General features: G+C 75.0%; 44 protein-coding genes and 2 tRNA genes (1 of these 46 running past the window's edge). 35 read left to right on the top strand and 11 right to left on the bottom strand.

The annotated features are described in order from the left end of the window. Positions 1-1491: the 5' portion of an aldehyde dehydrogenase family protein gene (locus DQ238_RS18585; RefSeq protein ID WP_113782749.1), read on the bottom strand. It extends 9 nt beyond the left edge of the window; only the first 1491 of its 1500 coding nucleotides appear in the window; it begins with the start codon at positions 1489-1491; its stop codon lies off the left edge, out of view. A gap of 493 nt (positions 1492-1984) precedes the next feature. Here DQ238_RS18585 and DQ238_RS18580 point away from each other — a divergent pair, with 493 nt between their 5' ends. From DQ238_RS18580 to DQ238_RS18540, 9 genes are all read left to right on the top strand, one after another. Next, entirely contained in the window at positions 1985-2860 is an 876-nt protein-coding gene (locus DQ238_RS18580) for a transketolase (RefSeq protein ID WP_199506442.1), read from the top strand. Then, positions 2860-3840, top strand: a complete 981-nt coding sequence (locus tag DQ238_RS18575) for a transketolase family protein (RefSeq protein WP_113782736.1) — start codon at positions 2860-2862, stop codon at positions 3838-3840. Before DQ238_RS18580 ends, DQ238_RS18575 begins: the two co-directional genes overlap by 1 nt. Positions 3841-3862: 22 nt before the next feature. Next, positions 3863-4924, top strand: coding sequence for a zinc-binding dehydrogenase (locus DQ238_RS18570; protein ID WP_113782735.1), 1062 nt, complete (start codon positions 3863-3865; stop codon positions 4922-4924). Further along, positions 4921-6444 (top strand): sugar ABC transporter ATP-binding protein, encoded by a 1524-nt coding sequence (locus DQ238_RS18565; protein ID WP_113782734.1) that lies wholly within the window; start codon positions 4921-4923, stop codon positions 6442-6444. Before DQ238_RS18570 ends, DQ238_RS18565 begins: the two co-directional genes overlap by 4 nt. Before the next feature lies 1 nt (position 6445). Then, on the top strand, positions 6446-7435 hold the full coding sequence (locus tag DQ238_RS18560; RefSeq protein WP_113782733.1) for an ABC transporter permease: 990 nt from the start codon (positions 6446-6448) through the stop codon (positions 7433-7435). Between the two features lie 122 nt (positions 7436-7557). Then, positions 7558-8538: a sugar ABC transporter substrate-binding protein gene (locus tag DQ238_RS18555; protein ID WP_113782732.1), complete on the top strand. Its 981-nt coding sequence runs from the start codon at positions 7558-7560 to the stop codon at positions 8536-8538. 77 nt (positions 8539-8615) lie between these two features. Then, positions 8616-9398, top strand: coding sequence for an SDR family NAD(P)-dependent oxidoreductase (locus tag DQ238_RS18550; protein WP_113782731.1), 783 nt, complete (start codon positions 8616-8618; stop codon positions 9396-9398). 8 nt (positions 9399-9406) lie between these two features. Continuing rightward, positions 9407-10306 (top strand): sugar phosphate isomerase/epimerase, encoded by a 900-nt coding sequence (locus DQ238_RS18545; protein ID WP_158550837.1) that lies wholly within the window; start codon positions 9407-9409, stop codon positions 10304-10306. 15 nt (positions 10307-10321) lie between these two features. Next, a tRNA-Ala gene (locus DQ238_RS18540) sits at positions 10322-10395 on the top strand. A 66-nt stretch (positions 10396-10461) separates the two neighbouring features. Here DQ238_RS18540 and DQ238_RS18535 read toward each other — a convergent pair. The 5 genes from DQ238_RS18535 to DQ238_RS18515 all read right to left on the bottom strand — a co-directional run bounded on the left by DQ238_RS18535 (position 10462) and on the right by DQ238_RS18515 (position 14931). Next, positions 10462-10839 carry a type II toxin-antitoxin system death-on-curing family toxin gene (locus DQ238_RS18535; protein ID WP_113782729.1) on the bottom strand — a complete coding sequence of 126 codons (378 nt, stop codon included), beginning with the start codon at positions 10837-10839 and terminating at the stop codon, positions 10462-10464. Continuing rightward, positions 10836-11042 carry a hypothetical protein gene (locus DQ238_RS18530; protein ID WP_113782728.1) on the bottom strand — a complete coding sequence of 69 codons (207 nt, stop codon included), beginning with the start codon at positions 11040-11042 and terminating at the stop codon, positions 10836-10838. The genes DQ238_RS18535 and DQ238_RS18530 overlap by 4 nt, the downstream gene beginning before the upstream one ends. Before the next feature lie 149 nt (positions 11043-11191). Continuing rightward, positions 11192-12016 carry an enoyl-CoA hydratase/isomerase family protein gene (locus tag DQ238_RS18525; protein ID WP_113782727.1) on the bottom strand — a complete coding sequence of 275 codons (825 nt, stop codon included), beginning with the start codon at positions 12014-12016 and terminating at the stop codon, positions 11192-11194. 56 nt (positions 12017-12072) lie between these two features. Further along, complete coding sequence (locus DQ238_RS18520) at positions 12073-13365, bottom strand: MFS transporter (RefSeq protein ID WP_233496093.1); 1293 nt, start codon at positions 13363-13365, stop codon at positions 12073-12075. Between the two features lie 42 nt (positions 13366-13407). Then, the gene (locus tag DQ238_RS18515) at positions 13408-14931 is read right to left on the bottom strand and encodes a dolichyl-phosphate-mannose--protein mannosyltransferase (protein WP_113782725.1); all 1524 of its coding nucleotides are present in this window, start codon (positions 14929-14931) and stop codon (positions 13408-13410) included. Positions 14932-15085: 154 nt separating this feature from the next. Between DQ238_RS18515 and rsmI the strand changes: the two genes are divergently transcribed. Beyond that, positions 15086-15925: a 16S rRNA (cytidine(1402)-2'-O)-methyltransferase gene (rsmI, locus tag DQ238_RS18510; protein WP_113782724.1), complete on the top strand. Its 840-nt coding sequence runs from the start codon at positions 15086-15088 to the stop codon at positions 15923-15925. A 95-nt stretch (positions 15926-16020) separates the two neighbouring features. On the opposite strand, the gene DQ238_RS18505 is transcribed toward rsmI, so the two are convergent. Beyond that, on the bottom strand, positions 16021-16944 hold the full coding sequence (locus tag DQ238_RS18505) for a DUF559 domain-containing protein (RefSeq protein WP_113782723.1): 924 nt from the start codon (positions 16942-16944) through the stop codon (positions 16021-16023). 158 nt (positions 16945-17102) lie between these two features. Beyond that, positions 17103-18209 (bottom strand): magnesium/cobalt transporter CorA, encoded by a 1107-nt coding sequence (corA, locus tag DQ238_RS18500; RefSeq protein ID WP_113782722.1) that lies wholly within the window; start codon positions 18207-18209, stop codon positions 17103-17105. A 106-nt stretch (positions 18210-18315) separates the two neighbouring features. On the opposite strand from corA, the gene DQ238_RS18495 reads away from it, so the two are divergent. From DQ238_RS18495 to DQ238_RS18400, 20 genes are all read left to right on the top strand, one after another. Beyond that, positions 18316-19818 carry an amino acid permease gene (locus tag DQ238_RS18495; protein ID WP_113782721.1) on the top strand — a complete coding sequence of 501 codons (1503 nt, stop codon included), beginning with the start codon at positions 18316-18318 and terminating at the stop codon, positions 19816-19818. Between the two features lie 101 nt (positions 19819-19919). Continuing rightward, positions 19920-20555, top strand: coding sequence for a hypothetical protein (locus tag DQ238_RS18490; protein ID WP_113782720.1), 636 nt, complete (start codon positions 19920-19922; stop codon positions 20553-20555). A gap of 32 nt (positions 20556-20587) precedes the next feature. Continuing rightward, positions 20588-22381 (top strand): methionine--tRNA ligase, encoded by a 1794-nt coding sequence (gene metG / locus DQ238_RS18485; RefSeq protein ID WP_113782719.1) that lies wholly within the window; start codon positions 20588-20590, stop codon positions 22379-22381. A gap of 37 nt (positions 22382-22418) precedes the next feature. Further along, entirely contained in the window at positions 22419-23285 is an 867-nt protein-coding gene (locus tag DQ238_RS18480; RefSeq protein ID WP_113782718.1) for a TatD family hydrolase, read from the top strand. A gap of 376 nt (positions 23286-23661) precedes the next feature. After that, the gene (locus DQ238_RS18475; RefSeq protein WP_113782717.1) at positions 23662-24501 is read left to right on the top strand and encodes a hypothetical protein; all 840 of its coding nucleotides are present in this window, start codon (positions 23662-23664) and stop codon (positions 24499-24501) included. Positions 24502-24843: 342 nt separating this feature from the next. Then, complete coding sequence (locus tag DQ238_RS18470) at positions 24844-25944, top strand: resuscitation-promoting factor (RefSeq protein WP_113782716.1); 1101 nt, start codon at positions 24844-24846, stop codon at positions 25942-25944. Between the two features lie 15 nt (positions 25945-25959). Continuing rightward, positions 25960-26823, top strand: coding sequence for a 16S rRNA (adenine(1518)-N(6)/adenine(1519)-N(6))-dimethyltransferase RsmA (gene rsmA, locus DQ238_RS18465; protein ID WP_113782715.1), 864 nt, complete (start codon positions 25960-25962; stop codon positions 26821-26823). Next, on the top strand, positions 26820-27785 hold the full coding sequence (locus DQ238_RS18460; protein ID WP_113782714.1) for a 4-(cytidine 5'-diphospho)-2-C-methyl-D-erythritol kinase: 966 nt from the start codon (positions 26820-26822) through the stop codon (positions 27783-27785). Before rsmA ends, DQ238_RS18460 begins: the two co-directional genes overlap by 4 nt. 242 nt (positions 27786-28027) lie before the next feature. Continuing rightward, positions 28028-28100 (top strand) — tRNA-Gln (locus DQ238_RS18455). Between the two features lie 31 nt (positions 28101-28131). Then, entirely contained in the window at positions 28132-29634 is a 1503-nt protein-coding gene (gene glmU, locus DQ238_RS18450; RefSeq protein WP_113782713.1) for a bifunctional UDP-N-acetylglucosamine diphosphorylase/glucosamine-1-phosphate N-acetyltransferase GlmU, read from the top strand. A gap of 33 nt (positions 29635-29667) precedes the next feature. Beyond that, entirely contained in the window at positions 29668-30648 is a 981-nt protein-coding gene (locus tag DQ238_RS18445; protein ID WP_113782712.1) for a ribose-phosphate diphosphokinase, read from the top strand. 292 nt (positions 30649-30940) lie between these two features. Beyond that, complete coding sequence (locus tag DQ238_RS18440; protein WP_113782711.1) at positions 30941-31639, top strand: 50S ribosomal protein L25/general stress protein Ctc; 699 nt, start codon at positions 30941-30943, stop codon at positions 31637-31639. Positions 31640-31645: 6 nt separating this feature from the next. Continuing rightward, entirely contained in the window at positions 31646-32287 is a 642-nt protein-coding gene (gene pth / locus DQ238_RS18435; protein WP_113782710.1) for an aminoacyl-tRNA hydrolase, read from the top strand. A 261-nt stretch (positions 32288-32548) separates the two neighbouring features. Continuing rightward, positions 32549-34045 carry a sugar transferase gene (locus tag DQ238_RS18430; protein ID WP_233496091.1) on the top strand — a complete coding sequence of 499 codons (1497 nt, stop codon included), beginning with the start codon at positions 32549-32551 and terminating at the stop codon, positions 34043-34045. Between the two features lie 189 nt (positions 34046-34234). Next, positions 34235-35557 (top strand): DUF1972 domain-containing protein, encoded by a 1323-nt coding sequence (locus tag DQ238_RS18425; protein ID WP_233496090.1) that lies wholly within the window; start codon positions 34235-34237, stop codon positions 35555-35557. Continuing rightward, positions 35554-36306: a CDP-alcohol phosphatidyltransferase family protein gene (locus DQ238_RS18420; RefSeq protein WP_199506441.1), complete on the top strand. Its 753-nt coding sequence runs from the start codon at positions 35554-35556 to the stop codon at positions 36304-36306. The genes DQ238_RS18425 and DQ238_RS18420 overlap by 4 nt, the downstream gene beginning before the upstream one ends. After that, a complete protein-coding gene (locus DQ238_RS18415; protein ID WP_113782709.1) occupies positions 36303-36983 on the top strand; it encodes a hypothetical protein in 681 nt (226 codons plus the stop codon). The genes DQ238_RS18420 and DQ238_RS18415 overlap by 4 nt, the downstream gene beginning before the upstream one ends. 309 nt (positions 36984-37292) lie before the next feature. Continuing rightward, complete coding sequence (locus DQ238_RS18410) at positions 37293-40835, top strand: PKD domain-containing protein (protein ID WP_233496089.1); 3543 nt, start codon at positions 37293-37295, stop codon at positions 40833-40835. A 275-nt stretch (positions 40836-41110) separates the two neighbouring features. Beyond that, entirely contained in the window at positions 41111-44620 is a 3510-nt protein-coding gene (locus DQ238_RS18405; RefSeq protein WP_233496088.1) for a PKD domain-containing protein, read from the top strand. 10 nt (positions 44621-44630) lie between these two features. Continuing rightward, entirely contained in the window at positions 44631-45884 is a 1254-nt protein-coding gene (locus tag DQ238_RS18400) for a hypothetical protein (protein WP_113782706.1), read from the top strand. 30 nt (positions 45885-45914) lie between these two features. Here the strand turns inward: DQ238_RS18400 and DQ238_RS18395 are convergent, their stop codons facing one another. From DQ238_RS18395 to DQ238_RS18385, 3 genes are read right to left on the bottom strand one after another with little or no spacing between them, the layout of a single operon-like run. Continuing rightward, positions 45915-46967: a glycosyltransferase family 1 protein gene (locus DQ238_RS18395; RefSeq protein WP_147263119.1), complete on the bottom strand. Its 1053-nt coding sequence runs from the start codon at positions 46965-46967 to the stop codon at positions 45915-45917. Next, the gene (locus tag DQ238_RS18390) at positions 46964-48199 is read right to left on the bottom strand and encodes a hypothetical protein (protein ID WP_113782704.1); all 1236 of its coding nucleotides are present in this window, start codon (positions 48197-48199) and stop codon (positions 46964-46966) included. The genes DQ238_RS18395 and DQ238_RS18390 overlap by 4 nt, the downstream gene beginning before the upstream one ends. After that, entirely contained in the window at positions 48196-49401 is a 1206-nt protein-coding gene (locus DQ238_RS18385; protein WP_113782703.1) for a YveK family protein, read from the bottom strand. The genes DQ238_RS18390 and DQ238_RS18385 overlap by 4 nt, the downstream gene beginning before the upstream one ends. 351 nt (positions 49402-49752) lie before the next feature. On the opposite strand from DQ238_RS18385, the gene DQ238_RS18380 reads away from it, so the two are divergent. From DQ238_RS18380 to DQ238_RS18360, 5 genes are all read left to right on the top strand, one after another. Then, entirely contained in the window at positions 49753-50196 is a 444-nt protein-coding gene (locus DQ238_RS18380; RefSeq protein WP_113782702.1) for an adenylyltransferase/cytidyltransferase family protein, read from the top strand. A gap of 154 nt (positions 50197-50350) precedes the next feature. Continuing rightward, positions 50351-54010, top strand: coding sequence for a transcription-repair coupling factor (mfd, locus tag DQ238_RS18375; RefSeq protein ID WP_233496087.1), 3660 nt, complete (start codon positions 50351-50353; stop codon positions 54008-54010). A gap of 48 nt (positions 54011-54058) precedes the next feature. Further along, positions 54059-55027, top strand: coding sequence for a peptidyl-prolyl cis-trans isomerase (locus tag DQ238_RS18370; protein ID WP_147263117.1), 969 nt, complete (start codon positions 54059-54061; stop codon positions 55025-55027). Positions 55028-55052: 25 nt separating this feature from the next. After that, the gene (locus DQ238_RS18365; RefSeq protein WP_113782700.1) at positions 55053-55982 is read left to right on the top strand and encodes a MazG family protein; all 930 of its coding nucleotides are present in this window, start codon (positions 55053-55055) and stop codon (positions 55980-55982) included. A 150-nt stretch (positions 55983-56132) separates the two neighbouring features. Beyond that, a partial coding sequence (locus tag DQ238_RS18360) for a DUF222 domain-containing protein (protein WP_113782699.1) occupies positions 56133-57671 on the top strand: 1539 nt, incomplete at its 3' end.

Raw genomic sequence — 57671 nt, 5'->3', positions numbered from 1 at the left:
GGCCCCGGCCTGCTCGGTCTCGTCCGCGGCGTGCGCGATCGACCGGGTGTCCTGGAAGGCGCGGACGCCCTCGATGCCCTGCTCGCGGCCCATGCCCGACTGCTTCATGCCGCCGAAGGGGGCGCGCAGGTCCAGCCGCGCGGCGCCGTGGTCGTTGACCCACACGTAGCCGCACTCCAGCTGGCTCCCCAGCCGGTTGGCGCTGTCGTCGTCCGCGGTCCAGACGGAGGCGCACAGCCCGCCCCAGCTGTCGTTGGCCAGCCGCACCGCCTCGGCGTCGTCGTCGAACGGGATCACCGGGACCACCGGCCCGAACTGCTCCTGGGTGACCACGCGCAGCGACGGGTCGGGGTCGACGACGATGGCCGGGCGCAGGAAGTTCCCGCCGGCGAGCTCGCCGTCCGGCAGCTCGCCGAACTCCAGCACCGTCGCCCCGGCGGCCTTCGCCTCCTCGATGATCTCCGCGACGAACGCCTTCTGCGCGGCCTGGTGGAGGGGGCCCATCGTGGTGCCCTCGGCCAGACCGTGACCGAGGACGACCTGCTCGAGTCGCCGGGCCAGCCCGTCGACGAGCTCGTCCTTGCGCGAGCGGTGGACGTAGAGCCGCTTGGCGTTCATGCAGATCTGGCCGGTGCTGTCGTAGATGGCACCGAACAGGCGGTCGAGGTGGTCGTCGTCGAGGACGGCGTCCTCGCGGATGATCGCGGGGTCGTTGCCGCCCAGCTCCAGGGTGACCCGGGTGAGGCTGCGGGCGGCCATCTCCATGATCCGCTTGCCGCCGTTCACGCTGCCGGTGAAACAGACCTTCGCCACGTCGGGGTCGTCGATCAGACCGGCCATCTCGCTGTCCCGGCCGGTCACCACGTTGAGCACGCCCGGGGGCAGCTTCTCCGCCACGCGCTGCACCAGCCGCGTCGTCGCCAGCGGCGCCGAGGGCGGCGGCTTGACGATCGCCGTGTTGCCGGCGAGCAGCGCGTGGGGGAGCGACGCGGCGAGGATGGCGATCGGCCAGTTGAACGGCACGATGACGGTCACCACGCCGAGCGGCTGGTGGGCGACGGTGGTCTGGACGGGGATCCCCGGGGCGGGCGGCAGCACCTTGGTCTGCTCCACCTCGTCCGCGAGGGACAGGGCGAGCTGCCACCGGATCTCGAAGACCAGCGCGTCGACCCACGCCTCCGTGCGGATCTTGCCGTTCTCCAGCGAGAGCACCCGCGCGTCCTCGTCGCGGTCGTCGGCGATGCCCTCGATGGCGGCGGCCATGCGGGCCGCCCGCTCCTGGGCGGACAGCGCCGACCACGCCGGGTAGGCCCCCTTGGCCGCCGCTACGGCGTCGGCGACGTCCTCCGTGGTCGCCGCGGCCGCGGAGCCGACGACGACGCCCGGCCGGGCCGGGTCGACGACCTCGAGCGTGTCCGCCGTCGACCGCACCTGCCCGCCGATGTAGAGCCCCGTCGTCACCGGAGCCGTCGTGCTCACCGTGTCCGTCATGCCGATCGCCACCTCTCGTGTCTTCGGTCTCTCGTGTCGTCCCTCGTCGTCCGGGGTGCCGGGCGGCATCCGGTCCTGCGCCGGCGGCGCCGGGGTCGCAGGTCCCGGTCCGGCCGTGGATCGCTCGCGGTCTCGGTGGCGACGAGTGCCGTCCGTCGGTCAGCCGGCCCCGGCCTCGCCGCGCCTCGGCGAGGTGCTCGGCGAGACCCCGGCAACCCCGACACGCACCGTGAGTGGTCGCCGGTGAGCCCGCGTCGACTCGGCTGACGGCGCCCCCGTGCCTCGACGCCCGCCGTGCCTCGATGTCCAGGGAGTATGAGCCGGGCCGATTTACCTGTAAAGCGTTCCGCCGAGGGTGTTTACATGTAAAGGGTCCGCTGCTACTGTGGCGCACGTCACCGGCTCCCCGAGCGGCCGCCAGGGCGGACCAACGAGTCGACGCGACACGACCGGCTGCAGCCGGATTCCACTGTCATCAACGAGGAGGCCTCTGGTGCGAGACGACGCCGCCTGGCTGACGGGTGACCGCCCCTCCGTGACGGAGCTGGAGGACAGGGCTTTCGAGCTGCGGTCCAAGCTGCTGCACCTGTGCGGCACCTACGAGGGGGCCGTGCACATCGGCGGGGACCTGTCGGCGGCGGACATCTTCACCGCGCTGTTCCACTACGGGCTGCGCGTGGATCCGCACGACATCAGCAACCCGCGCCGCGACCGGTTCCTGCTCAGCAAGGGGCATGCGGCCGTGTGCATGTACATCGCCATGTCGATGCGCGGCTTCTTCTCCTACGAGGGGATCGTCGAGACCTACGGCAAGCTCGACAGCGCGTACGGCATGCACCCGTGCAAGGTCCAGCTGCCCGGCGTGGAGGCGTCCACCGGGTCGCTGGGGCACGGCCTCCCCCTCGCCGTCGGCATGGCGCTCTCCGCCCGGGGTCGTGGCGAGAGCCACCGCGTGGTCTGCCTGCTCGGCGACGGCGAGACCGGCGAGGGCTCGGTCTGGGAGGCCGCGATGGCCGCCCGCAGCAACGAGCTCGGCAACCTGGTGGCCTTCATCGACCGCAACCGCCAGCTCATGACCAGCTTCACGGAGGAGCGGGTCGTCTTCGAGCCGTACCCGGACAAGTGGCGCGCCTTCGGCTGGAACGTCGTCGAGATCGACGGACACGACATGGCCGCTCTGGTGAAGGCCATCGACGAGCTGCCGCCGGCCGACAGCGACCGCCCGACCGTGGTCGTCTGCGAGACGGTCAAGGGCAAGGGCGTGGACTTCATGGAGCACAACCTCGCCTGGCACGCCGGCTCGCTCGGCGCGGCGGACCTGGAACGGGCGATGGCGGCCCTCGAGGCCTCCCGGGAGGAGACGGTCTGATGCCGGTCACGTTCACCTTCGGCGAGATGCTGTCGGCCCGGTCGGTGATCGGGTCGACCCTGGCCGAGCTCGGCGAGACCCACGACAACCTCTGGGTCCTCACCCCCGACATCGGCGCCACGCTCGTGGAGTTCCGGGAGAAGTACCCCGAGCGCTTCCTCGACGTCGGCCTCGCCGAGCAGGCCTGCGTCGGCATCGCCGCCGGCCTCGCCTACGACGGCAACATCCCGGTCGTGTCCGGCATGCTGCCCTTCCTCAGCATGCGGGCGCTCGAGCAGGTGCGTTCGGACGTCTGCTACCCGAACCTGCCGGTGAAGATCATCGGCACGCACGGCGGTCTGGTCGGCAACGGCGGGTCGACGCACTACGCGGTCGAGGACCTCGCGCTCATGTGCGCCCTCACCAACATGACCGTCACGTCGATCGGCGACCCGCTCATGGTCGGCGAGGTCCTGCGCCAGTCGATGACCATGCGCGGACCGATCTACATCCGGCTCGCCGTCGGCAAGCAGGACGTGGTGCTCTACGAGCCCGGCGAGCACGACGTGCGGATCGGCAAGGGCATCGTCGCCCGGGACGGCACGGACGCGACGATCTTCACGCACGGGACCGTGGTGGCCCAGGCGCTGCAGGCGGCCGAGGAGCTCGCCGCGGACGGCCGCTCGGTGCGGGTGGTGGACGTGTTCACCCTCAAGCCGATCGACGAGGACCTCATCGCCCAGTGCGCCGACGAGACCCACGGCCGGTTCGTGGTGCTCGAGGACCACCTCGCCTACGGCGGGCTGGCGACCCGGATCGCCGACGTCGTCGCCGACCGCGGCATCCACCTCACCGCCTTCGAGCGGCTCGGCATCCCGCAGGTGTACGCCGGGTTCGGCGACGACGAGGAGCTGCGCGACAAGCACGGCTACGGGCTCGGGGCGACGATCGCCGCCACCCGCCGGGTGATCGCGCAGCCGTCGTGGCCCTCCTCGCACTGACCAGCGCCCGACGGAGGTCCAGATGAGAACAGTCGCGGTCACCAAGATCGGCAGCCTGCGCGACCCGGACGACTCCGCCCGCGGCCGGATCGGCATCGTCGACCTGCCCGACCAGCCGCTCGGGCCCGAGGACGTCCGGATCCGGGTCGCCTACGCGGCGATCTGCGGGTCGGACCCGCACCTGGCGGAGGGGTTCTTCGGCACCGACGTGCCGATCGGCCTCGGCCACGAGCTCTCCGGCGTCGTGGAGGCGGTGGGCGACGGCGTCCGCACCGGGATCCGGGTGGGCGACCGCATCGCCGGCAACTTCCTGCGGTTCTGCGGCAGCTGCGGGCCGTGCCGGGACGGGCGCCAGCAGTTCTGCGAGAACATCGCGGACTACAACCGCCCCGGGATGGCCGAGACGGTGACCTGGCACGAGTCGCAGGTCTACCGGTTGCCGGACTCGGTGAGCCTGCGGCACGGGTGCCTGCTCGAGCCCACCTCGGTCGCCGTCCGCATCGCCGACAAGAGCACCCTCCGGGTCGGCGACCGGGTGGCGATCTGCGGCGGCGGTCCGATCGGGCAGCTCGCGCTGCAGGTCATGCGGCTGCACGGCGCCACCTCGCTCACCCTCATCGAGCCGATCGCCGACCGCCGCGAGATGGCGCTGGCCACCGGGGCCGAGCACGTGATCGACCCGATCGGCGAGGACCAGGCGGCGCGGGCGGCCGAGATCACCGGGGGACGCGGCTACGACGTGGTCGTCGACGCGTCGGGTTCGCCCCGGGCGGTGCGCGGGCTGCTCGACCTCGCGGCGAAGGGCGGCACCGTCGTCTACGGCGCGATGTACCCGCACGACTTCGAGATGCCGCTGAACCTCTCGGAGTACCTCTACCTGCGCGAGCTCACCCTCACCGGCGTGTTCGTGTCGCCCTACGCCTTCCCCCGCGCCGTGCAGCTCCTGCCGTCGCTGGACCTCGAGGCCCTGACCGGCACCGTCTTCCCGTTCGACCAGGCGGTCGAGGCTTTCGCCGCGCACGTCAGCGGGGCGCACCCGAAGGTGCTCATCCGGTGCAACGACGTCGATGGGGCGCAGCGGTGACCACCGCGCTCCAGCCCGGCGTCGTCGGGGCGCCCCCGGCGCTGGAGGCCGCCGGCATCGTCAAGCACTTCGACGGCGTGCTGGCCCTGGGCGGCGCCGGCCTGTCGGTGCGGCGGGGGGAGATCCACGCCCTGCTCGGGGAGAACGGTGCGGGCAAGTCGACGCTCATCAAGGTGGTCACCGGCCTCGTCGCCCCGGACTCGGGCGAGATCCGGCGCGACGGCGAGGAGGTCCGCTTCTCCACCGTCCGGGCGGCGCACGGCGCGGGTGTCGTCGCGCTCTACCAGGAGCTGTCGATCGTGCCGACGGTCAGCGTCGCCGAGAACGTCCTGCTGGGGGAGGAGACCCCGAGCCGCGGCGGTGTCGTCAGCTGGCGGGCGCTCAACCAGCGCGCGGGTGAGCAGCTCGCCCGGCTCAACCAGCGGATCCCGCTGCGCAAGCTCGCCGGAGAGCTCTCCCCGGTCCAGCAGACGATGGTCGCCGTCGCCCGGGCGCTGGCGACCGACGCCCGGGTGCTCATCCTCGACGAGCCGACCGCCTCGCTGACCGACACCGAGATCACCGACCTGTTCGCCGTGCTGCGCCGGTTGCGGGACGAGGGCGTCGCCATCGTCTACGTCTCCCACCGCCTCGAGGAGGTCTTCGAGCTCTGCGACCGGCTGACCATCATGCGCAACGGCGAGACCATCGTGACCAAGCCGATCGCGGAGACGACCATCGACGAGGTCATCTCCACGATGGTGGGCCGCCCGCACGGCCTGCTGTACCCGGCGCGGGACACCGCGACGAGCGAGGTCGTGCTCGAGGTCAGCGGGCTCACCGGCTCTCGGGTGGCCGACGTGTCCTTCCGCGCGCACGCGGGCGAGGTGCTCGGCATCGGCGGGCTCGCCGGCTCCGGCCGCAGCGAGCTGCTGCGACTGCTGGCGGGGGCGCAGAAGCGCGTGTCGGGGGCGATCACCGTCGCCGGCCACGAGCTCCCGCACTCGCTCGGGGTCGGCCGCGCCCTCGACGCGGGGATCGCGCTGGTGCCCGAGGAGCGGCGCAGCCAGGGCGTCATCCTGGGCGACTCCATCCAGGACAACATCGCGGTCGCCAACCTGCCCGCCGTCAGCAGGGCGGGGTGGGTGTCCAACCGGGCCATCGCGAAGATCGCCCGCTCGGCGCTCGCCGACCTGCAGATCAAGGCGCGGGGGCCGCGCCAGGCGGTCGGCCACCTCTCGGGCGGCAACCAGCAGAAGGTCGTCCTCGCCAAGATGCTCAGCCGCCGGCCCAGGGTCCTGCTCATGGACGAACCGACCCGCGGGATCGACGTCGGCACCAAGGCGGAGATCTACCGCCTCATCCGCCGGCTCGCCGCGAACGGGACGACGGTCATCGCCGTGAGCTCCGAGCTGCCGGAGCTCATCGGGCTGTCCGACCGCATCGTGGTCGTGCACGAGGGCCGGGTCTCCGGCGAGGTCCCGGCCGCGGACGCCGACGAAGAGACCCTCCTCTCCTACTGCTACGGAAGGACCGCCTGACATGGCGAGCACCGAAGCGCCCGCGGCGGTGGCGCCCGCGGCGGCGACCGAGCGCACTCCCTTCTCCCAGCACCTGTGGCAGGCCGGGACGGTCCTCGCCCTCATCGCGCTGATCATCCTGTTCGGCGCGCTGCGGCCCGAGGCCTTCCTGAGCTTCGGCAACGTGCGCAACATCCTGGCGCAGATCGCCATCCTCGCGATCATCGCGGCGGCGCAGACGGTGGTCATGGTCGTGGGCGACTTCGACCTGTCGGTGGGCGTGACCGCGACCCTCGCCGGCGCGACCGCCGCCGCGCTGATGGGCGACGGCACCTCGATCCCGCTGGCGATCCTGGCCGGGCTGGTCGTCGGCACGCTCGTCGGCGTCGTCAACGGGGTCCTCGTGGCCTACATGAACCTGTCCGCCTTCGTCGCCACCCTGGCGACCCTCACCTCCGTCGGCGGTCTGGCGTTCATCGTCACGGGCGGCACCACGCTCTACGGCATGCCCGAGAGCTTCTTCTCGATCGGGCAGAGCCGGCCCTTCGGCATCCCGCTGCCCATCTTCTTCGCGGTGATCGTCGCCGTGGCCGTCTGGGTCGTGCTGCGCTTCACGACGCTCGGCCGGCGGTGGTACGCCGTGGGCGGCAGCGCGGAGGTGGCGCGCCTGTCCGGCGTGAACGTGCGGCTGGCACGGTTCCTCGCGTTCACCGTCGCGGGGTTCCTCTCCGCGATCGGCGGCATCATCCTCGTCAGCCGCCTCGGCAGCGCGAGCGCGACGAGCGCCAACAACTACATGCTGCTCGCCGTCGCCGCGGTCTTCCTCGGCATGACGATCCTGCGGTCCGGCGCGGCGAACGTGGGCGGCACGCTCGTCGGCGTCGGCATCATCGGCGTGATGAGCAACGGGCTCAACATCGTGGGTGTGAGCACGTACTTCCAGCAGGTGCTCACCGGGATCATCATCATCGCCGCCGTCACGCTGTCGGCCCTCAAGTCCCGGGATCGGTAGCCCCGACCCGGTCGCAAGCGCAGAGGCGCACCCCCTCGTCAGGTCATGCCTCGTCAGGTCGTGCCTCGGTCAGGTCGTGCCCCGTCAGGTCACGGAGTGTCATCACGAACAGGAGTAGGTGCATGCGCGGACGGTTCGCGAAGGTCGTCGGTCTGGGCCTCGCCTCGGCCCTCGCCCTCGCCGGGTGCTCGGACTCGGGTGGCGGCGACGGCGGCGGCGGCGACACCTTCAAGGTGGCGGCGTTCACCGCCGGGTACGGGACCCCGGTCGGCAAGTCGACGCTCGACGCCTTCGTCGATCGGGGCGAGCAACTCGGCTGGGACGTCACGCTCTACACGAGCGACTTCGACTACGACAAGATCAACAACGACGTGCAGTCCGCGGTGACGCAGGGCGTGGACGCCATCCTGGCCGGGTTCCCCGACCCCCGCCAGATCCAGCCCATCGTCACCGCCGCGAAGGACGCCGACATCCCGATCTTCGCGATCGACGGCGGTGTCGAGCCGAACGACGACTTCGTCGTCGACATCACGACCAACCAGCAGCAGATCGCCGACCTCACCGTCGGGGCGCTCTCGGAGGCGATGGGCGGCCTGCAGGGCAAGAACGTGATGGTCATCGGCCACGACCCGCACGTGGGCATCGCCACCCGCAGCCGCATGGCGGAGAAGCTGCTGACCGACGGCGGCGCCACCATCGCCGGCGGCGAGATCAAGCAGGTCCTGAGCCCCGGCACCTCGCAGGAGGAGGCGCTGAAGTTCGTCACCGACTACCTGCAGGCCAACCCCGAGGGCCTCGACGGGGTCTGGGTCGGCTGGGACCACGCCGCCGTGGGCGCCACGCAGGCGATCAACGAGGCGGGGCGCAACGACATCTTCGTGACCGGCGTCGACGCGGTCGGCATCGCCCTCGCGGAGATCAAGAAGAACGGTCCCTTCTACGCGACGGTCGTGCAGGACTGGCCGGGCGTGCTCGACGAGACGATGCAGGACATGCAGACCTACGCCGACACCGGCGACCTGCCGGAGCAGAACTTCGTCGAGACCGACGTCACCCTCGTCACCCGCGCCAACGTCAACGAGATCAAGCCGACCGACAGCTGAGCGGGCAGCGGGGGCGGGTGCCGTCCCGCCCCCGCTGCCACCCCGGCCCCACCCCACGACAGAGCGAGGAGAGACCCATGCGCTTGGAAGGCAAGGTCGCGATCATCACCGGTGGCGCGAGCGGCATCGGCCACGCGACGGTCGGCACGTTCATCCGCGAGGGCGCCAAGGTGCTCGTGGCCGACATCGACCTCGAGCGGGCCGAGAAGGTCGTCGCCGAGATCGAGGGCGGGGGAGACGCCGGCCGCGCCGCGGCGGCCCAGGTCGACGTCTCGGTGTTCGGCCAGGTCGAGGCCGCCGTGCAGCGCGCGGTCGACGTCTTCGGCAAGCTCGACGTCATCTTCAACAACGCGGGCATCGCCGGTGGCAAGCCCCTGCTCGAGCACGACCCGGCCGTCGACTACGCGCCCATGATCCGCGTCGACCAGGACGGCGTGTACCACGGGATCCTCGCCGCCGGCCGCCAGTTCAGGAAGCAGGGCACCCCCGGGGTCATCATCAACACCTCCTCGATCTACGGGGAGCAGGCGGCCGAGCTGGCGTTCACCTACAGCGCGGCGAAGGCCGCCGTCATCTCCTTCACCCGGTCGGCGGCCTACGAGCTGGCGCAGTACGGCATCCGGGTCGTCGCGATCACACCCGGCCGGGTGGGCACCCCGATCATCAACCAGTTCAGCCCCGAGCTCCGGGCGACCTTCGCCTCCGAGCAGTTGCGCAACAAGCTCACCGAGCCGAGCGAGATCGCCGACGTCGTGGCGTTCCTGGCCTCCGACGAGGCCAACGTCATCAACGGCACCGTCGTCCACGTCGATGACGGCTACTCGGTGTTCAAGCAGCGCCTCGACCTGCCGGTCTTCTGAGGGTCGACGTGCCCGTCGACGTCGCATGCCACGTCAACGTCCTGGTCCCGGACCTCGCCGAGCCGGGACTGACCCGGGCGCTCGGCGCGCTGGCCGACCTCGGCTACTCGCACGTCGTCCTGCCCCCGATCGACCCGGAGGCCGATCCGCTCGCGCGGTGGGCCGCCCGGTTCCGCGACTCCGGCCTCTCGCCGATCACGATCGCGGGACAGGCGCCGGGCGCCGACGTCTCCTCGGCCGATCCGCACGAGCAGGAGCGGGGGGCGGCGGCGCTGCGCCGGGTGGTCGACGCCACCGTCGCCCTCGGGGGCGACCAGATGAACGGCGTCTCGTACGGGCTGTTCGGGCGGGCGGCGACGACGTCGACCCGGGAGGCCTTCGAGCGGTCGGCGGCCCATCTGGGCGCGGTCGCCGACCACGCCCACGACCGGGGCGTCACGATGACCTTCGAGGTGCTCAACCGGTACGAGACCGCGCTGGTCAACACCGCCCAGCAGGCCCTCGACTTCGTCGCCGCCAGCGGATCGGACCACCTGCGGGTGCACCTGGACACCTTCCACATGGCGGTGGAGGAGGCCGACATGCTGGGGGCGATCCGGTCCGCCGTGCCCGTCCTGGGCTATCTCGAGCTCGGCCAGTCCGGCCGCGGCCCCCTCGCCTCGGGGTCGGTCGACGCGGAGGCGGTCGTGCGGGAGGCGATCAGGGCGGGGTACCGGGGGCGGATCGGCGTGGAGGCCTTCTCCCGTTCGGTGCTGTCGGAGGTCGCGAGCGACCTGCTCGCGATCTGGCGGGAGCCCTACACGGACGGACGGGCCCTCGCCGCGGAGGCGATCGACGTCGTCCGCAGGGGTGAGGCGGCCGCGGGGGAGCCCGACGGTGGCGTCACCGGCTCGGGGGCCGGACGGTAGGCTTGCCCTCGGTCAGGGGCTGTGGCGCAGACCGGTAGCGCACCTCGTTCGCATCGAGGGGGTCAGGGGTTCAAATCCCCTCAGCTCCACCGTCGGCGGTTCCTCGCCCTCGGGCGGTGAGGATCCCGGCCCGGCGGAGGACCTCCATCCGGGGCTCAGCCCGCGGGGTCCGACCCCCGCAACCGCTCCGCGATGACGCCCACCTCGTCGATCGTGCCGTCGGCGACCGCGACCACCAGGTCGACGGCGTCGCGCTGGGTGAGCCCGGGCGGTGCCCCGTTCGCGTCGAGGAAGACGGCGGTCGCCGCCCAGGCGAGCTGCCCGTTCCCGGCGCCCAGCGGGCGGTTGCGCAGCAGCGTGTGCATCAGCGCGGCCGCCTTGTCGTGGAGAGTGGGGTAGGCGTCCCTCCCGGACTCCGATCGCTGCGGTCGGGAAGTGCTCGACACCATCAGGCCGGCATTGCGCACGGCCGGCGCGGAGCCGGTGGCCGCTTCGGCGATGCGGAACAGGTCGCCCGGGTCGAGGTAGATCACCGGTCGGCCAGTTCGCGCAGGGCCTCGGCGTACCGGTCGACCACCCGCGCGGTCGCGGCGTGGATCCGGGCGCGGTGCGCATTGCGGGCCACGTACTGGCGCACGGCGTCGGCGGCCACGTCCTCCGGCGGACGGCGTTCTGCTTCGGCTTGGGCGTCCAGGGCCGTCATCTCGTCGTCGGTGAGCTGGAGGATCATGGACATGCGGCGAGGATAGGTCATGGATCACGTTCCTGCGCTGGGCGAATGCGCTGTCGATCTTGCCCGGGGCGGCGCTGCCGTCCTCGTCGGCGCAGGTGGTCGGTGCCCGTCACGGCTCCCCCCGCCGGCCGGTGGGAGTGGGGCGACCGCCGTCAGCGGGCGCCGCGGAAGTCCGGCTGCCGCCGCTCCACGAACGCCCGGACGCCCTCGCGGCCCTCCGGGTCGGCGGCGGACTCGGCGATCAGCCGCGCCTCGTCGTCCAGCTGCTCGTCGAGGGTGCGGACGGCGGCCCGGCGGACCAACGCCCGGGTGCGCACCATCGCCCGCACCGGCCCGGCGGCCACCTCGTGCGCGAGCGCGGTCGCCGCCGCGTGCACCTCCCCGTCGTCCACCAGCCGGGCGACCAGGCCGAACAGGTGCGCCTCGGCGGCGGTGAGCGCGCCGTTGGTCAGCATGAGCTCCAGCGCCCGGGGCGCACCGAGCGCGCGGGTCAGCGCCCACGAGGTGCCGCCGTCCGGGGAGAAGCCGATGGCGCCGTACGCGGGCCGGACCTTCGTCGAGCGGGCGCAGACGACGACGTCGCAGGCGCCCATCAGCCCCACGCCGGCGCCGGCGACCGCACCGTGGACGCCGGCGACCACCGGGACGGGGCAGTGCAGCAGCGCTCGGATGACCTGGTGCCAGTCGTGCGCCAGCTGACCGACGAAGCGGCCCGGGTCGTCCACGGAGGCGAAGACCCGCACGTCGCCGCCCACGCAGAACCGCTCCCCGTTGCCCAGCAGCAGCACCACCCGCGTGTGCGGCGGGCGCGTCCGCAGCGCGGCGGCGAGCGCGGTGGCCATGGCCGGGTCGAGGGCGTTGCCGGCCTCGGGCCGGTCCAGCGTGATGCGCCAGACGTCGCCGTCGGCCCCGGTGAGCACCCGCGGTCGCTCCTGCGCGCTGGCCTCCCGTGCGCTGGTGCCCTCTGCGCGTGTCATGGCCGTCTCCTCCGTGCCGGTGGGGTCCCCGGGTCACCGTACGGAGGACGGCGCGGTCAGGCGCGGGCGCGGTCTGCCTGCACCTCGCTGTCGATCGCGGCGGGGGCGCCGCCGAACTCGTCGGCCACCTCGCCGGCGACGTCGTCCAGCGGCCCGTGCCCGGTGGCGGCGTGCCCGGCCTCGTCGAGCCCGGCGTCGGCCTGCGCGAGCAGCCGGTGGCCGGTGGACAGGACGGCGATGCCGGCGACCACAGCGACCGCGCCGACGGCGAACGGCACGTGCACGTTCGCGGCCTCCGCCAGCTTGCCCGCGGCGAAGGGGGCCAGGCCACCGCCGAGGAACCGGACGAAGCCGTAGGCCGCGGAGGCGACCGGCCGCTCGACCGGGGCGACCAGCATGACCGCCTGCGTGGTCAGCGTGTTGTTGATGCCGATGAACGCGCCGCTGACGATGACGGTGGCGACGAGCACGGGAACGACGTCCGCCCCGATGGCCATGACGACCAGGTCGACGGCGAACAGACTCAGGGCCCCGTACAGCGCGGGCGCGGTGCCGAAGCGGCGCTGCAGGGCCGGGGCGCCGATCACGGAGAAGAAGGCCACCAGGAGGCCCCACCCGAAGAAGACCAGGCCGAGCTGCATCGCCGAGAAGCCCATCGGGAAGGGCGCGAAGCCCATCATCGTGAAGAAGCCCCAGTTGTACAGCAGCGCGGTGATGCTCATGGTCAGCAGCCCGCGGTGGCGCAGCGCCTTCAGCGGCGCGCTGAGGGAGGAGGGCCGGGCCGGTCGCGGCGTCGGGTCGAGCAGGACGACGGTGGCGACCAGCGCGATCGCCATGAGGGCGGAGACGCCGAAGAAGGGGCCGCGCCAGCTGACCTCGCCGAGCAGCCCGCCCAGCAGCGGGCCGGTGGCGATGCCCAGGCCCAGCGCCGCCTCGTAGAGCACGATCGCCCCGGCGAACCCGCCGGCCGCCGAGGCGACGATGACCGCCAGGGACGTGGCGATGAACAGCGCGTTGCCCAGGCCCCAGCCGGCCCGGAAGCCGACGACCTGGCCGACGGTGTCGGAGAACCCCGCCAGGGCGGAGAAGACGACGATCACCACCAGCCCGGCGATCAGGGTGCGCTTGGCGCCCAGCCGGCTGGAGACCCAGTTGGTGCCGAGCATCGCGACCGCGGTGACCACCAGGTAGGAGGTGAACAGCAGGGTCACCTGGCTCGGCGTGGCGTCGAGCTGGGCGGCCAGGGCCGGCAGGATGGGGTCGACCAGGCCGATGCCCATGAAGCTGACCACGCAGGCGAAGGCGACGGCGTAGACCGCCTTGGGCTGCCGGAACATGGAAACGCACACGACCTATAGTTGTACTATCCAACTATTCCGACGCGCCAGCCCTCAGAACCATGACGGGAACCACATCCGGTCGAGCCACTCCGCGTGCGACAGGGGCTGGCCGGTGAGCACCGGGTAGAAGAAGGCGAAGGTCGCCGCCACGACGCCGACGTACAGCGCCACCCCGGCGAGCCCGATCTGGCGGCGCCACGGCACGGCGTCGGGGCGGCCGAGCACGTCCTGCAGCACCAGCACCACGGCGAGGACGAAGAACGGCACCACCGGCGCCGTGTAGAAGACGAACATCGTCCGCTCGGGGTTGAGGAACCACGTCCCCCAGCCGGCGGCGATCGCGGTGGCCGCGACCAGGGCGGCAGGGTCGCGACGGGCCACGAGGCGCCAGGCGAGCCACACCAGCGCCGGCGCGAAGGCGAACCACAGGGTCGGCGTCCCGACCATGAGGATGTACCGGACCACCTGGTCACCGGCGGTGCCGGTGAGCCCCTGCGGGTTCCACAGCAGGATCGGCCGGCCGTCGACCAGCCAGGTCCACGGCCCCGACTCCCACGGGTGCGGCGTCGACAGGCCGTTGTGGAACCGCAGCCACTCCGCGTGCTGGTGCCACAGGGAACGCAGCGCGTCGGGGATGAACGGGAACGCCGTCTCCGGGTGCTGCTGCGCCCAGGCCCTGCCCTGCGAGGTCTCCCCGAGGAACCACCCGGTGAAGCTCGCCAGGTAGGTGAGCACCGGCACCGCCGCCAGCGCCCACAGCGCCCCGGGCAGACCGCGCCGTGCGGCGGTGAGGCCGGGCCGCGGGACGCCGGCCTCGCGCCAGGCGGCGCGGTCCCAGAACAGCGAGAGGACGGCGAAGGCGGCGAGGAAGTACACGCCGCTCCACTTGACCGCGCAGGCGCAGCCGAACAGGAAGCCGGCCGCGATCCGCCACCCGCGCGGGCCGAGCCGGAAGCCTCCCGGGCCGGCCGTGCCCGCCCTGGTGCGCGCCCGGACCCGGTCCCGGTCGACCACCTGGCAGGCCACCGCGGAGACGACGAAGACCTGCAGGAAGACGTCGAGCAGGCCGATCCGCGACAGCGTGAACGACAGCCCGTCCAGGGCCAGCAGCAGCCCGGCGACCAGCCCCAGCACCGTCGACCCGGTCAGCCGCCGGGTCAGCCGGACGAGGACGACGACGGCGACGCTGCCGGCGACCGCCGAGGGCAACCGCCAGCCGAACGAGTCGTAGCCGAACAGGTGGATGCCGGCCGCGATCAGCCACTTGCCCAGCGGCGGGTGGACGATGAACGTGTAGCCGCGGTTGTACTCGTGACCCCACTCGAGCAGCTCGCGGGCCTCGGGCGGGTAGTACGCCTCGTCGAAGAGCAGGTCCGGGGGGTAGGAGAGGTCCCACAGCCGGCTGGCCAACGTGGCGAGGCCCAGCACCGCGGTGAGCACCCACGCCAGCCGGCGGTCGTCCGGCAGCGGCGGCGTGCGGTCACGGCGCGGCCGGGGCGGCGGCCGGCGGCGCACCGCCGTCCCCCGGGCGTCGCCCGGCTCCCGCTCCGTGCGCTCGGGAGCCAGCACCGCCATGGGGTCAGATTAGTGAACGGACCCGCCTGCCCCCCGGCGCTCGGAGAAGGACCCCGTCCTCCCCACCCTTCGCAGGCTCAGGGCGGTGCCCTGGACGGGGCCGGCGGGCCCCTGCAGGCGGGCCTGCGACAGTCGTCGTGACAGGCTCGTCGTCGTGGTCGGACGGCTCGTGCTCGGTGGGGCGCCGCTGGGGCAGCCCGGCGACGTCGGCCCGCGGCTGCGCTCGGTCATGGCCACCGCGGACGTGCTCGCCGTCGAGGACACCCGCCGCCTGCACCGGCTGGCCGCCGACCTCGAGGTGACCCCCACCGGGCGGGTGGTGACCTTCCACGAGTCGGTGGAGCGCTCCCGGCTGCCGGGGCTGCTGGCGGCGCTGGAGCAGGGGCAGACCGTGCTGCTGCTCACCGACGCCGGGATGCCCTCGGTCTCCGACCCCGGCTACACGCTGGTGCGCGCGGCGATCGAGGCCGGGGTCGAGGTCACCTCGGTGCCCGGCCCCTCGGCGGTGACGACGGCGCTGGCGGTGTCCGGCCTGCCGGTCGACCGGTTCTGCTTCGAGGGGTTCCTGCCGCGGCGCGCCGGTGAGCGCCGGTCGCGGCTGGCCGGGCTGGCCGACGAGCGGCGCACGATGGTCTTCTTCGAGTCCCCGCACCGGCTGGCCGACGCGCTCACCGACGCCGCGGCCGCGTTCGGCTCGTCGCGGCCGGCCGCGGTCTGCCGGGAGCTGACCAAGACCCACGAGGAGGTCCGCCGGGGCACGCTCGCCGAGTTGGCCGCGTGGGCCGCCGAGGGCGTGCGCGGGGAGATCACCCTGGTGGTGGGCGGGGCTGCTGCGGCGCCGGCGGCGGTCGACCCGGCGCGGTTGGCCGCGCTCGTGGCGGACGAGGAGGCCGCGGGCGCCACCCGTAAGGACGCCATCCGGGCCGTCGTCGTCCGCACCGGGCTGCCCCGGCGCACCGTCTACGACGCCGTCGTCGCCGCCAGCTCGAGTTGACCCCGTAGTCGGTCGACCCCGTAGGCATGGGAAGCGATACGTGCGTGTGGGCTGCCAGGACGCACGTATCGCTTCCCATGCCCAGGGTGAGACCGTCAGCCGGCGCGGAGCTGGCTGCGACGCGTCCGGTAGACCTCCAGCACGCGGGCGCGGACGCCGTCGGGATCACGCAGCACGTCGGCGTAGGTGAACCGCAGGACCACCCAGCCGGCCGCCGCCAGGGCCCTGTCCCGGGCGAGGTCGGCCTGCCGGTCCTCCGGTGAGGTGTGGTGGCGCGCACCGTCCAGCTCCACGGCCAGCTTCGCCTCCGGCCACGCGCGGTCGAGCCTGACGACGCCCGTGGACAGCTCCACGCGGTACTGCCCGACGCTCGTCGGCAGCGACCGGTGCCGGAACACGCCGAGCACGCCGTGGGCCTCGAGCTCGCTCTGACAGCCGTCCTCGATGAGGTCGATCGTCTGCAGCAGCAGCCGCCGTCCGCCCACGTTCGGCCGCTCCGACAGCGCCTCCCGCAAGAGGGCAGCGGTGGTCAGCCCCCGGCGGGCGACGTCCAGGGCGAGGGGACGGCGCTGGGCCACCGGGAGGAGCGGCCACGAGTCGATGACCGTCCGCGCCAGGGTCGTGACCCGCAGGCCCTGCCGCTGGACGCACTGGGCCGACCCCGGGTCGAACCGCAGTCGGCGGTGCACGACGAGGTCCGGTGCACCCGCGCGCCGGACGCCGTGGTCGACGGTCAGGTGCAGAGGGCGCTCCAACGGGCGCAACCCCCACACGGCCAGCGCCGTCGTGTGACTGAGCGCCGCCTCGGGCCCGGCGTGCAACAGGGCCGCCCGCAACAGCGTCGACTCGTCCTCCGGGCTGCCGCGCAGGCGGTAGACGTGCGGGAAGACCCGGACGAGGTTCCTGCGGCCGACGTGCCCGTCGAGGACGACGGCCGGGACCCGCTCGAGCAGGCGCCGGCGCGTGGCCAGGCCGTCGTCGTCACGGAGCACTGCACGGATCACCGGTCGCCAGTCCACGGCAGGAGGGTGCCGCGGCCGCGGCCCGCCGTGGGACGACAGGCGACGTCCTGTGGACAACCGTCACGGCATCGACCCGTGCTGCCGTACCGGGCATGGGAAGCGATACCTGCGTCCACGGCGCCGTGGACGCAGGTATCGCTTCCCATGCCCGGGGGTCAGAGCCAGCCGTTGCGCTTGAAGCCGCGGTAGAGCAGCAGGCAGACGGCCGCCATGAGCAGCAGCACCAGCGGGTAGCCGTAGTGCCAGTCCAGCTCGGGCATGAAGCGGAAGTTCATCCCGTAGATCCCGGCGATCGCCGTGGGGACGGCGATGATGCCTGCCCACGCCGAGATCCTGCGCATGTCCTCGTTGTCGGCCTGCGAGGTGCGCGCCAACGACGCCTGCAGGATCGAGGTGAGCAGCTCGTCGAGGCCGGCGACCTGGTCGCGCACGCGGATGGCGTGGTCCTCGACGTCGCGGAAGTAGGAGCGCATGGCATCGGGGACGGCGTCCATCCGCCGCTCGGCCAGCCTCTGCAGCGGCACCTCCAACGGGGAGACCGCCCGCCGCAGGGACAACAGCTCCCGCTTGAGCTGGTAGAGCCGGCCGATGTCGTCGATGCGCGTGTCGCTGAAGACCGAGGCCTCCAGCTCGTCGACGTCCCCCTCGACCGCGCCGGCGACGTCGACGAACCCGTCGACCACGTGGTCGGCGACCGCGTAGAGGACCGCCGAGGGGCCCAGGCACATCAGGTCCGGCTGGTCCTCCAGGCTCCGGCGCAACTCGGCCAGGCCGGCGTGTTCGCCGTGTCGCACGGTGATCACGTAGTGGGCGCCGAGGAAGACCATGATCTCGCCGGTGTCCACCACCTCGCTGGTCGCGGTCAGCCGGTCGTGCTCCAGGTAGGTCGCGGTCTTGAACACCATGAACAGGCGGTCGTCGTAGCGCTCGAGCTTGGGCCGCTGGTGGGCGTAGACGGCGTCCTCCACCGCCAGCGGGTGCAGCTGGTAGCGCTCGGCGATCGCGCCCAGCTCCTCCACGGTCGGTGCGTAGAGCCCGAGCCACACGAAGCCGCCCTGTGCGACCGCCTCCCGCAGCGCGTCGTCCGGGTCGACCGGCGCCTGCCGGCGGCCGTCGGCGTAGACCGCGCAGTCGACGACCGGGCCGACCCCCTCGGGCCGGGACGGCGTCGTGCGCGGCGCACCCGCCGTCCGGGGCCGAACCGACGGCGGCACCGAGCGCACTGCCCGGGACGTCCCGCGCGGGACCTCCGTGCCGGTCATCCGCACTCCTCTCGGCCGGAACGACCCAACAGCGTAGGCATGCGCAGCGGCCGCACCCGTGCCACGCTGCCGGGGACGAGCAGCGCTGGCCGACCGGAGGGACGTCGTGGCCGCAGACACGCGCCGGGTGAAGAGCGTCGAGGACTCGATCCGCGACACCGACGAGCCCGAACACCGGCTGAAGCGGAACCTCTCGGGCCTGGACCTCACCGTCTTCGGCGTCGGGGTGATCATCGGCACCGGCATCTTCGTGCTCACCGGCCTGGTCGCCCGGGACCAGGCCGGTCCCGCGGTCGCGGTCTCCTTCGTCATCGCGGGCGTGGTCTGCGGGCTCGCGGCGCTGTGCTACGCCGAGTTCGCCTCCACCGTGCCGGTGGCCGGGTCGGCGTACACGTTCTCCTACGCCACCTTCGGCGAGTTCGTGGCCTGGATCATCGGCTGGGACCTGGTGCTCGAGCTGGCGCTCGGCGGGGCGACGGTGTCGGTCGGCTGGTCGGGCTACCTCAACCAGCTGCTCGACGACATCGGCCTCGCGCTGCCGACGTCCATCGCCGGGGAGGAGGCCACGGTCAACATCCCCGCGATGGTGATCGCCCTGGCCATGACCGGCGTCCTCATCCTCGGCGTCAAGCTCTCGTCCCGGGTCACCGCGGTGGTCGTGGCGATCAAGCTGGCTGTCGTCCTGCTGGTGATCGTGGTCGGGCTGTTCCACCTCGACGCCGACAACTACTCGCCGTTCGTGCCGCCCGCCCAGCCGGCGGCCGAGGGCGAGGTCGGGTGGCACACGCCGCTCATCTCGCTGCTCACCGGGTTCAGCCAGGGCAGCTTCGGCTGGGGCGGCGTCCTGGCCGGGGCGGCGATCGTGTTCTTCGCCTTCATCGGGTTCGACATCGTCGCCACCGCCGCGGAGGAGACCCGCAACCCGGCCAAGGACCTCCCGCGCGGGATCATCGGCTCGCTGACGATCTGCACCGCCCTCTACGTCGCGGTGTCGCTGGTCGTGGTCGGCATGCAGAACTACACGGAGCTCTCCGCGACCGCGCCGCTGGCCGGGGCCTTCGCCGCCAACGGGCTGACCTTCTTCGCCAGCATCATCTCGCTGGGCGCGCTGGCCGGCCTGACCTCGGTGGTCATCATCCTCCTGCTCGGCCAGTCGCGGGTGCTGTTCGCGATGAGCCGCGACCACCTGCTGCCCCCCACCCTGGCGAGGGTGCACCCCCGTTACGGGACGCCGTACCGGATCACCCTCATCACCGGTGTGATCGTCGCTCTCCTCGCCGGCTTCGTACCGCTGAGCACGCTCGCCGAGCTGGTCAACATCGGGACGCTCTTCGCGTTCCTGCTCGTCTCGGTCGGGGTGTGGATCCTGCGCCGCACCCGGCCGGACCTCCCGCGCTCCTTCCGGCTGCCGGCGGTGCAGGTCCTGCCGTGGATCTCGGCGCTCGCCTCCTTCTGGCTGATGCTCAACCTGCCGGCCGACACCTGGCTGCGGTTCGTCATCTGGATGGGAATCGGGGTCGTCGTCTACTTCGGCTACAGCCGCAGCCACAGCCGGATGGCCACCGGCGAGCGCCGTCCCGCGGGGGCGGAGCGCACCTCCCGCTCCTGACCCCTCGGAGGGGTGAGGCCGGCGGCCGCGGAGGTACAGCGGACGCCGGCCCGCGCCGACCCGACCGGTGACCGTCGTCCCCGGCCAGGGAGAGCAGCCCCGTGGCGAGCACCGTCCTCGATGCCCGCGAGACCCCGACCGCGGCGCCGTCCCGAGTCCGGCGCCGGCCGCCGGCGTCCGTCCTGGGGGCCGCCGCGGTCGGCGGGGCAGAGGCCGTGGCGCTCGTCGCCGGCGGGCTCACCGGGCTCGACGGGCTGCTGCTCACCCCGCTGCGCACCTCGGGCGGGCTCGTCGCGACCGTCGTGCTGCTGCTCGCCGGCTGGGTGGTGCTGTGCGCCGGGGGGAGCGCGCTGCTGGCCGACGGGTCGGGCCGGCGGGTGTACACGGGCGTGGCCGTCGCCGAGATCGCGCTGGCGGGCGCCCTGTTCGTGGCCACGGTGGTGACGCCGCTGCCCGTCGTGCTGCCGACCACCCTGCCGCTGCCCGCGCTGGCGCTGCTGGCCCTGGGCCTGCCGGTCGGGAAGCTGCTGCTCGCCGGCGCCCCGTCGGCGGTGGCCTGGGTGGTGGAGGGGCCCCGCGCCCCGCTCCGCCGCCCCGAGCCGGCCGCCGCGGGCCCCCGGCTGCGAGCCGCCACGCTCGCGGTCATCGGGCTCGCCCTGGTGGCGGTCGCCCTCACCACCCCGGCGCCCGCCGCGGCCCCCGACGTCCCGACGACGGCAGGGTCCGGCCGGCGCTGAACCGGGTGGACGGCGCGGCCTAGGCTCGTGCCGTGAGTGATCGGCACATCCTGACCGCCGTGGCCTGGCCCTACGCCAACGGCCCGCGGCACATCGGCCACGTCTCCGGCTTCGGCGTCCCCTCCGACGTCTTCAGCCGCTACCACCGCATGGTGGGGGACCGGGTGCTGATGGTCAGCGGCACCGACGAGCACGGGACGCCGATCACCGTCGCCGCCGACGCCGAGGGCGTGACCCCGCGGGAGATCGCCGACCGCAACAACCGCATCATCGTCGGCGACCTGGCCTCGCTGGGGCTCTCCTACGACCTGTTCACCCGGACGACGACGGCCAACCACGCCGCGATCAGCCAGGAGATCTTCCTGGGGCTGCTGAAGAACGGCTACGTCTTCCCCAAGACGACGCTCGGCGCGATCAGCCCGTCGACCGGGCGCACCCTGCCCGACCGCTACATCGAGGGCACCTGCCCCATCTGCGGCTACGACGGCGCCCGCGGCGACCAGTGCGACAACTGCGGCAACCAGCTCGACCCGGTCGACCTGATCGACCCGCGCAGCCGGATCAACGGGGAGCGGCCTGCGTTCGTCGAGGAGGAGCACTACTTCCTCGACCTGCCCGCGTTCAGCAAGGCGCTGGCCGACTGGCTGGACAGCCGCCGGGGCTGGCGGCCCAACGTCCTCAACTTCGCCAAGAACCTGCTCCCCGACCTCAAGCCGCGCAGCTACACCCGCGACATCGACTGGGGCGTGCCGGTGCCGCTCGAGGGCTGGCGCGACCGCCCGGACAAGCGCATCTACGTCTGGTTCGACGCCGTCGTCGGCTACCTGTCGGCGTCGATCGAGTGGGCCCGCCGCTCCGGCGCCCCCGACGCCTGGCGCCAGTGGTGGCAGACGCCGGACGCGGACGCCTACTACTTCATGGGCAAGGACAACATCGTCTTCCACGCCGAGATCTGGCCGGCGCAGCTGCTCGGCTACGACGGCGAGGGCGACAAGGGCGGCACCCCGGGCTCGCTGGGCCGGCTGAACCTGCCCACCGAGGTGGTCTCCAGCGAGTTCCTCACCATGGAGGGGCGCAAGTTCTCGTCGTCCCGCCACGTGGTGATCTACGTGCGCGACTTCCTCGCCCGCTACGACGCCGACGCGCTGCGCTACTTCATCGCCGTCGCCGGCCCGGAGACGCAGGACACCGACTTCACCTGGGCGGAGTTCCTCCGCCGCAACAACGACGAGCTGGTCGCCGGCTGGGGCAACCTGGTCAACCGCACCGTCTCGATGGCGGCCAAGAACGTCGGCGCCGTCCCCGCGCCGGGCGAGCTGACCGACGCCGACCGCGCCCTGCTGACCTCGACGACGGGTGCGTTCGGGTCGATCGGTGAGCTGCTGTCCCGCAACCGGCAGAAGGCCGCGGCCACGGAGGCGATGCGGGTGGTCGGGGAGGCGAACAAGTACCTCTCCGACCAGGCGCCGTGGAAGCTCAAGGAGGACCCCGCCCGCCGGGACACCGTGCTGCACACCGCGCTGCAGGCGGTCAGCGACTGCAACGCGCTGCTGACCCCGTTCCTGCCGCACTCGGCGCAGAAGGTGCACGAGCTGCTCGGCGGCACCGGCGTGTGGTCGCCGGCCCCGCGCGTCGAGGAGGTCACCGACCTCGACGACGGCTCGCCCTACCCGGTGATCACCGGCGACTACGACGCCGCGCAGGCGGTGTGGGCGTCCCGACCGCTGGAGCCGGGGACGCCGCTCTCGCCGCCCACGCCGGTGTTCCGCAAGCTCGACGAGTCGATCGTCGCCGACGAGCTGCGCCGGCTGGAGGAGGGCGAGTGAGGGCCTTTGTGGCCACAATGGCCCCTCGGGGGGCGGGGTGAGCCGGCCGGCCGGCGCCCGCGCCGACCGGCGGGGGGAGCCACCGCCGTCCCCGGAGCCGCTGCCGGCGCCGGCGGTGGACAGCCACACCCACCTCGACATCGTCCTCGGCGAGGAGGGTCGGACGGCGGACGACGGGCAGGTGGACGCCGAGATCGCCGCCGCCGCGGCCGTCGGCGTCCCCCGCCTGGTGCAGGTCGGGGTGGACGTCGCCTCCTCGCGGTGGTCGGCCGAGCTCGCCGCCCGGCACCCCAACGTGCTGGCCGCGGTCGCCGTCCACCCGAACGAGGCCGGCGCCGGCGCGGCGACCGACGACGCCCTGGCCGAGATCGACCGGCTGGCGGCGCTGCCCCGGGTGCGCGCGGTGGGGGAGACCGGCCTGGACCGCTTCCGCACCGGGCCCGAGGGCTGGGCGGCGCAGGAGGCGTCGTTCCGCGCGCACGTCCGCATCGCCCAGGAGCGCGGGGTCGCGCTGGTCGTCCACGACCGGGACGCGCACACCGACGTCCTGCGGGTGCTCGAGGACGAGGGCACGCCCGAGCACACCGTCCTGCACTGCTTCTCCGGGGACGCGGCGTTCGCCGCGGCCTGCGTCGAGCGCGGCTTCGTGCTCTCCTTCGCCGGGACGGTGACCTTCGCCAACGCCGGGCGCCTGCGGGAGGCGGCGGCCCGCACGCCGCTCGACCAGCTCCTGGTGGAGACCGATGCGCCGTTCCTCACGCCCGTGCCCCACCGCGGCCGGCCCAACGGCTCCCGGCTGGTGCCGCTGACCGTCCGGGCGCTGGCCGAGGTCACCGGCGTGGACCTGCCCCGGCTCTGCGCGGCGCTCACGGAGAACGCCGAGCGCGTCTTCGGCTCCTGGTAGGAGGACCCCGCTGCCCCCACGCCTCGTTGAAGGACCCCGTCCTCCCCATGAAGGACCCCCTTGCCCCCCCGCCACTCGCAGGCTGGCCTCGCCCGGAGGCTCAGCCCGAGCTCGCGAGGGTTGAGAGGGGCGAGGTCCTTCTACCTGCAAGGGGGCCGTCAGGGCTCGGTAGAAGGACCCTCCTGCCCCCGCCACTCGCAAGCTCGTGACGGGCCCCTGCAGGAGGGCCGCCGGGACGGGGCCGGCGGGGCCCTGCAGCGGGGCCGGCCGGGTGCGGGGCTGGAGGGTCCCCTGAGGAGGAGGAAGGACTCGCGGCTCCGCGCAGCGGGGACGGCACGTGGTGGCGGTGTCGCCCGGGAGGGCGACAATCGACACCGTGGGCCGCCTCATCGCCGTCGTGCTCTTCGTCGCCGTGCTGGTCCCCGGTGTCCTCCTCGCCCGCGCCTGGGCCCTGGCCGCCGGCCGCCGGGCCGTCGCGGCCGCGGCGGTCGGGTTCGCCACCCCCACGCCGGAGGGCCTGGCCACGGTCCGGCGCCAGGCGCAGCACGGACGGCGGGTCCGCCAGCTGGGCTTCCTGCTCGGGCTGGTCGGGATCGTGGTGAGCATCGTGCTGTTCGCCGAGGCCTCGGTCTTCCTCTGGGCGCCGGCCCTCGGCGCCGGGCTGCTGCTGGGCGTCGTCCTGGCCGAGGCGACGCGGCCCCGGCCGCGCTGGCGGGCCAGCTCCCCGGCCCGCCGGCCCCGGCGCTCGGAGCAGATCTCGCTCGTCCTGCTGTGGGCGATGCGCGTGCTCGTGGTCGCCGAGCTGGTGACCGCCGTCCTCCTGTGGCAGCGCGACGAGCTGCCCGACTCGGTGGGCGGGGTGGCCCTCGTCGTCCCCCTCGCGGCCTGGGCGCTGGCCGAGCTGGCGCTGCTGCGCACCCTCGCCCGGCCGCTGCCGGCCGAGGGCGCCGACGTGCCGGTCGACGAGGCGCTGCGCACGTGGACGGCGCACCTGGTGACCGCGGCGACGAGCGTGCTGGCCCTGCTGCCGCTGGGCACGCTGCTGCTGGCCGCCGGCATCGACCTCGGCGACCGGGTCACCCAGGGGTTCGACCTGGTGCCCGTCGCGCTGGTGGCCAGCGGGTTCGCCGCGCTGGCGGCAGGGCTGGCGGTCGCGGTCTTCCTGGTGACCTGGCTGCGGCCGCTGCGCGTCGACGACCGGGCGCTGACCCGCTGAACCCGGTCGCGGCCGCCGCGACGCCCGCCTGACCTCGACCGCCTCCTGCGCAACGGGCGACCCGGCCGGCCTCCCCCGGCACGTGGCCGACCGTGCGGGTCGGCGCGTCGTCATGTCGGCACGGCGACCCCCTGGTTCACTGCGTGACGCACCGTCGTCAGACATGTCGTCTGCGTCATTGGATCGTGACCGGTCGGGATGGGGTCCGACCCGGAGGGCGCCGCGAGCGGGAGCCTCGCCTCCCGGTCGCGGCGCCGTCCGGGCCGGGGCGCGCTCGGCGCCCGCCAGCCGGCGGGTGCCCGCGCCGTCCTCTGCCCGGGTCCGTGGCCCCGGAGAAGAGTCGTGCCCCGATCGCTGAAGCTCGTCCTGTTCGCCCTGGTCCTGCTCGGACTGGTGGGCGGGTCCGTGGCCTTCGCCGCCGCGCGGAAGTCCCTGACCCTCACCGTCGACGGGCAGGCGCGGCAGGTGGACACCTACGCCGACACCGTCGGTGAGGTGCTCGAGGAGGAGGGGCTGCAGACCCGGGCGCACGACGTCGTCCTGCCCGACCCCGGGGCCGCCGTGGGCGACGGCGACACCGTCGTCGTCAACCGGGCCCGGCCGCTGCAGCTGACCGTGGACGGCGTGCAGAGCGAGGTCTACGTGACCGCGCTGTCGGTCGACGAGGCGCTCGAGCAGCTCGGCTACCGCGCCGAGGGCCTGGTGGTCTCGGCCAGCCGCAGCGAGCGCCTCCCGCTCGACGGCATGGCGCTGTCGATCACCACGCCCAAGGAGGTCACCCTCGTCGTCGACGGGCAGCAGCGCGTCGTGACCACCACCGCGGCCACCGCCGGCGACCTGCTCGCCGAGCAGGGCGTCACCCTGGGCCCGACCGACCGCACCAGCGTCCCCCCCGACCAGGCGCTGGTGGACCGGACGCGGCTGCAGGTCTTCCGCGTCCGGGTCAGCGAGGTCACCCAGGAGACCGCCATCGCGCACGGCCGGGTCGAGACCGACGACCCGGAGGCCTTCGAGGGCGAGCGGACCGTCACCCGGGCCGGCGTGGACGGCGAGCGGACCACCACCTACCGGGTCACCGTCGTCGACGGCGTGGAGACCGAACGCGAGCAGGTGGGCACGCAGGTCACCCGCGAGCCGGTCGACGAGCTGGTCGGCGTGGGCACCAAGGAGCGCCCCGCGGCCGCCGCCCCTGCGACCTCCACCAGCGGGCTGGACTGGGACGCGCTGGCCCGGTGCGAGGCCGGCGGCAACTGGTCGATCGACTCCGGCAACGGCTACTACGGTGGTCTGCAGTTCAACCAGTCCACCTGGCTGGCCAACGGCGGCGGCCAGTACGCGTCGTACCCGCACCAGGCGACCCGCGAGCAGCAGATCGCCGTCGGGGAGCGGCTGTACGCCGCCCGGGGCGCCTCGCCGTGGCCGTCGTGTGGGCGCCGCCTCTGAGCCGACGGGACGACCCTGAGCACTCCTCCCCAGCCATCCCCCGAGCTGCTGGGTCCGGTCGCCATCCGCGACCTGGCCCGGCAGCTCGAGCTGCGCCCCACCAAGACCCTCGGGCAGAACTTCCTGCACGACGCCAACACCATCCGGCGCATCGTGCGGACCGCCGAGCTCACCGGTGAGGACGTCGTCCTCGAGGTCGGCCCCGGCCTGGGCTCGCTGACCCTCGGGCTGCTGCCCGTCGCCGCGCACGTCACCGCGGTCGAGATCGACCCCCGGCTGGCCGCCCGGCTGCCGCGCACGGTGGCCGAGCGCGCGCCCGCGCTGGCCGGCCGGCTCACCGTCGTCGCGGCCGACGCGCTGCGGATCGCCGAGCTGCCGGGGCCGGCGCCCACCGCGCTGGTGGCCAACCTGCCGTACAACGTGGCGGTGCCCGTCCTGCTGCACCTGCTGGAGCTCCTGCCTCCGCTGCGGCGCGCCCTGGTCCTCGTCCAGGCCGAGGTCGCCGAGCGGCTCGCCGCCGCCCCCGGGACACCCGCCTACGGCGTGCCGTCGGTCAAGGCGGCCTGGTACGGCGAGGTCCGGCGCGCGGGTACCGTGGGCCGGCGCGTCTTCTGGCCCGAGCCCAACGTCGACTCCGGGCTGGTGGCGCTGGTGCGCCGTCCGCCGCCCCCCGGCGACCGGGCCGCCACCTTCGCCGTCGTCGACGCCGCCTTCGCCTCCCGGCGCAAGAGCCTGCGCGCGGCGCTGGCCCGCTGGGCCGGCGGCCCCGCGGCCGCCGAGGCGCGGCTGCGCGCCGCCGGCATCGACCCGGCCACCCGCGGCGAGCAGCTGTCGGTCGCCGACTTCGCCCGGCTGGCCGCGACCGGGGACCCGGCATGAGCTGGTCCTCACCCGGCGGGCCGGGCCGGCTGGCCGGGGACGGCGCCGTCGTCGCCCGCGCCCCCGCCAAGGTCAACGTGCACCTGGCGGTGGGCCCGCTGCGCTCCGACGGCTTCCACGCACTGCGCACCGTCTACCTCGCGGTCTCCCTGTTCGACACGGTCACCGTCCGCCCGGGCCGCGGCCTCTCGCTGACCGTGACCGGCGAGGGGACGACGGGCCGCGGCCCGGACGCCGTCCCGACCGACCGCCGCAACCTGGTCTGGCGCGCCGCCGAGCTGCTCGCCGACCGGGCCGGGGTGCCCGCCGACGCGGCCATCGCGGTCGACAAGTCGATCCCCGCCGCCGCGGGCCTGGCCGGCGGCAGCGCGGACGCCGCCGCGGCGCTGGTCGCCCTCGACGCGCTGTGGGGCACCCACGCCACCCGCGGCGAGCTGACCGCGCTCGCCGCCGAGCTGGGCAGCGACGTCCCGTTCGGCCTGCTCGGCGGGGTGGCCCTCGGCTCCGGCCGCGGCGAGCAGCTCTCCCCGGTGCTGGCCCGCCGCCGCTGGCACTGGGTGCTCGGCATCGCCGCGGAGGGGTTGTCGACGCCGGCGGTCTACGCCGAGCTCGACCGGCTGCGCGCCGAGGGCCGGGTGCCCGACGGCGCGCAGCTCGCCTCGCCCGAGCCGGTCATCGCCGCGCTGCGCAGCGGGCCGGTGCCGGCACTGGCCGCGGCCCTGGGCAACGACCTGCAGACCCCCGCGGTGTCGCTGCGGCCGGACCTGCGCCGGGCGCTGCGCGCGGCGACCGGCGCCGGCGCCGCCGCGGCGATCGTCAGCGGCTCGGGCCCGACCGTGGCCGCGCTCGTCGAGGACGAGGACGCCGCGGTGCGGATGACCGCTTCGCTGGCCGGCGAGGGCGTCTACCGCACCGTGCGGGCGGTGCACGGCCCCGTCCCCGGCGCGCGGCTGGTCGGCTGAAGGACCCCCCTTGCCCCCCACCGGAGAAGGACCCTCCTGCCCCCCACCGCTCGCAGGCTCGCGGCGGGACCCTGCAGGAGGGCCGGCGGCGGGGTCCTGCAAGGGGGCCGGGGTCCGGTCGACGGCGGACGTCCCCGGCCTCCGCGTCGCGGACCGATCCGGGCGGACTCCCTCATCTAGGCTCGGCCCGGGGCGCCGGCACCGTCCGGCGCCCGGCGGCCGTCGTCTGCGGCGGCCGCCGGTGGGGGATGGGGTAATCGGCAGCCCGCCGGCCTTTGGAGCCGGGAGGTCTCGGTTCGAGTCCGAGTCCCCCAGCGACGCCGACGCTCGAGGACCGAGGAGATCCGTGACCGTTCCGCCGCCGCAGCCGGGCCCGACCCAGGACGGGGTCGCCGCCGTCGTCGTCCTCGCCGCCGGGCAGGGCACCCGGATGAGGTCGTCACTGCCCAAGGTGCTGCACACCCTCGGCGGCCGCAGCATGCTCGGCCACGTGCTGGCCGCCACCGCGCCGCTGGCTGCCCGGCACACCCTCGTGGTGGTCGGCGCCGGCCGGGAGGCGGTCGAGGAGCACCTGGCCGCCGTCGCCCCCGACGCCCGGCCGGTGGTGCAGGAGGAGCAGCGCGGCTCCGGGCACGCCGCCGCGGTGGCGCTGGCCGCCGTCCCGGACCTCGAGGGCCCGGTGCTGCTGGTCAACGGCGACGCGCCGCTGCTGCGCCCGGAGACGGTCGCCGCGCTGGTCGACGCCCACCGCCGCGCCGGCAACGTGCTGACCGTGCTCACCGCCGAGGTCGAGGACCCCGCCGGCCTGGGCCGGATCGTGCGGGACGCCGACGGCGCGGTGCGGGCCATCGTCGAGGAGTGCGACGCCACCCCCGAGCAGCGGGCCATCCGCGAGGTCAACGCCGGCGTGTACGTGGCCGACGCCGCCACCCTCCGCCGGGTCCTGGCCGGCCTCGCGACGGACAACGCGCAGGGCGAGCAGTACCTCACCGACGTGCTGGCCCCCTTGGCCGAGGGCGGCGCCCCGGTCGGCGGCGTCCCCGCGGAGGACCCGGTCGACGTCCTCGGCTGCAACGACCGCCGCGAGCTGGCCGCCCGCCGCCGCACGCTCAACGACCGGGTGCTCGACGCGCTGATGCGCTCCGGGGTCACCGTGGTCGACCCCGCGACCACGTGGGTCGACGTCACCGTCACCGTCGAGCCGGACGCCCTGATCGAGCCCGGCGTCCAGCTGCGGGGGGTGACGTCGGTGGCCACCGGTGCGGTCGTGGGGCCCGACAGCACGCTGGTCGACACCGCGGTCGGCCAGGGTGCCGGCGTGGTGCGGGCGCACTGCGTGGACGCCGAGATCGGACCGGACGTGTCGGTGGGGCCCTTCGCCCATCTGCGGCCCGGCACCCGGCTGCGGGTCGGCGCCAAGGTCGGCACCTTCGTGGAGACGAAGAACGCGGAGGTGGGGGAGGGCTCGAAGGTCCCGCACCTGTCCTACGTCGGGGACGCCACCATCGGGGTGGGCACGAACATCGGCGCGGCCACCGTCTTCGTCAACTACGACGGGGTGGCCAAGCACCACACGACGATCGGCGACCACGCCCGCACCGGCGCGGACAACATGTTCGTGGCGCCGGTGACCGTCGGGGACGGCGCCTACACCGCGGCCGGGTCGGTGATCACCAGCGACGTCCCGCCGGGGGCGATGGGTGTCGCGCGGGCGCGGCAGCGGAATGTGGCAGGCTGGGTGCGCCGGCGCCGTCCGGGGACGGCCGCCGCGAAGGCCGCCGAGGCGGCCGGGGAGGCACCGGCCGACACGGGGACGACGGCGTCCGAGCCGCGGCGGACGACGGCCTGACGAGAGCGACGACCACCAGGGGTAGATGAGCCGATGAGCGTCATCCGGCAGACCACCAGCAAGAGCCTGATGCTCTTCTCCGGCCGGGCCTACCCCGAGCTCGCCGACGAGATCGCCGGCCACCTGGGCGTCACCCCCACCCCGACGGCGGCCTACGAGTTCGCCAACGGCGAGCTGTTCGTCCGCTTCGAGGAGTCCGTGCGCGGCTCGGACGCCTTCATCGTGCAGAGCCACACGGCGCCGATCAACACCTGGCTCATGGAGCAGCTGCTCATGGTCGACGCCGCCAAGCGCGCCTCGGCCAAGCGGATCACCGTCGTCGCCCCCTTCTTCCCCTATGCCCGCCAGGACAAGAAGCACCGCGGCCGCGAGCCCATCTCCGCCCGCCTGGTCGCCGACATGTTCAAGACGGCCGGCGCCGACCGGCTGATGACCGTCGACCTGCACACCGCGCAGATCCAGGGCTTCTTCGACGGCCCGGTCGACCACCTGTTCGCCCTCGACCTGCTCGTCGGCCACGTGTGCGCGCACTGGGGCGACCGCGAGCTCACCGTCGTGTCGCCGGACTCCGGCCGGGTGCGGGTCTCGGAGAGGTGGAGCGACAAGCTCGGCGGCGTCCCGCTGGCCTTCATCCACAAGACCCGTGACCCGATGCGGCCCAACGAGGTCGTCGCCAACCGGGTCGTCGGCGACGTCGAGGGCCGGGTCTGCATCCTGGTCGACGACATGATCGACACCGGCGGCACGATCGTGAAGGCCGCCGAGACGCTGTTCGAGGCCGGCGCCGCCGACGTCATCGTCACCGCCACCCACGGCGTGCTCTCCGGCCCGGCGGTCGACCGGCTCAAGAACAGTCAGATCAGCGAGGTCATCGTGACCAACACGCTGCCCATCGAGCCGGCCCGCCAGTTCGACAAGCTGACCGTGCTCTCCATCGCCCCGCTGCTGGCCCGGGCGATCCGGGAGGTCTTCGAGGACGGCTCGGTCACGAGTCTCTTCGACGGAGCTGGTTGACGGTCCGCCGAGCGGGGGCCCGGAGGGCCTCCCGATGCGGGCCGTGCCCCGACTCCGCGAAGCGGGTCCGGCCGAGTGGGGGCCCGGCCGGTCCCCCGCGGGCGGACGGGAGGGGCTCAGCGCCGCAGGGGTACGGCCCGCGGTGTCGTCCGGAGGACGACTAGAGTGGTAGAGCCCGGCGAGGGAGCGGCTGCTGCTGTCTCCGTGATCGACGTGCGTGTGCCCGTGGAGGGCGTGCCGCGCCGTGTGCCGGCCGCAGACGCCAGACCCACCTCCCGAGGAGCACACCACCGTGGCTGACTTCCGTCTCGTCGCCGAGGCCCGCACCGAGTTCGGCAAGGGCAGCGCCCGCCGCACCCGCCGGGCCGGCCGCGTCCCCGCCGTCCTCTACGGGCACGGCCAGGACGTCGTGCACCTGTCGCTGCCGGCCCGCGAGTTCGCCGCGGCGCTGCGCAACGGCGGCAGCAACGTCCTGATCACCGTCGTCCTCGACGGTCGCGAGCAGTTGGCCCTGCCCAAGGCCGTGCAGCGCGACCCGCTGACCCGCGTCCACGAGCACGTCGACCTGCTGGTCGTGCGCCGCGGCGAGAAGGTCACCGTCGACGTCCCCGTGCACGTCGTCGGCGAGGCCGCCCCCGACACCCTGCTCAGCATCGAGCTGAACACCGTCTCGCTCGAGGCCGAGGCCACCCACATCCCCGAGACCGTCGAGGTCGACGTCACCGGCCACGAGGCCGGCCACGGCGTCCCCGCCGGTGAGCTCACCCTCCCGAGCGGTGTCACCCTGCTGACCGACCCCGACGCGCTGGTCGTCAGCGTCCTGGCCGCGCCCACCGCCGAGGCCCTCGAGGCCGAGCTCGCCGAGGCCGAGGCCGGCATCGAGCGCGAGGGTTCCGCGCCAGCCGAGGAGGGCGTCGGCGAGGGCGACGTCGTCTCCGAGCCGCAGGACCAGGGCAGCGGCGAGTCGATGGAGTCCGCCGAGAGGGGCTGAGGTCCGCTGAGCGAGAACACCCCCCGCAGGGGCGCCGGCGATGCCGGCGCCCCTGCGGCCCCCTCCGCGGGTCCCTTCCTCGTCGTCGGGCTGGGCAACCCCGGCCCCTCCTACGCCGGCAATCGGCACAACGTCGGCGCGGTGGTGCTCGACGAGCTGGCCGAGCGGGCCGGCGTCCGGCTCTCGTCGGGCAAGGGAGCCCGGGCCCGCGCGCTGGCCGGCGAGGGGCGCCTGGCCGGCCGCCGGGTGGTCCTGGCCCGGCCCACCACCTACATGAACGAGTCGGGTGGCCCGGTCCGCGGGCTGCTCGACTACCACCACCTCCCGGCCACCGACCTCGTCGTGCTGCACGACGAGCTCGACCTGCCCTTCGCCAGCGTGCGGCTCAAGCGCGGCGGCGGGGAGGGCGGGCACAACGGCCTGCGGTCGATCTCCCGCTCCCTCGGCACGAGGGACTACCTGCGGGTGCGCATCGGCATCGGCCGCCCGCCCGGCCGGCAGGACCCGGCCGACTTCGTGCTCAAGGACTTCGCGGCTCCCGAGCGCAGGGAGCTCGGCCTGCTGGTCGCCGAGGCGGCCGACGCGACCGAGGAGCTCCTCGTCCGCGGCCTCGAGGGCGCGCAGAACCTCGTCCACCCCCGCAGCTGACCCCCGGCCGGGCCGGCCCGCCGTGGTCGACGCCCGGTGACCGAGGACCGGTCGCGGCGCTGCCCTCCCGGGTGAACCGGGCCGGGGCGCCGCCTCCCCTTCGGGTGAACGGTCACGCTCCGTGTTGACCGTGCCGGTGACCGTCGGTGAGGGTCGAGCCCGCGTCAGGGGGAGCGCAGCACGGGCACCCGGTCCCAGGGGCCGGTCGGCCGCCGCGAGCGGCTCCTCCCGACCACGGATTCCGTACGTCCGGGGGGAAACGTGCTGCTCGACCACTCCGAGGGTCGGCTGGGGACGGCGTTGCGCCGGCCCGAGGCCGACACCGTCCTCGACCGTCCGCTGCCGCCAGCCGTCGGACGCCAGGCCCACGCGTGGGTGCCGCGGTACTCCCTCGTGCTCACCGCCGTGGAGGCGCTCGCCGCCGCCGCCACCGGGGCGGTCGTCCTCGCCGCCCGCGCGCACGACGTCCCCGCCGGCGGCGTCCCGGTGTGGTCCGCCCTCGCCCTGGTCGCGGTCTGGCCGGCTCTGCTGCACGCCACCGGCGCCCACTCCGAGCGGCTCTTCGGCACCGGCAGCGACGAGTACCGCGCGGTCGGCCGGGCCGGCTTCCTCCTGCTCGCCGCCGTCGGGTTCCTCTCCTACGCCGCCCAGCTCGACCTGAGCCGCGCGCTCGTGGTGGTCGCGCTCCCGGCGCTGGTCCTGGCCACGCTCGTCGTCCGCGTCGCCGCCCGCTGCACGCTGCGCGCCCTGCGGGCGCACGGCTGGTGCACCACCCGGGTCGTCGTCGTCGGCCGCGGGAGCGCCGTCCTGGAGCTGGTCGACCGCATCCGCCGCGACGACCACGCCGGGCTGCGGGTGGTCGCCGCCTGCGTCACCCCGGACGACCGGGCACGGGTCGCCGCGGCCGCCGGGGTGCCGGTCGGCGCGCTGGACGACGTCCTCGCCGTCGCCACCCGGCACGGGGCCGACACCGTCGCCGTCACCTCCGCCAGCGAGACCGCGGCGCACTACCTGCGCCGGTTGTCCTGGCAGCTGGAGGGCACCGACATCGAGCTGCTCGTCGCGCCCGGGCTGATCGAGGTCGCCGGGCCCCGGCTGCACATCCGCCCCTTCGAGGGGCTGCCCCTGCTGTCGGTGGAGCAGCCGCGGTTCACCGGGTGGCAGCGGGTGCTCAAGGGCGGCCTGGACCGCGCCGCCGCCGGGCTCGCGCTGGTCCTGCTCGCCCCGGTGCTGCTGGCCATCGCCGCGGCGGTGGCGCTGAGCAGCCCGGGCCCGGTGCTCTACCGGCAGCAGCGGGTGGGGGTGAACGGGGAGACGTTCACCATGCTCAAGTTCCGCAGCATGGTCGTCGACGCCGACCGCCAGGTCGACGTGCTGCGCGCGCGGAACACCTCCGACGGGCTGCTGTTCAAGATGCGCACCGACCCACGGGTCACGCCGGTCGGCCGCTGGCTGCGCCGGCTGTCCCTGGACGAGCTGCCCCAGCTGGTCAACGTGCTCGGCGGTTCGATGGCGCTCGTCGGTCCCCGGCCGCCCCTGCCGGAGGAGGTGGCCCGCTACGACACCTCGGTCAGCCGCCGGCTGCTGGTCAAGCCGGGCCTGACCGGGCTGTGGCAGATCTCCGGCCGCAGCGACCTGCCGTGGGAGGAGGCGGTGCGCCTCGACCTGCGCTACGTGGAGAACTGGTCGCTGACCCTCGACCTGCTCATCCTGACCAAGACCGTGCGCGCCGTCCTCAGCCGCTCCGGCGCCTACTGACGGAGGGCCCTCCGCGCAGGGACCCGCCGAGCGCGGCGGGTGACCCGTGCGGGTGAGGCCGTCCCCCGTGGGCTCCACCGGCGCCCGCGTGCCGCCGATCCCCACCTCCGGACGAGGTGACCGGTGCGTTCCGCACCGGTCGTCGACGACGGTCCGGCCACGTCCCGGACCCGACGGATCGGAGGTCAGGTGGACAGGCTCCGCATCGCCATGGTGGGCACGCGCGGCGTCCCCGCCCGGTACGGCGGCTTCGAGACCGCCGTCGAGGAGGTCGGCCGCCGGCTGGCCGACCGCGGCCACGAGGTGGTCGTCTACTGCCGCACCGTGCCCGGCGGGGCCGAGCCGCCGCCGGCCGAGCACCAGGGCATGCGGCTGGTGCACCTGCCCGCCGCCCGCCTGCGCGCGCTGGAGACCCTGAGCCACACGGCGCTGTCGGTGCGCCACCTGGTCACCCACCGCACCGACGCGGCGATCGTGTTCAACGCGGCCAACTCCCCGCTGCTGCCCGCCCTGCGGGCGGCCCGCATCCCCGTCGCCACGCACGTCGACGGGCTGGAGTGGAAGCGGGCGAAGTGGGGCCCGACCGGACGCCGCTACTACCGGGTGGCCGAGGCGCTGGCCGTGCGCTGGTCGGACGTCCTCATCGCCGACGCGCAGGGCATCGCCGACTACTACCGCGACGCCTTCGCCGCCCCCACCACGCTGCTGACCTACGGCGCGCCGCTGATCGAGCCCGGCGCCGACCGGCTGGCCGAGCTCGGCCTGCAGCCGCGCGGCTACCACCTGGTCGTCGCCCGCTTCGAGCCGGAGAACCACGTCGACGTCATCGTCGAGGGCTACGCGGCCAGCGCCGCGACCAGGCCGCTGGTGGTCGTCGGCTCGGCGCCGTACGCCGACGCCTACACCCGCCGGGTGCACGCCCTCGCCGACTGCCGGGTGCGCTTCCTCGGCGGCGTGTGGGACCAGGAGCTGCTCGACCAGCTCTACGCGAACTGCTGCACCTACCTGCACGGTCACTCGGTCGGCGGCACCAACCCCTCGCTGCTGCGCGCGATCGGCGCGGGAGCGGCGGTCACCGCCTTCGACGTCGACTTCAACCGCGAGGTGCTTGCCGACGCCGGCCGCTTCTTCCGGACCCCGGCGGACGTCGCCCGCGAGCTGGCCGCGGTCGAGGCCGACCCGGACGGCGTGGCCCGCGCCGGCGAGCGCGCCCGGGAGCGGGCGGCCGGCTACGACTGGGGCGAGGTGGCCGTCGGCTACGAGGAGCTGGCCCGCCACCTGGCGGCCCGGCGCTACCCGCGCCGGCGCCCCTCCGGACGGCGCAGACCCGCCTCCGCGGACGCCACCACCCCGCCGGTACCCGGCGTGCCCGGGGCGGCCGTCGTGCTCGCACCGGCCGTCGTCCCTGCACCGGCCGTCGTCCCTGCACCGGCCGTCGTCCCTGCACCGGCCGTCGTCCCTGCACCGGCCCCCACCCCGGCGGTGGAGGACCTCCCGGTGGGCCGGCGGTGACCGTCACCGCCGCGCCCCGGCCCCGGGAGACGGTGGCCGACACCGTGCGCCGGCTCGGGACCGCCCAGAAGGGCGCGCAGGGCGCTCCGGCCTACTCCCGCTTCGTCAACCGGAGTCTGGGCCGGCTGGTCGCGGCGCTGGCCTTCCACGCCGGCTGGACGCCCAACGCGGTCACCGCCGTCAGCGCGGCCTGGACCGCCACCGGCCTGGCCGTGCTCGCCCTCGCCCCGCCCGGCTGGGGCACCGGCCTGCTGGCGTCGGTCTGCCTGGCCGTCGGCTACGCCCTCGACTCCGCCGACGGGCAGCTGGCCCGGCTGCGCGGCGGCGGCTCGCCGGCCGGTGAGTGGCTCGACCACATGGTCGACGCGGCCAAGACCTCGACCCTGCACCTGGCGGTGCTGGTCGGCCTCTACCGCTCCGAGGTGGTCGACCGCGGCCCGTGGCTGCTGGTGCCGCTGGGCTACTGCGTCGTCGCCGCGGTGCTGTTCTTCGGCACGGTGCTCAACGAGGCCCTGCGGGAACGGCACGGCGCCGTGACCCGGGCCCAGCCGACCGCCGGGCGGCCCAGCGTGCTGCGCTCGCTGCTCGTGGTGCCCACCGACTACGGGCTGCTGTGCTGGGTCTTCGTGCTCCTGGGGGCGCCGGCCGTCTTCCTCGGCGCCTACTGCCTGTTCTTCGCCGCCACCGCCGTCTACCTGGCCCTGGCGTGCGTCAAGTGGTTCGCCGAGATCGGGAGGTTGGTCCGATGAGCACCCACCACGACGACGGGACGCCGACGGCGACCCGGACCCCGCAGGTCCGCGCACCGCGCCGGCGCCGGTGGCCGGTGGCCGCGGCGGCCGCGCTGCTGGTCGCCGTCCTCGGGCTGGTGCTGCTGCTCCAGCGCGGGGACGGGGAGGAGCCCGCCGGCGCCGGTGCCGGGGCGGCGCCGTCCACGGTCGCCCCCGCCGGGGTCAGCGGCACCGTGCCGCCGCCCCCGCCGACCCCGGAGCCGACCGGCCCGACCGAGGACGTCGACGAGCCGCCGCCGTCCCTCCCGCAGGTACCGTTGGACGCGCCGGCCGCGGCCGGCAACGGCATCGTGGTCACGATCCCGCAGCTGGAGGCGATCGAGGGCAGCGCCGTCGGCCCGGGCAACATCGCCGGGCCCGCGCTGCGGCTGACCGCGCGGATCCAGAACGGCACCGCGGCGCCGGTCCCGCTGTCCGGCGTGGCGGTGAACCTCTCCTACGGTCCCGACCGGACGCCGGCGTCACCGCTGGAGGACGTCTCGCAGCGGCCCTTCGCCGGCACGGTGCAGCCGGGGCAGTCCGCCGACGGGGTGTACGTGTTCACCGTCCCCGCGGACGCCCGGGACGCGGTGACCGTGGAGGTCGGCTACCAGGCCGGCGCTCCGCTGCTGCTGTTCACCGGGGACGCCTCCTGACCCCGCGCTGACCCACCCCTGACGACCCCCACCCCTGACGACCCCCGCCGCCGCGAGCCTCGCGGCGGCGGGGGTCGTCGGCGTTTCCGAGCGGTTCGGACGGACCCCGGCGTCCTCACCGAGAGTGACTTCCGGGCCCCCCGGCCTCGCAGGAAACCGCAGCTCCTCACCGTACCGGATGGGGTGATGCCTCTGGCGGCCGGTCGATCGTCACGCTTAGTGTTCGGCGCTCGTCCGGTACGGACGACGCGGAACGCGAACGACGGGGGAACGTCCATGGGGGAGAGGTCGTCCGCTGCGCTCGGACGGGTGCTGGCGGCAGTGGTCAGCGGGCTGCTGGTGACGGCGGGGCTGGGTCTCACGCCGCCGACGGCGGCGCGGGCGGACACGGCGCCGGCCACCGGCGCCCCGACCACGGTCAGCGCCGACGCGCTGCCGACGGTGCAGATCGACGGGGTCGTCTGGTCACAGGTCGTCGTGGGGAACACCGTCTACGCGGCCGGGTCGTTCACCCGCGCCCGCCCGGCGGGCGCCGCCCCGGGCACCCGGGAGACGGTCCGCAACAACCTGCTGGCCTACGACATCCGCACCGGTGAGCTGCTCACCTCCTTCGCGCCCGACCTCAACGCCCAGGCCCTGGCGGTCGCCGCCTCGCCGGACGGCTCGCGCCTCTACGTCGGCGGCGACTTCACCCGGGCCGACGGCCAGGTGCGCAACCGCATCGCCGCCTACGACACCCGCACCGGCGCGCTCGTGGCCGGCTTCGCGCCCAGCGTCAACGGCCAGGTCCGCGCCCTCGCGGCCACCGACGGCACGGTGTACCTCGGCGGCTCCCTGACCGCGGTCGGGTCGGTCAGCCGCACCCGGCTGGCGGCCGTGCGGGCTTCCGACGGCGGCCTGCTGCCGTGGGCCCCGGTGCCCGTGGCCGGGCCGACGGACGGCAACTGGCTGCCGCTGTTCGACGCCGCCGGCAAACCGATCGGCGGCACGTCCGACACCGCCCGCAACGCCCAGGCCAGCAACGAGGTCATGGCGGTGGTGCTCACCGGCAACGGCGCCCAGGTGGTCGTCTCCGGCCGCTTCTACGCCCTCAACGGCACCCGGGCGGTGGGCGTCGGTGCGCTGGACCCGGTCACCGGGGTCACCCGGCCGTTCGCGGTCAACGGGCTGATCACCAACCACGGCAGCAACTCCGCGGTGTGGAGCCTGTCGACCGACGGCAGCACGGTGTACGGCACCGGCTACGACTACTACGGCCCGGGCAACCTCGAGGGCTCCTTCGCCGCCGCGGCCGCCGGTGGCGCGGTGCGGTGGATCGCGGACTGCCGCGGGGACACCTACTCCAGCTTCGCCGCGAACGGTGCCCTCTACACCGCCTCGCACGCGCACTCGTGCATCAACATCGGCGGCTTCCCCGAACAGGATCCGCAGGTCTGGAAGCGGGCCACCGCGGTCAGCCTGGTCGCGGCCGGCCGGGTGAGCACCGCCACCCAGCGCAACGGCAACTTCACCGGTCAGCCGGCGCCGAGCCTGCTGCCGTGGTTCCCCTCGATGGCCCAGGGCACCTACACCCGGCAGTTCCAGGCCGGCTGGAGCGTGACCGGCAACGACCGGTACGTCGTCTACGGCGGCGAGTTCCCGTCGGTCAACGGCCGCGCCCAGCAGGGCCTGGTGCGCTTCGCCGTGCCCTCGATCGCCCCCAACCGGGTGGGGCCGACGTCGGGTGGCGCGGTCACGGTGACCGCCGTGGGTGACGGCGCGCTGCGCGTGGCGTGGCAGGGCGCCACCGACCCGGACAACGCCACCCTGACCTACTCGGTCCACCGGGACGGCGACAGCACGCCGGCGGCCCGCTCCACCCGCTCCTCGCAGTGGTGGCAGGCCGGTCCCATGGCCTGGACCGACCGCGCCGTCCCGGCCGGGACGCACACCTACCGCGTCACCGTCAGCGACCCGTTCGGCAACGAGACCGTGGTCGGCACCGCGTCCGGCACCGCCTCGGGCACCGGCCGGGCGCGGGCGTACGCCGACGCGGTCCACGCCGACGGAGCCACCGACCACTGGCCGATGGGCGAGCGCTCGGGGACCACCGCCTTCGACCACGCCGGGGTGTCCGACGCGACGGTCTCCGGCGGCACGGGCCTCGGCTGGGCCGGCGCGCTGCAGGGTGACAGCGACCCCTCGATGTGGTTCGACGGCAGCTCCGGCTACCTGTCGACCCGGACGCCGGTGCGCGGGCCGCACACCTTCAGCATCGAGGCCTGGTTCGAGACCCGCACCACCGCCGGCGGCAAGATCATGGGCTTCGGCGACCAGCGCACGGGGCTGAGCGCCAACCACGACCGGCAGCTGTGGCTCGACCCTGCCGGGCGGGTGCACTTCGCCGTCTGGCCCGGTACGGCCGTGGAGCTGGCCAGCCCGGCGTCCTACAACAACGGCGTCTGGCACCACGTGGTCGGGACCGTCGGACCCGCCGGCATGTCCCTGTACGTCGACGGCCGGCTGATCGGCTCGCGGGCCGACGGCACCATGGCGCAGGAGATCACCGGCTACTGGCGGATCGGTGGGGACCGCTCCTGGTCGGGGTCGAACTGGTTCAACGGCCGCATCGACGAGGTCGCCGTCTACCCGACCGTGCTCACCGCCGACCAGGTCGCGCGCCACCAGGCCCTCGGCAGCACCGGCGTCGCGCCGAACACGCCGCCGACCGCGGCGTTCACGGCCGCGGTGCAGGGGGCGACCGTCGCCCTCGACGCCTCGCGGTCGGCCGACCCCGGAGGCCGGATCACGGCTTGGGCCTGGGACTTCGGCGACGGGCGCACCGGCAGCGGGCAGACGGTCGAGCACACCTACACCGCGTCGGGGACCTATCCCGTGACCCTGCGCGTCACCGACGATGCCGGTGCGACCGGCACGACGACGCGGCAGGTGACGGTCACCGTGCTCCCGCCCAACCAGCTGCCGCAGGCGGCGTTCACCGCCGCGGCGGCGGGGCTGACCCTGTCGGTGGACGGCGGCGCGTCGGCCGACCCGGACGGCCGGCTGACCGCCTGGGCCTGGGACTTCGGTGACGGCTCGACCGGCACCGGGACGGCCACGGCGCACACCTACGCGGGGCCCGGCAGCTACCCGGTGCGCCTGACGGTCACCGACGACCGGGGCGGCACGGCGACGACGACGCGCACGGTGGCCGTCACCGCGCCGGCCGGCCCCGCGGTGCTCGCCGGCGACACCTTCAACCGGACGGTGAGCGGCGGCCTGGGCACCGCCGATGTCGGCGGGGACTGGACGGCGACGGCCGGTGCGGCCCGGCTGTCGGTGACGCCGGGCACGGCCCGCCTGGACCTGCCCGCCGCCGGCGCCAACACGGGTGCGTACCTGGGCGGGGTGTCGGCGTCCGCGGTGGACGTGCGGACCTCGGTCACGCTCAGCTCCGCGCCCACGGGGGCGGGCACGTACGTGTACGTCACCGGCCGGCGGGTCGCGACCGGCCAGGAGTACCGGGTCCGGGTGCGGGTGCTGCCCGACGGGCGGGTCGCCCTGGCGCTGTCCCGGCTCGCCTCCGGGGAGACCTTCCCGGGCGGCGAGGTCGTCGTGCCGGGCCTGACCTGGTCGCCGGGAACGGTGCTGGGCGTGCGGGTGCGGGTCAGTGGCACCGGTACCACCCAGGTCACCGGGGCGGTGTGGACCGAGGGGCAACCCGAGCCCGCCGAGCCGCAGCTCGTGCGCACCGACACCACGTCGGCGCTGCAGCAGCCCGGGTCGGTCGGGGTCGCCGCCCACCGGCCGGGTACCGCGACCGCGGCCACCGCCGTCGGCCTCGGCCGGTTCACCGTCACCGCGCTGGACTGACCGGCGCGCTCCTCCCGGCCGCCCGTGCCCTCCGGGCGGCCGGGAGCACGTCCCGGGCGGCCGGCCGCCGGGCGGTCACGCAGGGTCGTCCACGTCCCCCTCGGGCGAGGGATGGCGACGCTCCGTCACCGGATCGGAGGATCCCGCCGGGGACGACGTCGTGCGATGGTCACTCTCGGTGTCCGTCGACCCGGGGGATGGTCGGGGACCGAGCACGGGGGGAACGCATGAGTGCACCGTCGGCCGCTGCGCCGAAGAGGGTCCTGTCCGGGTTGGTGACCGCGGCTCTGGGGGCCGGCGTCCTGGCGCTGCTGCCGCCGGCGCCGGCGTCGGCGGACTCCGCGCCGGCGTCGGCGCCCTCCGCGGCGCCGACCACGGTGAGCGCGGACGCGCTGCCGACCGCCCAGATCGACGGGGTCGCCTGGTCGCAGGTCGTCGTGGGGAACACCGTCTACGTCGGCGGCTCCTTCACCACCGCGCGGCCGGCCGGCGCCGCCCCGGGCACCCGGGAGACGCCGCGGGCCAACCTGCTCGCCTACGACATCCGCACCGGCGAGCTGCTCTCCTCCTTCGCGCCGGTCCTCAACGGCCAGGTCCTGGTCGTCGCCGCCTCGCCGGACGGCTCGCGTCTCTACGTCGGCGGCGACTTCACCGAGGTCGACGGCCAGGTCCGGCGCCGCGTGGCCGCCTTCGACACCGCCAGCGGCACGCTGGTCACCACCTGGAAGCCCAGCGTCAACAGCCAGGTGCGCGCGATCGCCGCGACCGGGGACACGGTCTACCTCGGCGGCAGCATCACCGCCGTCGGCGGGGTGAGCCGCTCCCGGCTGGCCGCGGTCACCGCCGCGGACGGCGCGCTGCTGCCCTGGGCCCCCGTGCCCGGCGTCGGCTCCACCGCCGGCAACAGCAACGGCGCCACCGGCACCAGCGACGCCGTCCTCTCCCTGGTGGTGACCGGCAGGGGCGAGCAGGTGGTGGCCGCCGGCCGGTTCGACTCCGTGAACGGGGCCAGGGCCACCGGCGTCGCCGCGCTCGACCCGGTCACCGGCGCCAACCGCCCGTTCGCGATCAACCAGCTGATCACCAACCAGGGCGTCAACTCCGCCGTCTACAGCCTCTCGGTCGGCGGCGACGTCGTGTACGGCACCGCCTACGACTTCTACGGCCCGGGCAACCTCGAGGGCTCCTTCGCGGTCAGAGCCGACAGTGGCACGGTCGTCGAGGTCAACGACTGCCGCGGCGACACCTACTCGAGCTACGCCGTGAACGGCGCGCTCTACGTCGCCAGCCACACCCACGACTGCGGCAACATCGGCGGCTTCCCGGAGCAGAACCCCCGTGTGCACGAGTTCGGGACCGCCTACACGACCACGCCCACGGGGACCGTCGGCCGCAGGACGATCACCAACGGCAACTTCGCGGGCCAGCCGGCCGGCGCGCAGCTGCCCTGGTTCCCGACCCTGATGCCGGGCACCGTGACCGGTCAGAACCAGGCGGGCTGGAGCGTCACCGGCAACGGCCGGTACGTCGTCTACGCCGGCGAGTTCCCGCGGGTCAACGGCGTCGTCCAGCAGGGCCTGGTCCGGTTCGCCGTGCCCTCGATCGCGCCGAACCGGGTGGGTCCGAGCGCGCAGGGCTTCACCGCCACGGCCACCTCGCCCGCTCCCGGCCGGGTCGGCATCGGCTGGACGGCCACCAGCGACCAGGACAACGCCACCCTCACCTACGCGGTGTACCGCGAGGGGGAGGCGCTGCCGGTCTCCGAGCAGGTCAGGGCCTCGACCTGGTGGGACCTGCCCCCCATGTCGGCGACCGACGTCGGCGTGAGCGGCTCGCTGCGCTACCGCGTCACCGTCACCGACCCGTTCGGCAACTCGGTGTCCACCGACTGGGCGGCGGTCGAGGTCGCACCGGCCACCGGCACGCAGTCCCGGCCCTACGGGGACGTCGTCCGCGCCGACGGCGCCACGTCGCACTGGCGGCTGGGCGAGGCCGGCGGCTCGACGGCGGCCGACCGCATCGGCGGCTCGCCGATGACCGTGGGCACAGGCGTCACCCGGGGTGTGGCCGGCGCGGTCGGTGACGGCGACACCGCCTACGCGTTCGACGGCTCGGCTTCGGCCACGCTGGCCACCCAGACGGCCACCGCCGCGCCGAACACCTCCACCGAGGAGGCCTGGTTCCAGACCACCTCCACCAGCGGCGGCCGGATCCTCGGCTTCGCCAGCGCGAGGACCGGGAACAGCTCCACCTACGACCGGCAGGTCCACCTCGACGCCCGGGGCCGGGTGGTCTTCGGCGTCAACGTGCGCTTCCTCCGCCGGACCACGGTGCGGACGGTGACCAGCACCGCCTCGTTCAACGACGGCAGGTGGCACCACGTCGCCGCCTCGGTGGGCCCGCAGGGCATGGCCCTGTACGTCGACGGCGTGCTCGTCGGCTCGCGCACGGACACCACCTCCGGGCAGCCCTACACCGGCTACCTGCGGGTCGGGAGCGACCGGGCGATGGGCGGAGTGAACACCTTCACCGGCCGCATGGACGAGGTCGCGCTCTACCCGACGGCGCTGTCGGCCGAGCAGGTCGCGGCGCACGCCGCCGCCGGTGGGGTCGGCCGGCCGGCCAACGCCGCGCCGGCCGCACGGTTCACCTCCACCGCCACGGAGCTCACCGCCGCCTTCGACGCCGGCCGCTCGATCGACACCGACGGCACCATCGCCTCCTACGCGTGGTCCTTCGGCGACGGCGCCACGGGGAGCGGCGCCACGGTGTCGCACACCTACGCCGCCGCGGGCACCTACACCGCCACGCTCACGGTGACCGACGACCGCGGCGCCACCACCACGGCCAGCCGGCAGGTCACCGTCGCCCCGGCCCCGCCGAACCAGGCGCCGACGGCGGCGTTCACCGCCCGCCCGTCGGGGCTGACCCTGGCGGTCGACGGCTCGGCCTCGGCCGACACCGACGGCACGGTGACCGCCCACGCCTGGGACTTCGGCGACGGTGGCACCGGCACCGGCGTCGCCGCCGAGCACACCTACGCCGCGGCCGGCACCTACCGGGTGGCGCTGACGGTGACCGACGACGACGGCAGCACGTCGGTCTCCGAGCAGCAGGTCGTGGTGACCGCCCCGGTCAGCGCCGCGTTCATCGCGCGGGACACCTTCGGTCGCACCGTGCCGAACGGCCTGGGCACCGCCGACGTCGGCGGCACGTGGACGGCGTCGGTCGGGGCGGCCCGCCAGTCGGTGACCCCGGGGGTGGCCGAGCTGGCGCTGCCGGCTGCCGGCAACAACACCGGCGCGCATCTGTCCGGGGTGTCGCAGACCGGCACCGACGTGCTGACCTCGTTCTCCTTGTCGTCGATGCCGACCGGCAACGGCACCTACGTGTACGTGACCGGTCGGCGGGTCGGTGCGGGCGAGGAGTACCGGGTGCGGGTGCGGGTGATGGCCGACGGCCGGGTCGGGCTGGCGCTGTCCCGGACCACGGGCGGCACCGAGACCTTCCCCGGCGGCGAGGTGGTCGTCCCGGGCCTGACCTACGCCGAGGGCGGCACGCTGAACGTCCGGGTGCGGACGTCGGGGGTCGGTACCACGCAGGTGGCGGCGGCGGTCTGGTCGGCCGGCGCGGCCGAGCCGGGCACCCCGCAGCTGTCGCGGACCGACACGACCGCTGCCCTGCAGGCGGCCGGCGCGGTGGGTCTGGGCGCACACCGGCCCAGCGGCACCACCGCCGCGACCGCCGTGCGCTCCACCGGGTTCACCGTCACCGCGATCGACTGAGGACGCGCACATGACCCGACTGCTCCGGTTGCTGCGGCGGCCGGCCGCCGGGGCGGTCGCCGGCCAGGTCACCCAGGCGGTCGCCGGCCTGGTGCTCTCCGTCGCCGCCGCCCGTTGGCTCGGAGCGGCCGGGCTGGCCACGTTCTCCCTGGTCTACGGCCTCGTCGTCCTGGTCACCGCCGTGGTCAGCGGGCTGGTCGGCGACTCGCTGACCGTCCTCGACCGGAGCGACCCGCGCATCCGCGCGGCCCTGCACGTCTGGGCGGTCGGCATCTCCAGCGCCGCCGGCCTCGCCGGGGGAGCGCTGGCCGCCGCGACCGGGCTGCTGCCCGGGTGGGCCGCGGCGGTGCTGGGCCTGGCGGTGACCGCGTTCGTCCTCGAGGACACGCTGCGCCGGCTGCTCATGGCGATCGGGCGGTTCTGGGTGTTGCCCGCCGTCGACTGCACCGGCCTCCTGCTCGCGGTCGGCGCGCTCGCCGGCTGTGCGTTGACCGGCCCGCTCACCCTCGCTTCGTTCGCGCTCGCGCTGCTGGTCGGGCAGGCCGGCGCGGCCGCCGTCGCCTGGTGGCTGGTGCCGCCGGCCGAACGGCCGCGCGGCCCCTGGCGGGCGCCAGACCTCGGCGCGGTGTGGGGCTTCGGGATCTGGCGGGCGGGCGCCCAGACCGTCCGCCCGGCGCTGTTGACCGGCCTGCGGCTGGTCGTGGTCGCCGCCGCGGGCGCGGCCGCGTACGGGCCGCTGGAGGCCGCCCGCGTCTACACCGCCCCCGTGCTCGTCGTCGTCACCGGGCTCGGCTCCTTCCTGCTGCCGCACTACGTCGCCACCCGCGGCCGGCCGCCCGCCGAGCAGCTGCGGGCCGCCGACCGCGCGGTGGCCGCGCTGGCCGGCGCGGTGGCCGCCCTCGGCGTGCTCACGCTCGCCGGGCAACCGGTCGCCGAGCCGCTGCTCACCGGCGGCGCCTACACCGTGCCGGTGGCCGCCGTGGTCGGGTGGAGCGGGTACGCGGTGGCCAGCGCCGTCCTGCTGCCGTACTCGGCGCTGGCGACGGTGCACGGGCGGCAGCGGCGGGTGCTGGCGCTGCGGCTGCTGGAGTTCGCCGGCCTCGCCGCCGTGTGTGCCCTGGTCGTCGGGGTCGACGGCGCGCAGGTGTGGGCGCCGCTGGCGCTGGCGGTGGGCCCGCTGCTGGTCGCGGTGGCCGTGCGGCAGACGGTGCTGCGGCCACTGTCCGCCCCGGTCGTGGCGCGCCCGGAGCCGGTCGCCGCCTGAGTCCCGCTCGTCCGGCGAGCGGGGTGCCCGTCAGCGGAGGGCGAGCCGCTCCTCGACGGCCGCGCGGATGCGGCCCACGACGTCGGTCCAGCTGGGCACCTCGACGACCGGGCTGGGGCTGGGCGGGCCGGCCAGCTCGGCACGGACGGCCGCGGCGATCGACCCGGTGTCGCGCGGGTCGAAGAACGCGGCCGCCGGGGCGAGCTCCCGGAAGGCGGGGATGTCGCTGAGCACCATGGGTGCGCCGGCCAGTGCTGCCTCGACCACCGGGAGACCGAAGCCCTCGTCGAGGGAGGGGAAGACGAACAGCCGGCAGTTCTCGTACAGCCAGGCCAGCGCGCCGTCGTCCACCCCGCCGACGAACCGCACCCGCCGGTCGGCGGGATCGTGCCGGGTGGTGGCCAGCCCGTCGGGCTCGCCGACCACCACCAGCGGCCGCTCGGGGGTCACCAGGCCGTGCGCCAGCACCGCGTCGACCAGCCGGCCGACGTTCTTGCGGACGTTGAGGCGGCCCACGCACAGCAGGAACCCGCCCGGGGCCAGGTCCAGGCCCGGGTCGATGGCCCGCCGGGAGCGGAAGGACTCCGGCACGCTCAGGCCCACCGGCACGACCTTGCCGGCCAACCCCGGCCGGCAGCGGACGATCCGGTCGGCCTCGGCCCGCGTGGAGGTCAGCACCAGGTCGGCGAAGCGGGCCGACCACGGCATGCCGGCGAAGTACGCCCGCTCGAGCCGGGTGAAGAACTCGGGGTGCTCGTCGAACATCAGGTCGTGGACGAAGGTCGCCCGCAGCGCCCTCGACCGCAGCGGGGTGTAGTTCTGCGCCAGGACGACGTCGGCGTCGGTGGCCGAGCCGAGCTCGGTGAGCACGCTGACCCCGTGCGGGGACAGGCGCACCGGCACGACGTCGATCGGCGCGTCCCCGACCAGCTCGGCCACCTGCGTCCGGTGCCGGCGGGGGACCGCCACGGTCAGCTCGTCGCCCAGGAAGGCGGCCGACCAGGTCCGCACGAACGAGTCGACGACCCGCCGTCCCGACACCTGGCCCTCGACCCACCAGTAGGCGTCGAAGAGCACCCTCATCGGACCGGTACCTCCTGTCGGGGGCCCACGGGGGCCGGGAGCCGCTGCGGGTCGAGCTCCTCCCGCAGCCGGCGGCGGGAGCCGCCCTCGGCAAGCAGCGAGACGGCCACCAGGCCGAGGAAGGCCGGGGTGGCGTCGAACAGGCCGCTCTCCAGCAGGCTGCGCCCGACCAGGAAGACCAGCAGGCCGAGGAACAGCGCCCGGTGCTCGCGCGGGGCCCGCAGCGCGCCCCGCACCGTCCACAGCACCCAGCCTCCGGCGACGGCGACGCCGAGCAGGCCGGCCTGTACCACGGCGGAGACCCAGCTGCTGTCCAGCGGCTGCTCGTGCCACCACTGGCCCTTCACCGCGATGATCTTCACCGACAGCCCGCCGCCGAAGACCCGCGCCCAGCCGTCCTCGGCCCAGGTGCGGGCGGCGTCCCAGGCGACGAAGCGCGACTCCAGGGTGCTGGTGCCGGTGCCGTCGCGCTCCAGGAAACCGGTCAGCGCGCCGGTGGACAGCGCCGCGACCGCGCCGGCCGCGGCCAGCAGCAGCCCGCCGACGACCAGCCCCACCGGTGCCCGCCGGACGTGCAGCCCGACGACCCCCACGCCCAGCACGAGCATGAGCAGGCCGGTGCGGGAGCCGGTGGCCCACACCACGGCCAGGCCGGCCGCGGCGACCAGGGCGCTGCGCCAGCCGGCCTCGTCCAGCACCACCCGCCAGGCGGCGACGACCACCACCACGCCGGCCAGCAGAGCCAGCTCGTTCGGGGTGAGCGGCGGGACGCCGCCGGAGAGCCGGCCGGTGCCGGCGCTCGGCAGCCCGGTGACGGTGGCGGCCAGGGCCACCAGGCCGCAGGCCCGGGCGAGGGCGGTGACCGCCTCGTGCACCGTGGCGCTGCGCAGGAGGGCGGAGACGGTGAGCGCCACCACGGCCACCCGGACGGCGACCGTGCCGCCGGCCAGCAGGGTGCCGTGGGCGAGGGCACCGAGGACCGACCCGCCCAGCAGGACGGCGAGCACCCACAGCGTGCCGGTACCCAGCCGCCGCCGGGGCCCGGTCGCGGCGGCCAGGACGGCGAGGGCGAGGGCCAGCACGCTCAGCGCGGCCTTGCCCAGGACGACCGGGTCCAGCGAGCCGGCGAAGTACTGCCCGCGCCGCCAGCCGACCGTGCTCACGACCAGCAGCAGCGCGACGAGCTGCCGCCCGACAGGGCCGGCGAGCAGCCCCGGCCGCGCCGCGCTCACCGGCGCGGGGTGGCCGCCGTGCCCTCGCCCACGGTGCCCGTCCGGGGCGACGGGGCGCCGACACGCGGCGCCGCGGCGACCGGCCCGGCCGCGGGCAGCGGCGCCTCGGGGGCCGGCCGGGCGCGGCGCCGGCGGGGTACGAGGGCGACGGCGAGCGGGCGGAGCCCGGCGCGGGCCAGGATGGCGCGCACCTCCCGCAGCTCGGCCGCGGCCACCCGGCCGCCGGGGACGACGAGCACGACGTCGGCGCCGCGCTCGGCGACCTCCCGCCACACGCGCGGCGCGGCCAGCGGGTCGGCGACCTCCACGTGGATCCGCGACCCCGGTCCGGTGAGCTCGAGCGCCTCGGGGCCGCCCACCGCCGCGGTGGTGCCGCGCCGGCGCAGCGCGGTCGCCACGCCCCGCGCGAGGGAGCAGGCAGCGCCCTCCTCCGCGGGAGCGGGACAGACCAGCACGGCCCGGACCGGTCGCTGCTCGGCGAGCGCCTCCAGCCGCCGGGCCAGGACCGCGGCCGCCGAGCCGGTCAGCGCGCTGCGCCGGGCGCGGCCCCGGTGCTGCCCGAGCACCTCCACGTCGTCCCCACCCCAGGCGCAGCGCACGTCGTCGGCGGTGTGGACGGCGGTGTCGAGCCGGCTGCGGACGACGGCGGCGGCCAGCCCGAGGAAGAGGCCCACGAGCAGCCCGAGGCCGACGACGTCCCGGGCGACCGGCGCCACCGGTGCGGACGGCGCGGTGGCGGGGTCGGTGACGGTCAGCTCGACCGGCCGGTTGCCGGAGGTCGGCGTCTCCAGGTCCTCGACGACGTCGGTCAGGCGCTCGGCGACGGCGTTGGCGACCGCGGCGGCCTGCTGCGGGTCCCGGCCGTTGACGGCGACCTCCACCTGGGAGGTGTCGACCGGGTTGGTCGCCGAGATCCGGGCGCGCAGGTCGGCCAGCGACTCGTCGAGGTCCAGCTGCCGGACCACCGGGCCGAGGACCGACTCGCTGACCACGACGTCGGGGTAGCTCTTGACCCGCTGCTGGACGAAGGCGGCGCTGTTCGGGATCGAGGGGGACACCGAGACGAAGACCCGCGCCGACGCCTGGTACGTCGGCGGGGTCACCGCGACGACGAGTACCCCGAGGAGCACGCCGAGGACGGTCCCGCCGACCCAGACCGCCCAGTTCCGGCGCAGCGCGGCGAGGTAGTCCCGCAGTTCCATGTCGGTGTCGCTCCTGACCGTGCTCCTTGCGCGGGGCCACCGACCGCCGGACCGGCGCCGGCGACGGCCCCGACGCCCCCGCGTCCTCCGTCGGCTGCCGACGCTAGGGGCCCGGGAGGGACGGTCGACAGCTCCCGGTCGGCCGCCTCACCCCTCGGGGGCACGGGCCGGCCGCGGCGCCTCCGGAGCGGCCGCACGATGGGGTGAAGACGACCGCCGAGGTCACCCTGCGTGATCGTCGATCGACTAGCTTTCCGGCAGATCCAGCGGTCGAGGCCGGCTCCGACGTCCGGACGCTGACGCTGGGTGGTCGGCGCGGGTGTGCCGGCGCGGAGAACTCGGGGGGATCGCATGACGGTGGTCGGCTACGCGCCGGGTGCCTACGACCTGTTCCACATCGGGCACCTCAACCTGCTGCGGCGTGCCGCGGAGCACTGCGACCGGCTGGTCGCCGGCGTCGTCTCCGACGAGGTGCTGCTGCTCACCAAGGGCCGGCTGCCGGTCGTGCCCCTGGCCGAGCGGATGGAGATCGTGCGCAGCCTGCGCATCGTCGACGCGGTGCACGCCGAGACCGTGCCCGACAAGGTCGACACCTGGCGCGAGGTGCGCTTCGACGTCCTGTTCAAGGGCGACGACTGGCGGGGCACGCCCAAGGGGGAGAGGTTGGCGCGTGACCTCGCAGCCCGGGGCGTCGCCGTGCACTACTTCCCGTACACGGTGCACACGTCGAGCACGCTGCTCCGCCAGACGCTGGCCGCGCTCGGCGGGGAGGCCCCCGTCCGCTGGGCGGTGTGACGGCGGGGTCGCGCCGGTCCGCCCGCGGCCCCGCTGCAGGGGCCCGCGGCGAGCGAGCGAGCCGTGGGGGGCAGCGGGGTCCTTACACTGGAGGTCCGGCCCCCCGCGCACCCGGCGCGACGCGTGCGGCCACCGGAACTCGGGAGAACCCCTCGTGACCCTCCGCGGCGTGCTCGACGTCGTCCTCACCGACCCCGGCATGGCCCGCGTGGTGGCCGCCGCCGGGAACGCGGACCTGGCGGTCACCGCGCCGCCGTCCGTGCACCCGCTGGTCGCCGCCGCGCTGGCAGCGCACCGGGGCGGCGCCGGGGTGCCCGTCCTGGTCGTGACGGCGGGGGAGCGGGACGCCGACGCCGTCGCCGAGCAGCTGCGCTGCTTCCTGCCCGACCGGCGCACCGAGGTGTTCCCCGCCTGGGAGACGCTGCCGCACGAGCGGCTCTCCCCGCGCGCGGACACCGTCGGCCGCCGGCTCGCGGTGCTGCGCGACCTGGCGCACCCGGGGGTGAACGGGCCGGTCGACGTGCTGGTCGCGCCGGTGCGCAGCGTGCTGCAGCCGCTGGCCCCCGGCCTGGGCGACCTCACGCCGGTCGAGCTGCGCCCGGGGGACACCGCGGAGCTGGACGACGTCGCCCGCGCCCTGGCCGACGCCGCCTACACCCGCGTGGAGCTGGTGGAGAAGCGCGGCGAGTTCGCCGTCCGCGGCGGCCTGGTCGACGTCTTCCCGCCCACCGAGCCGCACCCGGTGCGCGTCGAGTTCTGGGGCGACGAGGTCGACGAGCTGCGCTACTTCGCCGCCGCCGACCAGCGCTCCCTCGACGAGCGCCCCGAGCGGCTGTGGGCGCCGCCGTGCCGCGAGCTGCTGCTCACCGACGCCGTGCGCGCCCGCGCGGCGGCGCTCGCCGCCGAGCACCCCGGCCTGGTCGAGGTCCTCGGCAAGCTGGCCGAGGGCATCGCCGTCGAGGGCATGGAGTCGCTGACCCCGGCGCTCGTCAGCGGGGGCGGCGGGGCGGGCGGACAGTCGGCAGACCTCCAGCTGCTCACCGACCTGGTGCCCACCGGCACCCACGTGCTGGTCTGCGACCCCGAGCGGGTGCGCAGCCGCGCCGCGGACCTGGTGCGCACCGCCGAGGAGTTCCTCGCCGCCTCGTGGGCCACCGCCGCCAGCTCCTCGGACGGCATGGCCGGGGAGGCGCCGCTGGACCTCGGGGCGTCGTCCTTCCGCGACCTCGCCGACGTCGAGGCCGCCGCCCGCGGCCGCGGCCTGCCGTGGTGGACGACGGGGGCGTTCACCCTGGGGGACGACGAACGAGCCGTCACCCTCGACGCGACTCCCGTCGAGCGCTTCTCCGGCGACGTGCCGCGCGCGATCGAGACGATGCGCGGCTGGCACCGGGACGGCTGGCGGGTGGTCGTCACCTTCGCCGGCCCCGGACCCGCCCAGCGCGCCGCGGACCAGTTCACCGAGGCCGACCTCGGCACCCGCCTGGTGCCCGACGTCGCCACCGCGCCCGAGCCGCGGCTGACCTCGGTCACCCAGGGCACCCTCGAGGCCGGGTTCACCTTCCCCGGCGTCGGGCTGGCGCTGGTCACCGAGCACGACCTGACCGGGCAGCGTGGCACCTCGATGCGCGACGCGGTCAAGATGCCCGCCCGTCGGCGCAACGCCGTCGACCTGGTGCAGCTGCAGCCCGGCGACCTCGTCGTCCACGAGCAGCACGGCATCGGCCGGTACATCGAGATGGTCAGCCGCACCGTCAACGGCGGCCAGCGCGACTACCTGATCGTCGAGTACGCGCCGTCGCGGCGCAACCAGCCGCCGGACCGGCTGTTCGTCCCCACCGACGCCCTCGACCAGCTCACCCGCTACGTCGGCGGCGAGCAGCCCGCGCTGTCCAAGCTCGGCGGCGCCGACTGGCAGAAGACCAAGAACCAGGCCCGCCGGGCGGTCAAGCAGATCGCCGCCGAGCTGATCCGGCTCTACTCGGCCCGCATGGCGACCAAGGGGCACACGTTCGGCCCGGACACCGTGTGGCAGCGCGAGCTGGAGGACGCCTTCCCGTTCACCGAGACCCCCGACCAGCTGGCCGCGATCGACGAGGTCAAGGCCGACATGGAGCAGCCGGTCCCGATGGACCGGATCATCTGCGGCGACGTCGGCTACGGCAAGACCGAGATCGCCGTCCGGGCGGCGTTCAAGGCGGTGCAGGACGGCAAGCAGGTCGCCGTCCTGGTGCCGACGACGCTGCTGGCCAGCCAGCACCTCAAGACCTTCTCCGAGCGGGTCGCGCAGTTCCCGGTGGAGGTACGGGTGCTCTCCCGCTTCCAGTCCGACGCCGAGGCCGCCCAGATCCTGCGCGAGCTGGCCAGCGGGGAGGTCGACATCCTCGTCGGCACCCACCGGCTGCTCCAGCCGACGACGAGGTGGAAGGACCTCGGCCTGGTCATCGTGGACGAGGAGCAGCGCTTCGGCGTCGAGCACAAGGAGTACCTGAAGACCATGCGGACGGCGGTCGACGTCCTGTCGATGTCGGCCACCCCGATCCCGCGCACCCTGGAGATGAGCCTGACCGGCATCCGGGAGATGTCGACGATCCTCACCCCGCCGGAGGAGCGGCACCCGGTGCTGACCTACGTCGGTGCGTGGGACGACAAGCAGATGGCCGCGGCGATCCGCCGGGAGCTGCTGCGCGACGGGCAGGTCTTCGTCATCCACAACCGGGTGCAGTCGATCGACAAGGCCGCCGCGAAGATCCGCGCCCTGGTGCCCGAGGCCCGCGTCGCCGTGGGCCACGGGCAGATGAAGGAGCACGAGCTCGAGCGGATCATGGTCGGCTTCTGGGAGAAGGAGTACGACGTCCTGGTGGCGACGACGATCGTCGAGTCCGGCCTGGACATCCCGAACGCCAACACCCTGATCGTCGACCGCGCCGACACCTTCGGGCTCTCTCAGCTGCACCAGATCCGCGGGCGGGTCGGCCGCGGCCGGGAGCGGGCCTACGCCTACTTCACCTACGACCCCTCCCGGCCGCTGACCGAGACCTCGGTGGACCGGCTCACGACCATCGCGCACAACACCGACCTCGGCGCCGGCATGGCGGTGGCGATGAAGGACCTGGAGATCCGCGGCGCGGGCAACCTGCTCGGCGGCGAGCAGTCCGGGCACATCGCCGGGGTCGGGTTCGACCTCTACGTCCGGCTGGTCGGCGAGGCGGTCGCCGACTACCGCGCCCAGGTCGGCGGCGAACAGGCGCCGGCCGAGCCGGCCGAGGTCCGGGTCGACCTGCCGGTCGACGCGCACCTGCCGCACGACTACGTGCCCGGCGAGCGGCTGCGCATGGAGGCCTACCGCAAGGTCGCCTCGGTGCAGGACGACGCGCAGGCGCAGGCGGTCCTCGACGAGCTCACCGACCGCTACGGCACCCCGCCGGCGCCGGTGCTCAACCTGCTGGCCGTGGCCCGCTTCCGGGCGGCGATGCGGCGGTTCGGCGTCACCGAGGTCTCCCTGCAGGGGCGGGCCGTCCGGATCGGCCCGGTGCCGCTGCGCGAGTCCCAGCAGATGCGCCTCGCCCGCCTGGCCGACGGCGCCACCTACAAGTCCGCCGTCCAGACGATCTCGCTCAAGGTGCCGGTCGGCCCGGACCGGCGCACCCCGCTGCGCGACGTCGCCCTGCTGGAGAACCTGCACTCGCTGCTGGCCGCCGTCCTGGAAGGACCTCCTGCCCCCCACCGCTCGTTGAAGGACCCCGTCCTCCCCACCCCTCACGAGCTCGGGGCGGGACCCGGGACGGGGCCGGGGGCCCTGCAGGAGGCCTGAGCGGGCCGCCTGCAGGGTGGGTCACTCCCGGTGTGGCACGCTCCGCTGGTGCAGACCCGTCGCCTGACCGCCTCGCTGGCCGTCGGCCTGGCCGCCCTCGCCGGGGTGGCCGGCTGCCGGACCTCGCCCGGCGTCGCGGCCTACGTCGGGGACGAGCAGGTGAGCGTGGCCGAGCTGGACACGGCGGTCGACCAGCGGCTGGACGACCCCGCCCTCGCCGCCGCCGTCGAGGGGCAGGAGGACCAGTTCACCCGGCTGGTGCTCACCCGGCTGGTGCAGGCCGAGGTCTACGACCAGGTCGCGCAGCGCTACGGCGTCACCACGGACGACGCCGACGTGCAGGCCCTGCTCGACCAGCTGCTCGGCGGCCAGGACCCCGAGGCCGTCTACGCCCAGGCCGCCACCCAGGGCGTGGGCCGGGCCGACGTCGTCGAGAGCGTGCGCGAGCGGCTGGTGCGCGAGCGCATCGTCGCGGCCGAGGACCTCGCCGACCTCGGCGAGCAGCGGCTGCGCCAGGACTACGAGCAGCAGCTGCCCGCCCTGACGCAGGTCCGCCTCGGCTACGTCACCGTGCCCGACCAGGCCGCCGCCGACGCCGCCGTCGCCACGCTGCAGGCCGACCCGAGCGCCTACCCGGCGCTCGCCGCGCGGTACCCGGGCAGCACGACGCTGCCCGAGGTCTCCGCGGGCACCCCCGACCAGGTGCCGGCGCCGCTGGCCGACCGGGTCGCCGCCGCCGCGCCGAACACGGCCTTCTCGCTCCCCGTGCCGGGCGTCCCCGGCGTCCTCGTGGTCTTCGTCGGTGACCGCCTCGTCCCGACCTTCGAGGAGGCCCGGCCGCAGCTGGAGCAGGCGGCCGCGGAACAGGCGGACGACGCCGCCCAGCAGCGGGTGGCCGACGTCCGCGCCGACCTGGACATCACCGTCAACCCCCGCTTCGGCGTCATCGACGACGGCACGATCGTGCCGGCCGACGGTGGGGTGGTCGACGTCCTCGGGGGCAGCAGCGACGGCTGACCGGCGGCTGCCGGAGACTGACCGGGTGCCCGTCGCGCTCGCCGTCACCGTCGCGCCCTCCCTACCCGGACTGCTCGGCCCCGCCGCCTGGCAGGCGCTCACCCGTGGCCGGCCCGTGGTCGCCACGCCCGGGGCCGCCGCGACCGCCGCGGCGCTGCGGGCGGCCGGCTGGCGTGTCGAGGACCTCCCGGACGCCGGCGCCGCGGCCGACCGGCCCGACGAGGTGGTCGCGCTGGTCGCACCCGGGGACGACGTGGCCGCCGCCGAGGTCGTCGACGGCCGGCCGGCTCTCCCCGGCGCCCGGCTGCTCGACGTCGTCGCCGTGATGGATCGGTTGCGCTCGCCCGGCGGCTGCCCGTGGGACGCCGAGCAGACGCACGCCTCCCTGCGCGGCTACCTGCTCGAGGAGGCGCACGAGGCCTACGACGCGATCGTGGACGACGACCCCGTGGCGATGCGCGAGGAGCTCGGTGACGTGCTGCTCCAGGTGGTGTTCCACGCCCGGGTCGCCGCCGAGGCCGGGCCGGGGCGCCGGTTCGCGATCGACGACGTCGCCGAGGACCTGGTGGACAAGCTGGTCCGCCGGCACCCGCACGTCTTCGGTGACGTCGGGCCGCGCGACGTGGCCCAGGTCGAGGCCGGCTGGGAGGAGATCAAGAAGGCGGAGAAGCAGCGCCGTTCGCCGACCGAGGGCGTCTCCCGGTCCCAGCCGGCGGCCGCGTGGGGAGCGGCCTTGGTGCGTCGCGCGGGCCGGGCCGGGCTGCCGGTCCCGGAGCCCGCGCAGCTGTCCGCCCGCAGCCCCGAGGAGCTGGGCGAGCGGTTGCTGGCCGTGGTCGGTGCCGCGGCGCAGCGCGGGTGGGACGTCGAGGACGCCCTCCGGGAGGCGGTCCGCCGCTACGCCGGGGAGCTCGACGCCGCGGCGGCCGAACGTGCGGAGGGACCAGCGCCGCACTGACCCCGCCGACGGGGCCGCCTCGGCTGCGGCCGGGACCGTGGTGGTCCGTGCCTGGTGCTCCGTCCACAGTTGCTCGAGGAACATCGGCGCTCCGTCCACAGGCCACATCGTCGCTGCTCAGGGACGTGTTCATCCGCTATCGTCGAACATGTGTTCGACGACTTCCCGGCTGCAGCACCTCCCGGCGCGTCGTCTTTCGAACACGGCCTGACCGCGGTGCTGGATCGTGGTGGGGCCGGTGCGACCGCACCACTGTCCGACGGCGACCGCTTCGTCGTGGACGTCACCCACTCGGACCTGCTCTCGGGTCTGCGCTGGCTCACCGATGCGGAGCTGACGGGGCACGGCCCCGGCCGCGACCTGAGTGGCGACCTCGTGCCTGGAGCCGGCGAGCTCGAATGGCTGCTGGCGGCCGGCGCGGAGCTGCTGGCGCGGGCCGCGGCGGCGTCGCAGGAGATCGCCCGACTGTCAGCGGTGGTCGTGAGGGAACTCGCCGCGTTCGCCCGCTGCCGTCCGGCGGCCCTGCTGGACCGGCAGCCCGGCGAGCGGGGCGCGATGTCGGCGGCCACCCGGGCGGCCCGTCCGACAGCGCTGATCGAGGTGAGCGAGTGGGCGGTCGACGAGGTGGCGCCGACGCTGCGGATCTCCGCCGCGGCAGCCACGGCACAGCTGGTGGAGTCGCTCGTGCTCACGGAGCGACTCCCGCTGACCCTCGACCTGTTGGCGCAGGGCGTGCTCAGCCCGGCCCACGCCCGTCAGATGGTCAACGTCGTCGGGCCGGTCGCGGACGACGCGCTGCGCGCCGACATCGAGGCGCACGTGCTGGGCCTGCGGGGCAGCAAGACGCCGCCCCAGCTGGGGGACTGTGCCCGCCGGATCGTGCTGCGAAAGGACGCCGACGCCGCGGCGCGCACGCTGGTCGCCGCGATCCGGGAGCGCGGGGTGCGGCTGCACGACCGCCGCGACGGCACCGCCACGGTCGCCCTCGATCTGCCCCTCCCGGTCGCCGCGACGATCTACCGGGCCCTGGAGGCCCATGCCGACCAGGCCCGGGTCGACGGAGACCAGCGGACCAAGCAGCAGCGCATGGCCGACTGCGTCCAGGACCTGATCCTGCGGCCGGGCGAGCACGGCCTGGCACCGGTCACCATTGCGCTCACCCTGGTCGCCACCCTGGAGACGATGCTCGGCGGCGCCGAGCCGGGGCAGGTGGAGGGGTATGTGGTGTCGGCGGAGATGGTGCGCGAGCTGGCCTACACCTTCGGCCTGCTGCCCCGCCCCGCGCCCGTGCTGGACGACCTGCCCGCGCAGCCGGACGGCGAGACGCCCCCGGCCGCCCCGGCCGGGCGGCAGGACAGCCGCCAGGACTCCTCCGCGGTGGCCGGGTCGGCTGCGCCGCCCGCCGCTGCACTGGTGCCGGGCGAGCCGCCCGGCGGGGCGCCCGCGGATCAGCCGGACTCGGCGCCGGAGGATGCGACGGTTGGGCCCGCTGCTCGTCCCGATCCACCCACAGCGGGTGGCCCCACCCCGGTGGCCGACCGCCCACTCAGCGAGTGGATGGTGCTGGCCGCGGCCCGGCACCAGGCCGCCGTCCGCGCAGGCCTGGCCGGCGCCCGGCAGGCCATCTGCGACGGAACCTGGACCGACGGGGAGCTGCGGGCCGTGCTGGACCTGGGGGCGCTGCTCGGG

Source organism: Geodermatophilus sp. TF02-6, assembly GCF_003319115.1.
In the GTDB taxonomy this organism is placed as follows: domain Bacteria; phylum Actinomycetota; class Actinomycetes; order Mycobacteriales; family Geodermatophilaceae; genus Geodermatophilus.
This window is presented reverse-complemented; position numbering and strand designations above follow the sequence as displayed.

Coding starts and splice junctions, on each gene's coding strand:
- DQ238_RS18575 (WP_113782736.1), top strand. CDS start 2,860: ATGCCGGTCACGTTCACCTTCGGCGAGATGCTGTCGGCCCGGTCGGTG.
- DQ238_RS18570 (WP_113782735.1), top strand. CDS start 3,863: ATGAGAACAGTCGCGGTCACCAAGATCGGCAGCCTGCGCGACCCGGAC.
- DQ238_RS18560 (WP_113782733.1), top strand. CDS start 6,446: ATGGCGAGCACCGAAGCGCCCGCGGCGGTGGCGCCCGCGGCGGCGACC.
- DQ238_RS18555 (WP_113782732.1), top strand. CDS start 7,558: ATGCGCGGACGGTTCGCGAAGGTCGTCGGTCTGGGCCTCGCCTCGGCC.
- DQ238_RS18550 (WP_113782731.1), top strand. CDS start 8,616: ATGCGCTTGGAAGGCAAGGTCGCGATCATCACCGGTGGCGCGAGCGGC.
- DQ238_RS18530 (WP_113782728.1), bottom strand. CDS start 11,042: ATGTCCATGATCCTCCAGCTCACCGACGACGAGATGACGGCCCTGGAC.
- DQ238_RS18525 (WP_113782727.1), bottom strand. CDS start 12,016: ATGACACGCGCAGAGGGCACCAGCGCACGGGAGGCCAGCGCGCAGGAG.
- DQ238_RS18515 (WP_113782725.1), bottom strand. CDS start 14,931: ATGGCGGTGCTGGCTCCCGAGCGCACGGAGCGGGAGCCGGGCGACGCC.
- corA (WP_113782722.1), bottom strand. CDS start 18,209: ATGACCGGCACGGAGGTCCCGCGCGGGACGTCCCGGGCAGTGCGCTCG.
- DQ238_RS18460 (WP_113782714.1), top strand. CDS start 26,820: ATGAGCTGGTCCTCACCCGGCGGGCCGGGCCGGCTGGCCGGGGACGGC.
- DQ238_RS18445 (WP_113782712.1), top strand. CDS start 29,668: ATGAGCGTCATCCGGCAGACCACCAGCAAGAGCCTGATGCTCTTCTCC.
- DQ238_RS18415 (WP_113782709.1), top strand. CDS start 36,303: ATGAGCACCCACCACGACGACGGGACGCCGACGGCGACCCGGACCCCG.
- DQ238_RS18400 (WP_113782706.1), top strand. CDS start 44,631: ATGACCCGACTGCTCCGGTTGCTGCGGCGGCCGGCCGCCGGGGCGGTC.
- DQ238_RS18395 (WP_147263119.1), bottom strand. CDS start 46,967: ATGAGGGTGCTCTTCGACGCCTACTGGTGGGTCGAGGGCCAGGTGTCG.
- DQ238_RS18385 (WP_113782703.1), bottom strand. CDS start 49,401: ATGGAACTGCGGGACTACCTCGCCGCGCTGCGCCGGAACTGGGCGGTC.
- DQ238_RS18380 (WP_113782702.1), top strand. CDS start 49,753: ATGACGGTGGTCGGCTACGCGCCGGGTGCCTACGACCTGTTCCACATC.